This window comes from Streptomyces sp. NPDC057137, assembly GCF_042670825.1.
Taxonomy (GTDB): domain Bacteria; phylum Actinomycetota; class Actinomycetes; order Streptomycetales; family Streptomycetaceae; genus Streptomyces.
The window spans coordinates 112,931-168,414 of record NZ_JBHUUW010000007.1; the positions used below are offsets into that span (position 1 = coordinate 112,931).

The 55,484-nt window shown below is 69.7% G+C and carries 53 protein-coding genes (2 of these 53 running past the window's edge); 24 read left to right on the forward strand and 29 right to left on the reverse strand.

Translation table 11 applies throughout. The features are described from left to right. On the reverse strand, positions 1-529 hold the beginning of the coding sequence (gene dnaA / locus ACFT9I_RS08750) for a chromosomal replication initiator protein DnaA (RefSeq protein ID WP_382562135.1). 1,304 nt of this gene lie to the left of the window's left edge; only the first 529 of its 1,833 coding nucleotides appear in the window; the start codon lies at positions 527-529; the stop codon falls past the left edge of the window. Positions 530-890: 361 nt separating this feature from the next. Here dnaA and rpmH point away from each other — a divergent pair, with 361 nt between their 5' ends. From rpmH to ACFT9I_RS08795, 9 genes are all read left to right on the forward strand, one after another. Then, positions 891-1,028: a 50S ribosomal protein L34 gene (gene rpmH, locus ACFT9I_RS08755; protein WP_014047156.1), complete on the forward strand. Its 138-nt coding sequence runs from the start codon at positions 891-893 to the stop codon at positions 1,026-1,028. Positions 1,029-1,046: 18 nt separating this feature from the next. Continuing rightward, a complete protein-coding gene (rnpA, locus tag ACFT9I_RS08760) occupies positions 1,047-1,418 on the forward strand; it encodes a ribonuclease P protein component (RefSeq protein ID WP_189106262.1) in 372 nt (123 codons plus the stop codon). Beyond that, positions 1,415-1,780 (forward strand): membrane protein insertion efficiency factor YidD, encoded by a 366-nt coding sequence (yidD, locus tag ACFT9I_RS08765; protein WP_354605011.1) that lies wholly within the window; start codon positions 1,415-1,417, stop codon positions 1,778-1,780. Before rnpA ends, yidD begins: the two co-directional genes overlap by 4 nt. Positions 1,781-1,783: 3 nt before the next feature. Further along, on the forward strand, positions 1,784-3,061 hold the full coding sequence (gene yidC / locus ACFT9I_RS08770) for a membrane protein insertase YidC (RefSeq protein ID WP_382562138.1): 1,278 nt from the start codon (positions 1,784-1,786) through the stop codon (positions 3,059-3,061). A 60-nt stretch (positions 3,062-3,121) separates the two neighbouring features. Next, positions 3,122-3,634: a protein jag gene (locus ACFT9I_RS08775; RefSeq protein WP_382562140.1), complete on the forward strand. Its 513-nt coding sequence runs from the start codon at positions 3,122-3,124 to the stop codon at positions 3,632-3,634. 110 nt (positions 3,635-3,744) lie between these two features. Beyond that, the gene (rsmG, locus tag ACFT9I_RS08780; RefSeq protein ID WP_382562142.1) at positions 3,745-4,461 is read left to right on the forward strand and encodes a 16S rRNA (guanine(527)-N(7))-methyltransferase RsmG; all 717 of its coding nucleotides are present in this window, start codon (positions 3,745-3,747) and stop codon (positions 4,459-4,461) included. Between the two features lie 287 nt (positions 4,462-4,748). Beyond that, entirely contained in the window at positions 4,749-5,825 is a 1,077-nt protein-coding gene (locus ACFT9I_RS08785) for a ParA family protein (protein ID WP_364778716.1), read from the forward strand. Next, positions 5,822-6,964 (forward strand): ParB/RepB/Spo0J family partition protein, encoded by a 1,143-nt coding sequence (locus ACFT9I_RS08790; protein WP_382562144.1) that lies wholly within the window; start codon positions 5,822-5,824, stop codon positions 6,962-6,964. The genes ACFT9I_RS08785 and ACFT9I_RS08790 overlap by 4 nt, the downstream gene beginning before the upstream one ends. A gap of 304 nt (positions 6,965-7,268) precedes the next feature. Continuing rightward, positions 7,269-7,886 carry a GNAT family N-acetyltransferase gene (locus tag ACFT9I_RS08795; protein ID WP_382562146.1) on the forward strand — a complete coding sequence of 206 codons (618 nt, stop codon included), beginning with the start codon at positions 7,269-7,271 and terminating at the stop codon, positions 7,884-7,886. A gap of 86 nt (positions 7,887-7,972) precedes the next feature. Here ACFT9I_RS08795 and trxA read toward each other — a convergent pair whose 3' ends face one another. The 7 genes from trxA to ACFT9I_RS08830 form a co-directional block, all read right to left on the reverse strand. Beyond that, positions 7,973-8,335 carry a thioredoxin gene (trxA, locus tag ACFT9I_RS08800; RefSeq protein ID WP_382562148.1) on the reverse strand — a complete coding sequence of 121 codons (363 nt, stop codon included), beginning with the start codon at positions 8,333-8,335 and terminating at the stop codon, positions 7,973-7,975. A gap of 45 nt (positions 8,336-8,380) precedes the next feature. Beyond that, positions 8,381-9,373, reverse strand: coding sequence for a thioredoxin-disulfide reductase (gene trxB / locus ACFT9I_RS08805; protein WP_382562151.1), 993 nt, complete (start codon positions 9,371-9,373; stop codon positions 8,381-8,383). Positions 9,374-9,499: 126 nt separating this feature from the next. Next, entirely contained in the window at positions 9,500-10,519 is a 1,020-nt protein-coding gene (locus ACFT9I_RS08810) for a hypothetical protein (protein ID WP_382562152.1), read from the reverse strand. Continuing rightward, positions 10,516-11,265, reverse strand: coding sequence for an RNA polymerase sigma factor SigM (gene sigM, locus ACFT9I_RS08815; protein WP_382562154.1), 750 nt, complete (start codon positions 11,263-11,265; stop codon positions 10,516-10,518). Before sigM ends, ACFT9I_RS08810 begins: the two co-directional genes overlap by 4 nt. A gap of 29 nt (positions 11,266-11,294) precedes the next feature. Continuing rightward, positions 11,295-13,088 carry a protein kinase family protein gene (locus tag ACFT9I_RS08820; protein ID WP_382562156.1) on the reverse strand — a complete coding sequence of 598 codons (1,794 nt, stop codon included), beginning with the start codon at positions 13,086-13,088 and terminating at the stop codon, positions 11,295-11,297. 119 nt (positions 13,089-13,207) lie between these two features. Continuing rightward, a complete protein-coding gene (gene murJ, locus ACFT9I_RS08825) occupies positions 13,208-15,511 on the reverse strand; it encodes a murein biosynthesis integral membrane protein MurJ (RefSeq protein WP_382562158.1) in 2,304 nt (767 codons plus the stop codon). A gap of 45 nt (positions 15,512-15,556) precedes the next feature. Further along, positions 15,557-18,067, reverse strand: coding sequence for a DUF6049 family protein (locus ACFT9I_RS08830; protein WP_382562160.1), 2,511 nt, complete (start codon positions 18,065-18,067; stop codon positions 15,557-15,559). 186 nt (positions 18,068-18,253) lie between these two features. On the opposite strand from ACFT9I_RS08830, the gene ACFT9I_RS08835 reads away from it, so the two are divergent. After that, a complete protein-coding gene (locus ACFT9I_RS08835; protein ID WP_382562162.1) occupies positions 18,254-19,720 on the forward strand; it encodes a CCA tRNA nucleotidyltransferase in 1,467 nt (488 codons plus the stop codon). 132 nt (positions 19,721-19,852) lie between these two features. Here the strand turns inward: ACFT9I_RS08835 and ACFT9I_RS08840 are convergent, their stop codons facing one another. The 3 genes from ACFT9I_RS08840 to ACFT9I_RS08850 form a co-directional block, all read right to left on the reverse strand. Then, positions 19,853-21,124: an MFS transporter gene (locus ACFT9I_RS08840; protein WP_382562165.1), complete on the reverse strand. Its 1,272-nt coding sequence runs from the start codon at positions 21,122-21,124 to the stop codon at positions 19,853-19,855. Between the two features lie 113 nt (positions 21,125-21,237). Beyond that, positions 21,238-22,320, reverse strand: a complete 1,083-nt coding sequence (locus ACFT9I_RS08845) for an inositol-3-phosphate synthase (protein WP_382562167.1) — start codon at positions 22,318-22,320, stop codon at positions 21,238-21,240. A gap of 61 nt (positions 22,321-22,381) precedes the next feature. After that, a complete protein-coding gene (locus tag ACFT9I_RS08850) occupies positions 22,382-23,131 on the reverse strand; it encodes a PadR family transcriptional regulator (RefSeq protein ID WP_382562168.1) in 750 nt (249 codons plus the stop codon). A 361-nt stretch (positions 23,132-23,492) separates the two neighbouring features. Here ACFT9I_RS08850 and ACFT9I_RS08855 point away from each other — a divergent pair, with 361 nt between their 5' ends. Together ACFT9I_RS08855 and ACFT9I_RS08860 are read left to right on the forward strand one after the other, a co-directional pair. Beyond that, positions 23,493-26,213, forward strand: a complete 2,721-nt coding sequence (locus ACFT9I_RS08855; RefSeq protein WP_382562169.1) for a transglycosylase domain-containing protein — start codon at positions 23,493-23,495, stop codon at positions 26,211-26,213. A 130-nt stretch (positions 26,214-26,343) separates the two neighbouring features. Then, a complete protein-coding gene (locus ACFT9I_RS08860; RefSeq protein ID WP_382562170.1) occupies positions 26,344-27,840 on the forward strand; it encodes a glycosyltransferase family 87 protein in 1,497 nt (498 codons plus the stop codon). A gap of 105 nt (positions 27,841-27,945) precedes the next feature. Here ACFT9I_RS08860 and ACFT9I_RS08865 read toward each other — a convergent pair whose 3' ends face one another. The 3 genes from ACFT9I_RS08865 to ACFT9I_RS08875 all read right to left on the reverse strand — a co-directional run bounded on the left by ACFT9I_RS08865 (position 27,946) and on the right by ACFT9I_RS08875 (position 30,704). Beyond that, positions 27,946-28,977 (reverse strand): alanine racemase, encoded by a 1,032-nt coding sequence (locus ACFT9I_RS08865; RefSeq protein WP_356595598.1) that lies wholly within the window; start codon positions 28,975-28,977, stop codon positions 27,946-27,948. 171 nt (positions 28,978-29,148) lie between these two features. After that, positions 29,149-30,267 carry a peptidoglycan bridge formation glycyltransferase FemA/FemB family protein gene (locus ACFT9I_RS08870; RefSeq protein WP_364778758.1) on the reverse strand — a complete coding sequence of 373 codons (1,119 nt, stop codon included), beginning with the start codon at positions 30,265-30,267 and terminating at the stop codon, positions 29,149-29,151. Between the two features lie 122 nt (positions 30,268-30,389). Further along, positions 30,390-30,704 carry a hypothetical protein gene (locus ACFT9I_RS08875; RefSeq protein ID WP_382562173.1) on the reverse strand — a complete coding sequence of 105 codons (315 nt, stop codon included), beginning with the start codon at positions 30,702-30,704 and terminating at the stop codon, positions 30,390-30,392. 272 nt (positions 30,705-30,976) lie between these two features. On the opposite strand from ACFT9I_RS08875, the gene rpsF reads away from it, so the two are divergent. The 4 genes from rpsF (at position 30,977) to rplI (ending at position 32,709) form a co-directional block, all read left to right on the forward strand. Next, positions 30,977-31,267, forward strand: coding sequence for a 30S ribosomal protein S6 (rpsF, locus tag ACFT9I_RS08880; RefSeq protein ID WP_023540278.1), 291 nt, complete (start codon positions 30,977-30,979; stop codon positions 31,265-31,267). 74 nt (positions 31,268-31,341) lie between these two features. Beyond that, positions 31,342-31,965: a single-stranded DNA-binding protein gene (locus tag ACFT9I_RS08885; RefSeq protein WP_382562175.1), complete on the forward strand. Its 624-nt coding sequence runs from the start codon at positions 31,342-31,344 to the stop codon at positions 31,963-31,965. A gap of 42 nt (positions 31,966-32,007) precedes the next feature. Continuing rightward, on the forward strand, positions 32,008-32,244 hold the full coding sequence (rpsR, locus tag ACFT9I_RS08890; protein ID WP_003967857.1) for a 30S ribosomal protein S18: 237 nt from the start codon (positions 32,008-32,010) through the stop codon (positions 32,242-32,244). 18 nt (positions 32,245-32,262) lie between these two features. Beyond that, the gene (gene rplI / locus ACFT9I_RS08895; RefSeq protein WP_023540280.1) at positions 32,263-32,709 is read left to right on the forward strand and encodes a 50S ribosomal protein L9; all 447 of its coding nucleotides are present in this window, start codon (positions 32,263-32,265) and stop codon (positions 32,707-32,709) included. Positions 32,710-32,835: 126 nt separating this feature from the next. Here the strand turns inward: rplI and ACFT9I_RS08900 are convergent, their stop codons facing one another. Further along, complete coding sequence (locus tag ACFT9I_RS08900; protein WP_382562177.1) at positions 32,836-34,209, reverse strand: MATE family efflux transporter; 1,374 nt, start codon at positions 34,207-34,209, stop codon at positions 32,836-32,838. Positions 34,210-34,632: 423 nt separating this feature from the next. On the opposite strand from ACFT9I_RS08900, the gene dnaB reads away from it, so the two are divergent. After that, complete coding sequence (gene dnaB / locus ACFT9I_RS08905) at positions 34,633-36,978, forward strand: replicative DNA helicase (RefSeq protein ID WP_382562178.1); 2,346 nt, start codon at positions 34,633-34,635, stop codon at positions 36,976-36,978. A 19-nt stretch (positions 36,979-36,997) separates the two neighbouring features. Here dnaB and ACFT9I_RS08910 read toward each other — a convergent pair whose 3' ends face one another. Continuing rightward, complete coding sequence (locus ACFT9I_RS08910; protein WP_382562180.1) at positions 36,998-37,762, reverse strand: SDR family oxidoreductase; 765 nt, start codon at positions 37,760-37,762, stop codon at positions 36,998-37,000. A gap of 178 nt (positions 37,763-37,940) precedes the next feature. Between ACFT9I_RS08910 and ACFT9I_RS08915 the strand changes: the two genes are divergently transcribed. Then, positions 37,941-38,921, forward strand: a complete 981-nt coding sequence (locus ACFT9I_RS08915; RefSeq protein ID WP_382562182.1) for an RNA polymerase sigma-70 factor — start codon at positions 37,941-37,943, stop codon at positions 38,919-38,921. A gap of 83 nt (positions 38,922-39,004) precedes the next feature. Here ACFT9I_RS08915 and ACFT9I_RS08920 read toward each other — a convergent pair whose 3' ends face one another. The 4 genes from ACFT9I_RS08920 to ACFT9I_RS08935 all read right to left on the reverse strand — a co-directional run bounded on the left by ACFT9I_RS08920 (position 39,005) and on the right by ACFT9I_RS08935 (position 42,717). After that, positions 39,005-40,126, reverse strand: a complete 1,122-nt coding sequence (locus ACFT9I_RS08920; protein WP_382562292.1) for an ABC transporter permease — start codon at positions 40,124-40,126, stop codon at positions 39,005-39,007. A gap of 133 nt (positions 40,127-40,259) precedes the next feature. After that, complete coding sequence (locus ACFT9I_RS08925; RefSeq protein WP_382562184.1) at positions 40,260-40,979, reverse strand: ABC transporter ATP-binding protein; 720 nt, start codon at positions 40,977-40,979, stop codon at positions 40,260-40,262. Continuing rightward, positions 40,976-42,097: a peptidoglycan-binding protein gene (locus ACFT9I_RS08930; RefSeq protein WP_382562186.1), complete on the reverse strand. Its 1,122-nt coding sequence runs from the start codon at positions 42,095-42,097 to the stop codon at positions 40,976-40,978. Before ACFT9I_RS08930 ends, ACFT9I_RS08925 begins: the two co-directional genes overlap by 4 nt. Beyond that, positions 42,094-42,717 (reverse strand): hypothetical protein, encoded by a 624-nt coding sequence (locus tag ACFT9I_RS08935; RefSeq protein WP_382562188.1) that lies wholly within the window; start codon positions 42,715-42,717, stop codon positions 42,094-42,096. The genes ACFT9I_RS08930 and ACFT9I_RS08935 overlap by 4 nt, the downstream gene beginning before the upstream one ends. Positions 42,718-42,842: 125 nt before the next feature. Between ACFT9I_RS08935 and ACFT9I_RS08940 the strand changes: the two genes are divergently transcribed. Beyond that, complete coding sequence (locus ACFT9I_RS08940) at positions 42,843-43,499, forward strand: response regulator transcription factor (protein WP_382562190.1); 657 nt, start codon at positions 42,843-42,845, stop codon at positions 43,497-43,499. Then, a complete protein-coding gene (locus ACFT9I_RS08945) occupies positions 43,496-44,800 on the forward strand; it encodes a sensor histidine kinase (RefSeq protein WP_382562191.1) in 1,305 nt (434 codons plus the stop codon). The genes ACFT9I_RS08940 and ACFT9I_RS08945 overlap by 4 nt, the downstream gene beginning before the upstream one ends. A gap of 24 nt (positions 44,801-44,824) precedes the next feature. On the opposite strand, the gene ACFT9I_RS08950 is transcribed toward ACFT9I_RS08945, so the two are convergent. After that, a complete protein-coding gene (locus tag ACFT9I_RS08950) occupies positions 44,825-45,154 on the reverse strand; it encodes a branched-chain amino acid transporter permease (protein WP_382562193.1) in 330 nt (109 codons plus the stop codon). Beyond that, complete coding sequence (locus ACFT9I_RS08955; RefSeq protein ID WP_382562195.1) at positions 45,147-45,878, reverse strand: AzlC family ABC transporter permease; 732 nt, start codon at positions 45,876-45,878, stop codon at positions 45,147-45,149. Before ACFT9I_RS08955 ends, ACFT9I_RS08950 begins: the two co-directional genes overlap by 8 nt. A 63-nt stretch (positions 45,879-45,941) precedes the next feature. On the opposite strand from ACFT9I_RS08955, the gene ACFT9I_RS08960 reads away from it, so the two are divergent. Beyond that, positions 45,942-46,400, forward strand: a complete 459-nt coding sequence (locus ACFT9I_RS08960; RefSeq protein WP_382562197.1) for an Lrp/AsnC family transcriptional regulator — start codon at positions 45,942-45,944, stop codon at positions 46,398-46,400. Positions 46,401-46,426: 26 nt separating this feature from the next. Here the strand turns inward: ACFT9I_RS08960 and ACFT9I_RS08965 are convergent, their stop codons facing one another. Together ACFT9I_RS08965 and ACFT9I_RS08970 are read right to left on the reverse strand one after the other, a co-directional pair. Next, positions 46,427-47,101: a TIGR04222 domain-containing membrane protein gene (locus tag ACFT9I_RS08965; protein ID WP_382562293.1), complete on the reverse strand. Its 675-nt coding sequence runs from the start codon at positions 47,099-47,101 to the stop codon at positions 46,427-46,429. A gap of 131 nt (positions 47,102-47,232) precedes the next feature. Then, on the reverse strand, positions 47,233-48,504 hold the full coding sequence (locus tag ACFT9I_RS08970; protein WP_382562199.1) for a DUF418 domain-containing protein: 1,272 nt from the start codon (positions 48,502-48,504) through the stop codon (positions 47,233-47,235). Between the two features lie 290 nt (positions 48,505-48,794). Between ACFT9I_RS08970 and ACFT9I_RS08975 the strand changes: the two genes are divergently transcribed. Next, positions 48,795-49,661 carry an alpha/beta hydrolase gene (locus ACFT9I_RS08975; protein WP_382562200.1) on the forward strand — a complete coding sequence of 289 codons (867 nt, stop codon included), beginning with the start codon at positions 48,795-48,797 and terminating at the stop codon, positions 49,659-49,661. Between the two features lie 83 nt (positions 49,662-49,744). Continuing rightward, entirely contained in the window at positions 49,745-51,121 is a 1,377-nt protein-coding gene (locus ACFT9I_RS08980; RefSeq protein ID WP_382562202.1) for a serine hydrolase domain-containing protein, read from the forward strand. Positions 51,122-51,185: 64 nt separating this feature from the next. Here ACFT9I_RS08980 and ACFT9I_RS08985 read toward each other — a convergent pair whose 3' ends face one another. Both ACFT9I_RS08985 and ACFT9I_RS08990 read right to left on the reverse strand, forming a co-directional pair. After that, the gene (locus ACFT9I_RS08985; protein WP_382562204.1) at positions 51,186-51,650 is read right to left on the reverse strand and encodes a GNAT family N-acetyltransferase; all 465 of its coding nucleotides are present in this window, start codon (positions 51,648-51,650) and stop codon (positions 51,186-51,188) included. Positions 51,651-51,723: 73 nt separating this feature from the next. Continuing rightward, entirely contained in the window at positions 51,724-52,260 is a 537-nt protein-coding gene (locus ACFT9I_RS08990; RefSeq protein ID WP_382562205.1) for a DUF2269 domain-containing protein, read from the reverse strand. Between the two features lie 76 nt (positions 52,261-52,336). Between ACFT9I_RS08990 and ACFT9I_RS08995 the strand changes: the two genes are divergently transcribed. Further along, positions 52,337-53,086, forward strand: coding sequence for an HAD family hydrolase (locus ACFT9I_RS08995; RefSeq protein ID WP_382562207.1), 750 nt, complete (start codon positions 52,337-52,339; stop codon positions 53,084-53,086). 10 nt (positions 53,087-53,096) lie between these two features. Here the strand turns inward: ACFT9I_RS08995 and ACFT9I_RS09000 are convergent, their stop codons facing one another. The 3 genes from ACFT9I_RS09000 to ACFT9I_RS09010 form a co-directional block, all read right to left on the reverse strand. After that, positions 53,097-53,576 carry an NUDIX domain-containing protein gene (locus tag ACFT9I_RS09000; RefSeq protein WP_382562209.1) on the reverse strand — a complete coding sequence of 160 codons (480 nt, stop codon included), beginning with the start codon at positions 53,574-53,576 and terminating at the stop codon, positions 53,097-53,099. A gap of 52 nt (positions 53,577-53,628) precedes the next feature. Further along, positions 53,629-54,522 carry a LysR family transcriptional regulator gene (locus ACFT9I_RS09005; protein WP_382562211.1) on the reverse strand — a complete coding sequence of 298 codons (894 nt, stop codon included), beginning with the start codon at positions 54,520-54,522 and terminating at the stop codon, positions 53,629-53,631. Positions 54,523-54,764: 242 nt separating this feature from the next. Further along, on the reverse strand, positions 54,765-55,484 hold the 3' portion of the coding sequence (locus ACFT9I_RS09010) for a cystathionine gamma-lyase (protein ID WP_382562213.1). 456 nt of this gene lie beyond the right edge of the window; 720 of the gene's 1,176 nt are visible here — the last part of the coding sequence; the start codon falls outside the window, past its right edge — the gene reads right to left on this strand; the stop codon is at positions 54,765-54,767.

Genomic DNA, 55,484 nt, shown 5'->3' on the forward strand with positions numbered 1-55,484 from the left:
CGCCGGGGTCGGGGCGCTGCTGCTGGTAGTCGGGGTAGGCGGGCCGGGCCGTCGGCATGCCGTCGTCGTCGGAGGGGCGGCGGCCGTAGGGGTGGTAGCCGCCGTCCGGGCGCATGTCGTCGTGCCGGGAGTCGTCCGACCGCGGGTCGTCGTGCCGGGGATCGCGGGGATCGCGGGGATCGCGGGGATCGCGGCCGTCGTCGTGCTGCGGGTTCTGGTAGCGGTTCTGCTGGGGCGGCAGCGGTACGGGGTCGCCCGCCGAGTCGTCCACGGTGATGGCGATACGGATCGGCCGGCCGCACTCGCGGCTCAGGGTCTCGCTGATGAGCGGGGCCAGGCGCCCCTCGAGCACGCGCTTGCCCCACTCGTTGGGCACGGCCAGCAGCGCGGTGTCGGCCACCAGTGCGAGTGGCTGGCAACGCTCGATCCACTGTTTGTCCTTGGGCTCTACGCCCTGCTGGCCCTCCCTGAGGAGCTGCTCCAGCACTCGTGGCCACACTGCGGCAAGATCGGCAGGTACGTCAGCCACAGGGCACGCTCTCTCGCTGGTCCCACGAATATGTGGTTCTCGGGACGGGGTGGGAAGACCGGCGGAAAAGAATCCGGAGTTCAGCCACGGTAGTCAGGCCGACCCACGCGGTTCAAGTTGTTGTCCACAGGCTGTGCATAATGGAACGTGGCAGCTAGCTGGTTTGACCGTATGGCGTAGCCGCGCGTACCGTGACCAGGTCGAGTTGTCGATGGCTGCTGCCGCCTGCCTCCGATGGGCAAGGATCACGATCTGTGGTCGTGAAGCGGTGCACTCGGGCGTAATCGCGAGCTTCTCGTGGGCGCACGGTGACAGCCAGGCGATGTCCCGCCCTCCCAATCATCATTTCTGGAGCCCCCGAGTGAGCAAGCGCACCTTCCAGCCGAACAACCGTCGTCGTGCCAAGACCCACGGCTTCCGGCTCCGTATGCGCACCCGTGCCGGCCGCGCGATTCTCGCGAACCGCCGTGGCAAGGGTCGCGCCAACCTGTCCGCCTGATCGCCAACAGGTTATGACGTGCTGCCTACCGAGAATCGGCTGAGGCGGCGCGAGGATTTCGCGACCGCGGTACGCCGGGGACGACGGGCCGGACGCCCGCTTCTTGTCGTACATCTACGTAGCGGTACTACGGGCCCGCACGCGCCTGGGGAGAGCGATCCCCCGACGCGGGCGGGTTTCGTCGTAAGCAAAGCCGTGGGCGGGGCCGTCGTACGGACCCGGGTGAAGCGGAAACTCCGTCATCTCATACGCGATCGGCTGTCCCGGCTGGCCCCCGGTAGCCTGGTTGTCGTACGAGCGCTGCCCGGTGCGGGCGACGCCGACCATGCACAGCTGGCCCGAGACCTGGACGCCGCCCTTGAGCGGCTGCTGGGAGGGGGCGCCCGATGAAGTACCCGCTGCTGGCTCTGATCAAGCTGTACCAGTGGACGATCAGCCCGTTGCTCGGGCCCGTCTGCCGGTACTACCCATCGTGTTCCCACTACGGCTACACGGCCATCGACCGGCATGGCGCGGTCAAGGGCATCGGTCTCACGGCCTGGCGCATTCTGCGGTGCAATCCGTGGTCGCCGGGCGGTGTGGACCACGTCCCACCGCGCAAGCGCCCGCGGTGGCATGAACTGCTGCGCAACGCGTGGCGCGGCACCAAGGGCGGGCAATCCGCCGCCGGCGTGCCTTCCGGGGGTTCGGCCTCGGCCCCCGAAACTCCGAGTCCGGCCGCAGAGACCTCGTCCAATGCTCAAGGAGCTTGATTAGTGGACACGATTGCCAGTTTCTTCAGTTTCATCACCACGCCAGTCTCGTGGGTCATCGTCCAGTTCCACAGCGTGTACGGGGCGATCTTCGGCCCCGATACGGGCTGGGCCTGGGGACTGTCCATCGTGTCCCTGGTGGTCCTGATCCGTATCTGTCTGATCCCGCTGTTCGTCAAGCAGATCAAGTCGACCCGGAACATGCAGGTCCTTCAGCCCAAGATGAAGGCCATCCAGGAGCGCTACAAGAACGACAAGCAGCGTCAGTCCGAAGAGATGATGAAGCTGTACAAGGAGACGGGCACCAACCCGCTCTCCTCGTGCCTTCCCATCCTGGCGCAGTCACCGTTCTTCTTCGCCCTCTACCACGTGCTCTCCAGCATCGCGTCGGGCAAGACGATCGGCGTCATCAACCAGTCGCTGCTCGACAGCGCGCGACAGGCGCACATTTTCGGCGCCCCGCTGGCCGCCAAGTTCACCGACAGCGCCGACAAGGTCGCGTCCCTGGACGCCACGCAGGTCTCCGTACGCGTCGTCACCGCGATCATGATCGTCCTGATGTCGGCGTCGCAGTTCTACACGCAGCGCCAGCTGATGACGAAGAACGTCGACCTGACGGTCAAGACGCCGTACATGCAGCAGCAGAAGATGCTGATGTACATCTTCCCGCTGATCTTCATGGTGATGGGCATCAACTTCCCCGTCGGTGTCCTCGTCTACTGGCTGACCACCAACGTGTGGACCATGGGCCAGCAGATGTACGTGATCAACCAGAACCCGACTCCGGGCAGCAAGGCCCAGGACCAGTACCTCCAGCGGCTGCTCAAGAGCATCGCCACGCACAACGAGGTCCGCTCGAAGCGCAGGCGCAACATCGTCTCGGCGATCGTGGCCAAGGGGCCCGACCGCAACGACAATGAGCGTAAGTTCGTCAACAGCCTCTCCAAGACCGGTCTTGTCGCCCAGCCGGACGGCACGGTGATCAAGGGTGAGGCCCTGCCCGAGGGCGAGGCGCACGGCGCGAAGCGGCAGCAGCCCAAGCGTCAGCCCAAGTCGAAGCGGCAGGCCGGCGGCGGTCAGCAGCCCGCGTCGAAGACCTCGGGAACGACGCCTTCGGACGACGCCGCCGACGCCGCGCCCAAGACGTCGCTGCAGAAGAACGACGAGCCGAAGGACAGCCAGCCCAAGCAGCCACCGCGCAAGAACGGCAGCGGTGGCGCACGGGCCAAGGCCGGGGCGCGCAAGGGTCAGCAGCGGCCCAAGCACCCGACCAAGAAGTAAGCGCAGCTTCCCGTAGCCCGATGGGCCCGTAGTCAGCCCGTAGTAAGAAGGAGTCCATCCGTGTCGGAAGGCACCATCTCCGCCGCCGCCGAGGGTAGCGACACCCTCACCCGTCTTGAGCAGGAAGGCGAGATCGCGGCCGACTATCTCGAAGGTCTGCTCGACATCGCCGACCTCGACGGCGACATCGACATGGACGTCGAGGCCGACCGGGCCGCGGTTTCGATCATCAGCGATGTGAGCGGCCGTGATCTGCAGAAGCTCGTCGGGCGGGACGGCGAGGTACTCGAAGCACTCCAGGAGCTGACGCGGCTCGCGGTGCACCGGGAGACCGGCGACCGCAGCCGGCTGATGCTGGACATCGGCGGCTTCCGGGCGAAGAAGCGCACGGAGCTCGCCGAGCTGGGCGCCAAGACGGCCGACGAGGTGAAGAGCACCGGTGAGCCGGTGAAGCTGGACCCCATGACGCCCTTCGAGCGCAAGGTCGTGCACGACGCCGTCGCGGCGGCCGGACTGCGCAGCGAGTCCGAGGGCGAGGAGCCGCAGCGCTTCGTCGTCGTACTCCCTGCCTGAGCGGTCTCTCGGTTCTCGGCCCCGTCTGTCCACAGGCGGGGCCGAACTTTGTCAGCCACACAGTGACTGTGAGCCACACTCTGGTGGTTCAGAACGGAAGGACGGTTCCCGTGACGGAGGCAGAAGAGCTTCCCCCTGCGCCGGACGAGGCGAGGACGGTGTTCGGAGACTCCTTCCCGGCGGCCGTCCGGTACGCGGAGCTCCTCGCTGACGCGGGAGTCACCCGTGGTCTCATCGGGCCGCGTGAGGTGCCGCGGCTCTGGGAGCGGCACCTGATGAACTGCGCGGTGCTCTCCGAGGTCGTGCCCGAGGGTGTGAGCGTCTGTGACGTCGGCTCGGGCGCCGGGCTGCCGGGGATCCCGCTGGCGCTGGTACGGCCGGATCTGCGCATCACGCTGCTGGAGCCGCTGCTCCGGCGCACGAACTTCCTCCAGGAAGTCGTCGAGCTCCTGGGCCTGGACCATGTGACGGTGGTACGGGGGCGCGCCGAGGAGGTACTCGGGACGCTCCAGCCCGTCCATGTGGTGACGGCACGCGCCGTGGCACCGCTGGACCGGCTGGCCGGCTGGGGCGTACCACTGCTGCGCCCGTACGGAGAGATGCTGGCGCTCAAGGGGGACACGGCCGAGGAGGAGCTGAAGGGCGCCCGGTCGGCACTGAGCAAGCTCGGTGTGATCGATGCCTCGGTGCTGCGGGTCGGCGAGGGGCTGGTCGATCCGCCGGCCACCGTGGTGCGCGCGGAGGTCGGGGAGAGTCCCGGCGGGGTGCGGTTCGCCACGAAGCGCGCCAAGGCCGCCCGCGCCGACCGGGCACGCCGCCGCCGGTGACACCGCCGCCGACGGTGACCGGTGGTCTCCGTCGGCGATCTCTGCCGGTGCTGCTCCATAGAAGCAGCCCGGACCATCCACTGCGGAGTGTCGTGACGGTCTGGCCCTGCGGCGAGTGCATCGTGTTTCACGTGAAACGTCGCTCACTGCTGCAGGGCATTATCGGCCGAGGTCGCGCCGCTTCCACACCGCGGGGCAAGAAACCCCTCGTAAGGGGTACCGGGTTGGCCACAGATATGGATTCATCCACAGAACCACGGGCCTCGCTGGTTCCCGACCCCGAAAGCATGGCAGGCTCTCCTCATTGCGAGCCTGAAGTCGAGGAGAGTGAATCCTTGCGGTCCGACGCCAACATCGCGGGACCGATGACCGATCCGGTCCCCGGTCCCCGTTCCGAGTCGTCGGGCGGCGATGTTTCACGTGAAACATCACCGCCCCCGATGGACGACACCCCCATCGGCCGCGCCGCCCAGCTGGCCGTGGAGGCCCTGGGGCGCGCCGGTGAGGGCCTGCCACGCCCCGAGCAGACGCGGGTCATGGTCGTCGCCAACCAGAAGGGCGGCGTCGGCAAGACCACGACCACGGTCAATCTCGCCGCCTCGCTCGCGCTGCACGGCGCGCGCGTCCTCGTGGTCGACCTCGATCCCCAGGGCAACGCCTCCACGGCGCTCGGGATCGATCACCACGCCGAAGTCCCCTCGATCTATGACGTCCTGGTGGAGAGCAAGCCGCTCTCCGAGGTGGTCCAGCCTGTGGTGGACGTCGAAGGTCTCTTCTGTGCGCCCGCCACCATCGACCTCGCCGGTGCGGAGATCGAGCTGGTGTCGCTGGTCGCGCGGGAGAGCCGGCTTCAGCGGGCGATCGAGGCGTACGAGCAGCCGCTGGACTACATCCTGATCGACTGCCCGCCGTCGCTCGGCCTGTTGACCGTCAACGCGCTGGTCGCCGGCGCCGAGGTGCTGATCCCCATCCAGTGCGAGTACTACGCGCTCGAAGGGCTGGGGCAGCTGATCCGGAACGTGGACCTGGTGCGGGCGCATCTGAACCCCACCCTGCATGTGTCCACGATTCTGCTCACCATGTACGACGGCAGGACCCGGCTCGCCTCGCAGGTGGCCGACGAGGTCCGCAGCCACTTCGGTGAGGAGGTGCTGCGGACGAGCATCCCTCGGTCGGTCCGCATCTCGGAGGCGCCGAGCTACGGGCAGACGGTACTGACCTATGATCCGGGTTCCAGCGGCTCGCTGTCGTACCTCGAGGCCGCTCGTGAAATCGCCCTGCGTGGGGTCGGCATGAGCTACGACGTCAAGCATGCCCACGCGATCGGCAACAGTCAGCAGAGCATTTCGAAGGGGACGCAGTGAGCGACCGACGTAGAGGTTTGGGGCGTGGGCTCAATGCGCTGATCCCCGCGGCTCCGCAGGAGAAGCAGGCAGCCTCTTCCGGGGAGGGCAACTCCTCCGGGCAGGGCCCGGTCCTGACGGCGGAGCGGGGTGTCGCGGCGGCCAAGGTGACGACGCTGCCGCAGACGCCCGCACCGGCGACGGCGGAGATTCCCGCCCAGGACACGCCGGTTCCGGCCGAGGTGACCGCGCCGGAAGGCGTGTACTTCGCCGAAGTGCCGATGGACTACATCACGCCGAACCCACGGCAGCCCCGTGAGGTGTTCGACGAGGACGCGCTCGCCGAGCTGGTCACCTCCATCAAGGAGGTGGGGCTGCTCCAGCCCATCGTCGTACGGCAGTTGGGGCCGGAGCGCTTCGAGCTCATCATGGGCGAGCGGCGCTGGCGGGCCTGCCGGGAAGCCGGCCTGGAGCGCATTCCGGCGATCGTCCGCGCCACCGAGGACGAGAAGCTGCTGCTGGACGCCCTGCTGGAGAACCTCCACCGCGCGCAGCTGAACCCGCTGGAAGAGGCCGCCGCCTACGACCAGTTGCTCAAGGACTTCCACTGCACGCACGATCAGCTGGCCGACCGGATCGGGCGCTCGCGTCCGCAGGTCTCCAACACGCTGCGGCTGCTGCGGCTCTCGCTTCCCGTGCAGCGCAGGGTCGCCGCCGGGGTGCTGTCGGCCGGGCACGCCAGGGCGCTGCTCTCGGTGGACGACTCGGACGAGCAGGACCGGCTGGCCCATCGCATCGTGGCCGAGGGGCTGTCCGTGCGTGCGGTCGAGGAGATCGTGACCCTGATGGGTTCACGACCCAAGAGCACGCCCCGGTCGAAGGGTCTGCGAGCCGGTGCGCTGCCGTCGCCGGCGCTGAACGATCTGGCTTCCCGGCTGTCGGACCGCTTCGAGACCCGGGTGAAGGTCGACCTCGGTCAGAAGAAGGGGAAGATCACCGTCGAGTTCGCCTCGCTGGTCGATCTGGAGCGCATCCTCGGCACTCTCGCCCCCGGCGAGGGGCGCGTCCTGGACAGGGGACCCGCCGACGAGGACGGGGACGACGCCGACGGCGTGGACGGCCCGGACCGGTCGAACGGACTTGAGCCCGACGAGGGCTGACCCTCCGCACACCGCCATCAGGGCGGGCCTTGTCCGGTGCGTACCGGAACACGGCCCGCCCTTTGCCGTCCCCCGCTGTGCGAGGCACCTCTGGGTGGATACGATGCGTTCTGGTATGGCGCATCCACCTTGATCCACCTCAGAGGAAGGGCGGGGCCATGCAATTGGTGAGCCGCAGCCAACTGATGTCAGCTGGACTGGGCCTGGGGGTCGTCGGCGGTTTCGTCGGCAGCCTGCTTCGGGAGCGCAGCGCGCTGACCGCGGCTCGTGGCGCGGCAGGCGCAGGAAGTGAGGAACTGCCTCGATGGGGCGTCGGCTCGTACCGCTCACGCTGGACAACCTTCCCGACCTCCCCCGGCGATGCGGGGAGTGCGTCTTCTGGGAGCTTGATCCGGTCAGGGGAAAAGCGGCGGTAGGAGCCGGCAGGGGCCGTCAGGAGAAGGAAGCCTGGATCTCGGCCGTCCTGTTGGAGTGGGGGTCGTGCGGCCGGCTGGTCTATGTGGACGACGTGCCCGTCGGCTTCGTTCTGTACGCGCCTCCGGCTTACGTGCCCCGCGCCACGGCGTTTCCGACGAGTCCGGTCTCTCCTGACGCCGTACAGCTGATGACCGGCTGGATCATGCCGGGCTATCGGGGGCAGGGGCTCGGCCGCGTGCTGGTGCAGACCGTCGCGAAGGATCTGCTGCGGCGAGAGTTCAAGGCGATCGAGGCGTTCGGGGACGCGCGCTGGAAGGAGCCGGCCTGTGTACTGCCGGCGGATCATCTGCTGGCGGTGGGGTTCAAGACCGTACGGACGCATCCCGCATACCCGCGGCTGAGGCTTGATCTGCGGACGACGCTCTCCTGGAAGGAAGACGTGGAGCACGCGCTGGACAGGCTGCTGGGCGCGGTGCAGAAGGACCCGGCGCTCAGGCCGCTCTGATCGGACAAGAAACGGGCCCGTCCCCCTCTGCAGGGGGACGGGCCCGTTTCACGTGAAACATCGCGCGTGGTGCGTGTGCGCGGTGCTTAGTTGGTGGCTTCCTTGCTCACCGGCGCACTGTCACCGATGAAGCTCTCCAGGTCGCGCACGATGGCGGCCTTGGGCTTGGCGCCGACGATGGTCTTGGCGACCTCGCCGTTCTGGTAGACGTTCAGCGTCGGGATGGACATGACGCCGTACTTGGCTGCGGTGGCCGGGTTCTCGTCGATGTTGAGCTTGACGACCTCGATCTTGTCGCCGTGCTCGGCCGCGATGGCTTCGAGCGACGGAGCGATCTGGCGGCACGGTCCGCACCAGGCGGCCCAGAAGTCCACCAGTACGGGCTTGTCACTCTTGAGGACGTCCTCGTCGAACGAGTCGTCGGTCACATGCTTCAGGTCGCCGGCCACGGCGGCCTCCTAACTTCGTGGGGTGTGGGTACGCGGTACTGCTGGTCAGACGGAAGCGGTCTTCTCCGACTCGGCGCTCTTCTCCGGCTCGGCGGCGTTCTCGCCGTCGGCCAGCGCGGAGAGGAAGCGCTCGGCGTCGAGGGCCGCGGAACAGCCGGTGCCCGCGGCGGTGATCGCCTGACGGTAGGTGTGGTCGACGACGTCGCCGGCGGCGAAGACGCCCGTGAGATTGGTGCGCGTCGAGGGCGCGTCCACCGTGAGGTAGCCCTCGCCGTCGAGGTCGAGCTGGCCCTTGAAAAGCTCGGTACGCGGGTCGTGGCCCACGGCGATGAATAGCCCGGTCACCGGCAGCTCGGACGTCTCACCGGTCTTGGTGTTGCGCAGGGTCAGACCGGAGAGCTTCTGCTCACCGTGGATCTCCTCGACCGCGCTGTCCCAGGCGAACCGGATCTTCGGGTCGGCGAAGGCCCGGTCCTGCATGGCCTTCGAGGCCCGCAGGCTGTCCCGGCGGTGGACGATCGTGACCGACTTGGCGAACCGGGAGAGGAAGGTCGCCTCCTCCATCGCCGTGTCGCCGCCGCCGACCACCGCGATGTCCTGGTCCTTGAAGAAGAACCCGTCACACGTGGCACACCAGGAGACGCCGCGTCCGGAGAGGGCGTCCTCACGGGGCAGTCCGAGCTTGCGGTGCTGCGAGCCGGTCGTGACGATCACGGCCTTGGCCCGGTGCACGACGCCCGCCGTGTCGGTGACCGTCTTGATCTCCCCGGTGAGGTCGACCGAGATGACGTCGTCCGGGACGAGCTCGGCACCGAACCGCTCCGCCTGCGCCCGCATGTTGTCCATCAGGTCGGGGCCCATGATGCCGTCGCGGAAGCCGGGGAAGTTCTCCACGTCGGTCGTGTTCATCAGCGCGCCACCCGCGGTGACGGCACCCTCGAACACGAGGGGATGCAGCGACGCGCGTGCGGTGTAGAGCGCAGCCGTGTATCCGGCCGGCCCGGAGCCGATGATGATCACATTACGAACGTCGCTCACGGGTTTCTTCCTCGTCTCTGCAGACTGCCTGCTACTGCCAACGGGGCGGTTCAGGACTCTCACCCCACCCAACGGATCCTACGGGCCTCGCATTCCCGCGAGGTCCCGGCGGCACCGGGCAGTCTGTCAGCGGCGGGGATAGGTCTGCGTGAGCAGGAGTTCACCCTTGACGGGCGGGACGTTGTCGACGCACGCCGCGTCGATCACATACGCCTGCACCAAGCTGCCGTCGGTGGGGTCCGACAGGACGAGGAGGAAGGCGTCCGTGCCCTCGTACGTGCCCCTCTCGGCGGCGAGCGGCGTGTCCGAACGGCCCGTCCCCTGCTGGATACAGGGCGGCACCTGCTGCATCAGCTTGGGGGAGGCGGAGGTGCTGGGCGCTTCCTTGGTGGATTCCTGGCCCTCGGCCACGCGCGGCTCGCCGGTGACGGGGGCGGGCTTGAGCAGGGTGTGGACCTTCTCCCGCATCCCGGTCCCGGAGAACGCCATGTCGCCGCCGTCGGCCTGGCTCGCCCCCGCGTCGCTCTTGTAGGAGGACGCGGTGTCTCCACCGGAGAGCGACGACGTCTGGAACAGCAGAACGCTCACGCCGATCGCCGCGGTTCCGAAGACGGCGCCGAAGATCGCACCGCGACGGCGGCGCTGCTGGCGAGCGCGGCCGGGGCCGGTGGCCGCTCGTGGGCGGCCGGCGGGGCGGTCCGCCCGGTCCGTCCGAGGAGCGTCGGCGGCGGGGACCGGCTCGGACTCCCGCTCCCGCTCGCGTGTGTCCGGAGCGTCGTCGGTGGACTCGGCGGTGGTCTCGTCGGTGGCTTCGACGGCGGCTTCGGTGGGGCGCGATGTTTCACGTGAAACATCGGCGACCGTCTCCACCACGTGCGGGTCCGGTGCGGTCGCGCTCAGCAGCGCCTCGGCGGCCAGGGCGGCATCGACCCGGGCGGCCACGTCGGCGGGCATACGCGGCGGGCCGGGCAGCGAGCCCAGCAGTCCCCGGATCTCCTCCAGCGACTGGTGGACATCGGCGCACAGCGAGCAGCTGTCGAGATGTTCCCGCACCTCGGTGCTCCGCGCGGGGGAGAGCAGGCCCTCCGTGAGGTCGGAGATCTCCGAGACGTCCGGGTGCTCGGTCGTGCCGGTCGTGGTTGTCACGCGCGCCCACCTCCTCCCTTCACGGCGGCAGGACCTTGTGGTCCCGCGTCTGGTCCGGTGTCTGGCCCTGTGTCCGGTCCTCTGTTCAGCGGTCCCGGCTCCGATGGGACGGATGTCCCCGGCGTCCGGTTCCTTTGTGGTCCCAGACCGCCTCTCTCGCCGGTGCCGCCGGCGCTCTCCCGTAGATGGGTGAGCATCGGCAGGAGTCTGGCCCGGCCGCGCGCGCAGCGGCTTTTTATGGTCCCGACGGGTACGTCGAGGACTTGCGCGGCCTCCGCCACGGGGTACCCCTGCATATCGACCAGGACCAGCGCGGCCCGCTGGTCGGCGGGCAGCTTGGCGAGAGCGACGAGAAGCTGACGGTGGAGGTCCTGGCGCTCGGCGGGGGCCTCGGCCGACTCGTGGGGTTCGAGGAGCTGATCCAGACGCTCCGTGTCGTCCACGGGAGACGTCTTGCGGGAGGCGGCCTTCCTCGCGCGGTCGAGACAGGCGTTGACGGTGATGCGGTGCAGCCAGGTCGTGACGGCGGACTGGCCGCGGAAGGTGTGGGCGGCGCGGAAGGCGGACACGAGCGCGTCCTGCACGGCGTCGGCGGCTTCCTCGCGGTCTCCCAGCGTGCGCAGCGCCACGGCCCAGAGGCGGTCGCGGTGACGTCGTACGAGCTCACCGAAGGCGTCAGGATCCCCCTCGACGTGCCGGGCCAGGAGGTCCTGGTCGTTCACGTCGCCGAGTGTGGCGTCTTCCAACGGTGAGCCCCCTCCCCTGGTCCGCAGGGTCAGCCTATGACCTTGATCTCCGAGATCCCGCCCCGGAACTCGTTTGCTGAGGTGTCCGGAGCGAGTTCCGTGATGTGGATCAGTACGTATCTGGTTCTGACGGGCTTGTCCAGGGCGGCCTTCACATTGCTGCCGGTCTGCCCCAGTTCGGTGATGCGCTGGGAGAAGTCCGACAGGCCCGCCGGTGACGAGGCGTTCTCGCCGGCGGCGAGGACCTGGACCTTCTGGCCGCCGCGGTACATGGCGACATCGACGCCGTACACATCCTGCACGCTGCCGAGATCGACGACTATCCCGCTGCCGCCCTTGCGGCTGGGCAGATTCCCGTAGTTCGCGTAGCCGGTGTACTTCGGGGTGATCCAGGCCGTGCCGGTGTTGCCGTCCGTGGCCAGGGGGACGTCCTGCTCCTTGACGCCGGAACCGTCGGGCGCGAACACCGCGGTGTCGGCGATCTTCAGATTCTTCGGGGTCCGAGGCGGAGGCTTCTGCTGGTCGCCGTCCGCCGACTGGGAGTGGGTTGTCTCGTCGGAGTTCTTGCGGTTGAGCATGTAGTCGGCGACCTGCCAGCTGGCGAGCCCCAGCACGGCGATGAGGAGAGCGGAGACCGTCCACTTCAATGCCTTGCCGGTACGGCTCTGCAGGGGCGGCGGCGGGACAGGCACGGGCCGCGCGGCGGGCTGACCGATGGGCCGGGTGGCGGGGCGCGCGTACGAGCCCTGCTGATAGGTCGTGCGCTGGTACTCCGGCGGCGCGGCGAACGTGGGCTCCGGGGGCCGGACGCGGGGCATCTCGGCGACGGCCTTGGCCAGTTCGTCCGGGGTGGTGCAGGGCGGATCCTGGCGCGAGGCGGTGGCGCCCTCGTTGACCAGGGCGCGCATGGCGAGTTCGGACAGGCCGCGGTGGACCCCGGCCCGTACCTGGTCGGGGGCGATCAGACCGACGCCCTTCGGCAGCCCCGCGAGGCCGTACGCGTCCGTCTCGTACGGCCAGCGGTGCGTCAGCGCCGCGTACAGGAGCGCGCCGATCGCCTCGGTGTCGGTGCGCTGGGGGCGTTCCGCGCTGATGCCGCGCAGGGCGGCGTTCACGGCGAGGCCGCGGATCCGGTACTGGCCGGTGGAGCTGCGCAGGACGGCCCCGGGCGTCAGCTTCAGATGGGCCAGGCCCTCGCGGTGCGCGGCGGCCAGCGCCTGGGACACCTGGCTGACGAGCTGGTAGGCGTCGTGGGCCTCCATCGGGCCGGCGGCGAGGATCGCGGTGAGTTCCGTCGCGTCGGGCAGCCACTCGTGGACGACGTAGACGAGGTCGTTCTCCTCGACGGCGTCGAGGACCTGGACGAAGCGCGGGTCTCCGAGGAGCGCGGAGGAGCGGGCCGCCGCCAGCACGGAGCGGGCTCGTGGGTGGTCGGCCGGCAGGAGGTGGACGCCGACGGCGCGACGCAGCTTCTCGTCGACCGCGCGCCAGCTGCTGAATCCGTCCAGACGGGTGACGCACTCTTCGAGACGGTAGCGTCCGGCGAGCTTGTGGCCGCTGTGGAGTTCGGGCGCCGCCACGGGCGGCCGGGTCTCCTGGCGCTTCCCGCCGCCCGTCTCCGCCTGCTTCCCGCCGCCGGGCTTCTCCGACTTCTCGGTCGCGGACTCCGCCGGCTGCTCGGCCACGGGCTCCCCGGGCTTGTCGTCCTCTGTCTTCTGGGCTTTCGCCACCCCGTCGGTGGTGGCCTTGTCCGCCTGGGCGGCCGGCGGTTCGTCACCGCTGTTGTCGGCCACCTCGACGGCAGCCGTGCTCCGTTCCGCCACCGTCGCTCCTGCCTCCCCATCCGTTGCGCACTGTCCAACAGCCACGCCAATTGTGCCCACAGTTGGACGCTATGCACGACACACGGCGGCCGACGATGGTTGTGCTCGGGCGCCGCGCGCTAGCGCCCGAGGCGGCCCCGGACCATTCCGACCAAGGCGTTCATCTCTTCGATACGCAGTTTTCGCGCGACGACGAAGAAGCCGCCCAGCAGGACGATTCCGCCGACCGCCAGCGCGGCGAACGAGCCCAGCACTTCACTGCCGAGCTTCTCGAGTACGAAGTAGGCGACCGCGCCGGCGGCGATCGTGCCGGGGACGGACGCCAGGCAGAGCCGGGCGTACGTACGCAGGACGTGCGAGCCGTCCAGATCGCCTCCCAGCAGCTTCTTGAGCCTGCGCCAGGCGATGCCCACGCCGACGGCGTAGGCGAGGCCGTACGAGGCGGCCATGCCCACGACGGCCCAGCGCGAGGGGAGGACGACGAAGCAGACGGCGGAGGCGGCGGCGTTCACGGCGGCCACGATGACCGTGTTGTAGAAGGGAGTTCGGGTGTCCTCGTACGCGTAGAAGGCACGCAGCACCACGTACTGCACGGAGAACGGGATCAGACCGAGGCCGAAGGCCATCAGCATGTAGCCCATGGAGCGCGCCGATTCGATACCGGAGGAGCCGAAGATCAGCGTGCACATCGGGATGCCGAGTGCGACGAAGCTGAAGGCGACGGGGACGATCGCGACGGCCGAGTTGCGCAGGCCCTGCGAGATGTCGTCGCGTACGGCTCCGGTGTCGCCGTCGTGCGCCGAGCGGGAGAGCCGGGGCAGCAGGGCCGCCATGACCGAGACGGTGATGATGGCCTGGGGCATGCCCCAGATCAGCTGGGCGTTGGAGTAGGCGATGTAACCCGCGCCCTGGGTGCCCGAGTCGACGCCCGCCGCCGTGGAGAGCTGCGAGACGACCAGCACACCGGCCTGGTTGGCGAGGACGAACAGCACGGTCCACTTGGCGAGCTTGGCGGCCTTGCCGAGGCCGTGGCCGCGCCAGTCGAACCGCAGCCGGATCCGGAAGCCGGTCTCGCGGAGGTAGGGGATCATCGCGAGGGCCTGGACGGTGAGGCCGAGCACCACGCCGACACCGAGCAGGCGCTCCGCCTCGGGCGGGATGGACGCGACCGTCATCCCGGAGTCCTCGGCGGTGCCGTACACCCAGATGAACATGACGAGGGTGGCGATGATGATGATGTTGTTGAGGACCGGCGTCCACATCATCGCGCCGAACCTGCCGCGGGCGTTGAGGATCTGCCCCATCACCACGTGCACGCCCATGAAGAAGATGGTGATCAGGCAGTAGCGCACGAAGGTGACGGCGACGTCGTTGGCCGCGGGGTTGTCGGCGATGCTCACCGACATGAGGCGCACCAGCAGCGGGGCGGCGAACACCGAGAGCGCGGTCAGTGTGCCGAGGATGACGACGACCAGCGTGAGCAGGCGGTTCGCGTACGCCTCGCCGCCGTCCTCGTCGTCCTTCATCGCGCGGATGAGCTGCGGCACGAACACGGAGTTGAGGCCGCCGCCGATGGTCAGGATGTAGATCATCGTCGGCAGGGTGATGGCGAGCTGGAAGGTGTCGCCGAGAGTGGCGGCACCGAGGGCGGCCACGATCAGCGCGGAGCGTACGAAGCCGGTGAGCCGGGAGACGAGCGTGCCCGCCGCCATCACCGCGCTGGACTTCAGCAGCCCCGAGGCCCGTCCGCCGGCCTTCTTCGCGGGCGGCGGCGCGGGGGCCGCCTCAGGTTCGGCGGCCGGCGGCCGGCCCATCCCCTGCTGGTCGCGGAAGAGATGCGCGAAGGCGTCGGGCTCCTGCTCGCCGGTGCGTGCCCGGGTGACGAGCTCGTCGACGCCCATGAACTGCGTGGTCCGCGCGTCGTCCCCGAACGGGAGGTGGCGTGACGGGCCGTCGGGCTCGGGCGGCGGGGGCTGGGCCCAGACGCGCGGATCGGGGGAGTGCTGCTGCACCGGCGGCTGCTGGTAGAGCGGCATCGTCTCCGGATAGGTGCCGGGAGGCGGCGGCGGATGCGCGGCGCGGTCGTACAGCGCCTCGGACACCGGGTCCTGCGCCGAGAGGTCCTGCGCGCGGTAGGGATCGTGCTGGTAGGCGTCCTGGACGTACGGATCCTGGGCGTAGGCGTCCTGCGCGTACTGGTCCGGGCTGTACGGGGCCTGGGCATAGGGCGCCTGGGTGTACGGAGCTTGGGTGTACGGCCCCGGGGCGTACGGGCCCTGGTCGTAGTGGCCCTGGTCGTACGGATTCTGTGCGGGGTCGGGCACGGGGGCGTTGGGGTCGGCTGCGGGGGGCTGCGGCGGAACATGCCCTGCCGGATCGCCGCCAGCACCTTGCCCGCGGTCACCGTCGTACGGCGCGTTCATGGTTACCCCACCTCATCGTCCCCGGCCGGCCGGCCACGACATCGCTCAACGGTCCACTTTCTCACCCTTGCCCGACGGGTCCCCGCTTTCCGGACGGGTGTCCGGGGTCGGGTCACTCGGCTGCCCGGGTTCGGCGCCGTTGATGTCTCCGGGAGTCTCCTCCGCCGACGGCGGAGCGACGGGTGCCGGGGCCGGGTTCGCGGCGGCGGCCTCGTCGGGGGCACTGTCGTGGGCGTCGCCGTTCCCGGCGGCCTCGTCAGTGGTCTCGTCAGCGCCACCGGCCTCGGCGGCGGCGTCCGCGGCGGTCTTGTCCTCGGCCGCCTTCGCCGCCACCGCCCGCTTGCGCTGGCTGTACATCTTGACCCCGGCCAGGACGAGGAGCAGCACACCGCCGGCGATGACGAGCATCACGGTCGGAGTCAGCTCGGAGACCCTGACCTGGAACGACATGGGGTCGCCGTACGGCCGCCCGTCGGCCGTGTACAGCTGCGCCGTGAGCCCCACGGGCCCGTTGGCGTTGGCCGTGCCGGTGAACTTCACCACCTGGGTGTGTCCGCCGTCGATCTTGATCTCCTGCTGGGTGACGGCGCTGCCGTCGTCCAGCTTCAGACGGGTCTTGTTCGTGGACTGCAGACGCAGGACGAGATGGTCGACGCCCTGCAGCAGCTGGTTCTGGACCGTCACCGGGATGGTCGCGCTGCGTCCGGACAGGGTCAGCTCCGACTTCTGGATGAGCTGGACCTCGCTGGAGAGGCTCGTCAGATAGCGGTTCACCGAGGCGCGGTACTCCCTGGCGCCCCTCGCGTCCCCCCGCCAGGACGTCGAGACCGCCCGGTTGACGGCGTTGGCGAACGGCGTCGCGACCCGGTCGGGAAGGGTCAGGATGGCCTTGAACTTCCCGAGCCGTTCGTCGATCCCCTTGATCTCCTCGAACGCCGACGGGGGCAGCTCCTGGTCACGGAGCTTGTCCGGATACCGCGAGGTGCCGGGCACCTTGGTCGTGGCGTTCGTGTCGGGCTTGGCAGCGGCGGCCGCGACCAGGTCGGACGACTGGGTCCAGCGCTGCCCGTCGAGCCCTTGGAGGGCGCGGGCCATGGACTGCGCCTGGCCGGCCGACGGCGTCCGCTGCGGGGCGACGACGATGTTGCGCTGCTTGGAGGAGTCCTGGAGGGTCACGGCCAGCGACTGGGCGAGGAACTTCTGGACCGCGAGCGTGGAACTGCCCGCCGTGCTCACATCGCCCTCGAAGGCCGTGGACAGCCGGGTGTCGCTGACCACGGCCGTCGTACCGCCGCCGATGGGCCGCGCCGCGCTCGCCGTGTACGGCAGGTTGTCCTGGATGCTGTCGCTGCGCGAGATCACCTTGTCGGCGCCCGCGGAGGTCGCGACATCGACGATCGACGGGTCGACGGCGCCGTTCACCGGCCACGCGAAGTCGGTGGCGGGCTGCACATGGAGGGTGGACTCCACGGTCAGCGCGGCCACCTCGCTGGAGCCCTGGAGATGGCCGAGGGTGCCGGAGACGGTCTCGCCGCCGTGGGCCAGGGACGCCAGGTCGGGGTCACCGAAGGGCAGGGCGACGATGTGGGGGTTGTCCTGGACGGCCTTCTCCAGGGAGTTGAGCCACGACCTGGCCACGACCTGGTTCTTGCCCGCGACCGTGGAGTTCCCGTCCCTGACGCGGTACGGCTCGGTCATCGCCACCACGGTGGCGAGAAGGTCCGGGTCGACGACCCAGGTGACGGGAAGCTGGCTGCCGAGGGAGACGAGCTGCTCCAGCCGGCCGCCGGGGGCCAGCTCCTCGGCCAGGTCGTCGTTCTCGAAGACCGGGGTCTGCTGGTCGTCCGAACCCGTCTCGGCGGAGATGTGGGAGGTGGAGATCAGCGGCCAGAGATAGGTGAACTTGGTCTTGGTGTCCACGGCTTCCGGCTGCCACGGCAGGAACGTCCGCCGGACGCCGAGCGTGTGGTCGTACGGCTCGGCCGCCGTCCGGCCCGTGAGCGTCACGCCGAGCTGGTAGACACCGTCCCCACCCAGGCCGAGCTTGTTCACCGGCACGGACAGGGCGAAGTCGTAGCTGATGCCGGAGGCGAGCTTCTCGAACTCCACCTTGTACTTGCCGCCCACCGGCAGTGGGTCGTACGTGGTGTCGTTGGACCGCTCGACCGCGTCGTCGATGGCGGTCCTGCCGTTGAGCTGGGGGCCCACCCGGAGATCGACCTGCGCGTCGGTGACCGTCTTCTTGCTCTTGTTGGTCACCGTGCCGGAGATCGTGAGGGTGTCGCCCTTCGTCGGCGCGCTGGGCGCCAGGGTGTCGAGTGCGACGGAGACGGTGCTCGACCCGGACGGCTCGGCGGCGGCGCCCGCCGGGGACGCCGTGGCGGCCCCTGTGGTGGCCGCGGAGACGGTCGGACCGGCCGCGGTCGCCTGCGGCGCCGCGAGGCCCCCCAGCAGCCCGGCCAGGAGCGGCACCCCTGCGGCCACGGCGCCGGTGCGCCCCAGCCATCGGCGGGCAGGAGAGTGCTTCATCCCCTGGATGTCTGCCGCCTCGGCCACGCGCCCGCCCGTCCCTCGTCGTCAATGGTCGTCGTCGATTGTGCGTCCACGCATGGTAACGATGTGCGCTGTGACGAAGTGCCGGGGACCGCCCCTCATGATCGGAAGAATCTCATGGGCCGGCGGAATCCGGTGCACCGGAAACTCGGGCGCCGGGGTCGGCCGGGGCACGTACCCTTTTCTGTTGTGCCGAACGCCAACGAAGAGACTCCCCTTGCACTGAGTCAGGTGCAGCGCCGCGCAGTCAGCGAACTGCTGCGGGTGTCCCCTGTCGCCGACGACCTCGCACGCCGATTCCAGGAAGCAGGTTTCACACTCGCCCTGGTCGGGGGCTCGGTGAGGGATGCCCTCCTCGGTCGCCTCGGCAACGACCTCGACTTCACGACCGACGCCAGGCCCGACGACGTACTGAAGATCGTCCGGCCCTGGGCGGACTCGGTGTGGGAGGTCGGGATCGCGTTCGGCACGGTCGGTGTCCAGAAGGAGGGCCGGGTCGGCGACGAGCGGCAGAATTTCCAGATCGAGGTCACGACCTACCGCTCCGAGGCCTACGACCGCACGTCGCGCAAGCCCGAGGTGTCGTACGGGGACTCCATCGAGGACGACCTCGTGCGCCGGGACTTCACCGTCAACGCGATGGCCGTCGCGCTGCCGCAGAAGGAGTTCATCGATCCGCACGGCGGTCTGCAGGACCTCGCGGCCGGTGTGCTGCGCACGCCCGGCACCCCCGAGGCGTCTTTCTCCGACGATCCGCTGCGCATGCTCAGGGCCGCGCGCTTCGCCGCGCAGCTCGACTTCGAGGTCGCCGCGGACGTCGTCGCGGCGATGAAGGCCATGGCCGAGCGGATCGAGATCGTCTCGGCGGAGCGCGTACGGGAGGAGCTGAACAAGCTGATCCTCTCCGGCCACCCGCGCAAGGGTCTGGCGCTGCTCGTCGACACCGGCCTCGCGGAGCGCGTACTGCCCGAGCTGCCGGCGCTGCGGCTGGAGAGCGACGAGCACCACCGGCACAAGGACGTGTACGAGCACTCGCTGACCGTGCTGGAGCAGGCCATCGACCTGGAGGAGAACGGGCCGGACCTGGTGCTGCGGCTGGCCGCACTGCTCCATGACATCGGCAAGCCCCGGACGCGGCGCTTCGAGAAGGACGGCGGGGTCTCGTTCCATCACCACGAGGTGGTGGGGGCGAAGCTGACCAAGAAGCGGATGACCGCGCTGAAGTACTCGAACGAGTTGGTGAAGGACGTCTCGCGGCTGGTGGAGCTGCATCTGCGTTTCCACGGTTACGGGACGGGTGAGTGGACCGACTCGGCGGTGCGGCGGTACGTACGTGACGCCGGTCCGCTGCTGGACCGCCTCCACAAGCTGACCCGGTCGGACTGCACCACCCGCAACAAGCGCAAGGCGACCGCCCTCTCACGCGCCTACGACGGCCTGGAGGAGCGGATCGCGCAGTTGCAGGAGCAGGAGGAACTGGACTCCATCCGGCCGGACCTGGACGGCAACCAGATCATGGAGACGCTGGGCGTCGGTCCGGGGCCCGCGATCGGGGCCGCGTACAAGTTCCTGCTGGAGCTGCGGCTGGAGAACGGGCCGATGGAGCGTGACGCCGCGGTGAGCGCGCTCAAGGAATGGTGGGCCGAGCAGAACTGAATGCGCGGCAGGCCGTGACCGCCGGTCGATGTCTGGCCGGTCGATGTTTCACGTGAAACATCGACCGGGCGGTGGCGGAGTGGGGGCGATGTTTCACGTGAAACATCGCCCCCCTCGCATGCGCTCCGCGCGCTATCCGTCCTTCTTCGCGGGCTGCTTCCAGCGGAACAGCCCTGTCGCGACCGCCGCGTAGAGCACCGCGACGCCCAACACGAGGGGTGCCGAGCGGCCGTCCGGCGGCAGTATCAGCGCGGCGACTCCCGCGGCGCCGACGAAGGCGACGTTGAACAGCACGTCGTAGAGGGAGAAGATCCGACCCCGGTACGCGTCGTCCACCGACATCTGCACCACCGTGTCCGTCGCGATTTTCGCCCCCTGGGTGATGAGGCCGAGTACGAACGCGGCAGCGAGCATCGTGGCGGGAGCGAACGGCAGTCCCAGCGCCGGTTCCAGTACGGCCGCTGACGCGGCGCACGTCACCATCCAGCCGAACGGGCCGAGGCGCCCGACCGCCGACGGCGTGACGACAGCGGCGACGAAGAAGCCCGCTCCCGAGACGCCGAGCGCCACCCCCAGCAGGGCGAGCCCGTCCTCTTCGGAGAGGGACCAGGCGTAGCGGCAGAGCATCAGCACCATCACGGTCAGCGCGCCGTAGCAGAAGCGCATCAGTGTCATCGCGATCAGCGCGCCCGCCGCGTCGCGCCGCTCGGCCAAATGGCGCAGCCCGGCGCCGAGACCGCGTGCGGTGGACGCGAGGGCGACCCTCAACCGTGGCTGGACCTGCTCCGGATCCGGACCGAGGAGATCGCGGGCCATGGTGACGGAGGCCAGCGCCGAGCAGAGATACAGCGCGGCGCCCACCAGCACCACGGCGGCGTCGGAGTTGGAGAGCACCAGCCGTACCAGGAAGGCGACGCCACCGCCCGCGGTCGCGGCGAGTGTGCCGGCCGTCGGGGAGAGGGAGTTGGCGACGACCAGCCGTTCGTCCTCGACGACGCGGGGCAGCGCGGCCGAGAGCCCGGCGAGTACGAACCGGTTGACGGCCGTCACGGCCAGCGCGGAGGCGTAGAAGAGCCAGTCGGGCAGGGAGGTGAGGATCAGTACGGCGGTGCAGGCGGCCAGCAAGGCCCGCAGCAGATTCCCGTACAGGATGATCTGGCGCCGCCGCCAGCGGTCGAGCAGCACCCCGGCGAACGGGCCGATGAGCGAGTAGGGCAGCAGCAGTACGGCCATGGCCGACGCGATGGCGCCGGGGGTGGCCTGCTTCTCGGGGGAGAACACGACGTGCGCGGCCAGCGCGACCTGGAAGACTCCGTCTGCCGCCTGCGACAGCAGACGCACAGTCAGCAGACGGCGGAAGTCGGGCAGACGCAGGAGCACGCGCAGATCGCGTACGGCAGACATGTGGATCAGAGTCACACACGACTCGTGCGTCACACGCGAAGGGTCCCCGGGCAGTTGCCCGGGGACCCTTCGGCGGTGCGTGTACGGGGGAGAACCGCGCTCCCCCGCGGGATTTAGCGCTCGACCTCGCCGTGGATGAACTTCTCCACGTTCTCGCGGGCCTCGTCGTCGAAGTACTGCACCGGCGGGGACTTCATGAAGTACGAGGACGCGGAGAGGATCGGGCCGCCGATGCCGCGGTCCTTGGCGATCTTCGCGGCGCGCACGGCGTCGATGATGACACCCGCGGAGTTCGGGGAGTCCCAGACCTCCAGCTTGTACTCCAGGTTCAGCGGAACGTCGCCGAAGGCGCGGCCCTCGAGGCGGACGTACGCCCACTTGCGGTCGTCCAGCCACGCCACATAGTCCGAGGGACCGATGTGGACGTTGTCGGCACCCATGTCACGGTCGCGGATCTGCGAGGTGACCGCCTGCGTCTTGGAGATCTTCTTGGACTCCAGGCGCTCGCGCTCCAGCATGTTCTTGAAGTCCATGTTGCCGCCGACGTTCAGCTGCATCGTGCGGTCCAGGACGACACCGCGGTCCTCGAACAGCTTCGCCATCACGCGGTGCGTGATGGTGGCGCCGACCTGGGACTTGATGTCGTCACCGACGATGGGGACACCGGCCTCGGTGAACTTGTCCGCCCACTCCTTCGTACCGGCGATGAAGACCGGGAGGGCGTTGACGAAGGCGACCTTGGCGTCGATGGCGCACTGCGCGTAGAACTTCGCGGCGGCCTCGGAACCGACGGGCAGGTAGCAGACGAGGACGTCGACCTGCCTGTCCTTGAGGGTCTGGACGATGTCGGCCGGCGTCTCGTCCGACTCCTCGATCGTCTCGCGGTAGTACTTGCCCAGACCGTCGTAGGTGTGGCCGCGCTGGACGGTGATGCCCGAGTTCGGGACGTCGCAGATCTTGATGGTGTTGTTCTCGCTGGCACCGATGGCGTCCGCGAGGTCGAGACCGACCTTCTTGGCGTCGACATCGAAGGCGGCGACGAACTCCACGTCCCGCACGTGGTATTCACCGAACTGAACGTGCATCAGGCCGGGCACCTTGCCGGCCGGATCGGCGTCCTTGTAGAACTCGACGCCCTGCACCAGCGAGGCGGCACAGTTGCCCACGCCGACAATGGCTACGCGAACGGAACCCATCCTGGTTGCTCCCTGTGTGTGATCTCAATGTTGCGATGAAGCCCCGCGCTGATGCGGAACCTCATGGGGTGGTGTCCTCGGACGGATCCGGCGGGCCGGGGGCTTCCGGAGGCGAACCTCCGGAAGTCCCCCGGAGCCGGGGCAGGCCGTCCTCGTCTCCCGTTGTGCTGTTGGTCGTGCTGCCCGTCGTGCTGTCCGACGGGCTGTTCTGCCGAGGAGCGGGGCTGTCGGGACCGGGTCGTCGCTGATCCCGTCCCGCCCGCTCACTCTCGATGAGCTCGTTGAGCCAGCGCACTTCGCGCTCCACGGACTCCATGCCGTGGCGCTGAAGTTCGAGCGTGTAGTCGTCGAGGCGTTCCCGGGTACGGGCCAGGGAAGCGCTCATCTTCTCCAGGCGCTCCTCCAGCCGGCTGCGACGGCCCTCCAGCACGCGCATCCGTACCTCGCGCTCCGTCTGTCCGAAGAAGGCGAAGCGAGCGGCGAAGTGCTCGTCCTCCCAGGCATCCGGGCCCGCCTGGGACAGCAGCTCCTCGAAGTGCTCCTTGCCCTCCGCCGTAAGGCGGTAGACGATTTTGGCGCGGCGGCCCGCGAGTGACGCGGCAAGCGCCTCCTCCGGCGCACTGCCCGGCTCCTCGATCAACCATCCGCTGGCGACCAGCGTCTTGAGGCAGGGATACAGAGTCCCGTAGCTGAAGGCCCGGAAGATCCCCAGCGAGGTGTTGAGCCGTTTCCGCAGCTCGTAGCCGTGCATCGGAGACTCGCGCAGCAGACCCAGGACGGCGAACTCAAGGATGCCCGAGCGTCTGCTCACTGCTCGCCTCCTCCGTCGTCCTGGCCACTTATGCCGTCCCGATGTATCGAGTCGATACATCGGGACGATAGAACACCGAGGCTCATGGGACAAGAGGGGCCATCGTGAACGGCGTCACATCACCGATTCACAGCATGTAACTTGCCTGGTTTGGGATGAAGTTCAGTTCTGGGAGGGGTTTGACCCTGCGTAGTCTGTGCGGCATGCAGACCACCGGGAACCGCGTGACGTGTGAGAGCGTCGTCGTTCTGGATGCATGCCGGATGAGCCCTACGCCGGGTACATCCGTATTCATTTCGGGGGGACCGGAACTCAACTGCCGCTTCCAGGCGTTCGCGCCTGCCCGAGGAGTAGTCGTTCGATGAGCGAGCACCGTCGCAAACAGCCACAGCCGCAGGGTGGCCAGGGGGGCGGACGAGCTGCCGCCAGGCGTGCCGCACAGCGGCCGGCCGGCCGCCGCGCTGACCCCTCCCGTGGAGTGCCCACGGCCTCCCACTCCGAATCCCAGGATCCGGAGCCTTCTTACGGAGGACGGGCCGAAGCACGTAAGGCCGCACAGCGAGGCCGTCGACGTGCCGCCGAGGACGGCGGCGCCGGAGCGGGAGGCCGGGGTGGCGGGGGCCGTCGTGGCGGTCCCGGTGGGCCCGGTGGACCGGGCCCCGGTCGAGGGCGTGGCGGGCGGCCCGGCAAGAAGCGGATCATCGACTACCCGCGCCACGACAAGTACGGCTGGCAGCGCTGGATGCCGTCCTGGAAGCTCGTGACCAGTCTCTGCATCGCCTTCCTCGGCAGTCTGCTGGCTGCGGCCACCATCGCGTACGCCATGGTCGAAAAGCCCAACCCGAGTAAGGCGTCCACGGCCCAGAACAACGTCTACCTCTGGGACGACGGAACGCCGATGGTCTCCACCGGCGGTGAGGTCAACCGCCAGATCATCAAGATCGCGAAGATTCCCAAGGCGATGCAGAACGCCGTGATCTCGGCGGAGAACAAGACGTTCAACGAAGACTCGGGCGTCGACCCGATGGGCATCGGCCGGGCCGTGTTCAACATGGCCAAGGGCGGCCAGACGCAGGGTGGTTCGACCATCACCCAGCAGTACGTCAAGAACGCCATGCTCAGCCAGGACCAGACCTTCAAGCGCAAGTTCGAAGAGCTGTTCATCTCCATCAAGGTCGGCGCCGACATGGAGAAACCCGACATCATGGCCGGGTACCTCAACACCTCCTACTACGGACGCGGTGCCTACGGCATCCAGGCGGCCGCCCGCACGTACTACGGCAAGGACGCCGAGGACCTCAACCCGAGCGAGTGCGCCTTCCTGGCGACGCTCCTTAAGGGCGCGACGTACTACGACCCGAACGGCGCCCAGTCGATCGACAAGACCGCCAGCCCGGAGGCCAACACCGAGCGGGCGAAGAAGCGCTGGGACTGGATCCTCGACGAGATGGTGAAGGACGGCCATCTCGAATCGGCGGAACGGCAGAAGTACACGAAATTCCCGATGCCGGACAAGCCGAAGCAGAACGCGCAGCTCGGCGGTCAGATCGGCTACCTCGTGGACCTCGCCAAGGCCTACTTCATCAACAACAACACCGAGGGCATCACGGCCGACGACCTGGCCAAGGGCGGCTTCGAGATCAGGACGACCTTCAACAAGGACAAGGTCATCGCGCTTGAGAAGGCCGTCCAGGACGTCCGTAAGAAGAACATCGACCCCAAGAAGCGTCCCGACAAGGACACCCATGTCCAGTTCGGCGGCGCCTCGGTGGAGCCCGAGACCGGCAAGATCGTCGCCATCTACGGCGGTGAGGACGCCACCAAGCACTTCACCAACAACGCCAACCAGACCGGTGCCCAGGTCGGATCGACCTTCAAGCCGTACGTCCTGGCGGCGGCGATGCGTGACGGCGTACGCGACCCCGAACTCGGGCCCGAGCAGGGCGAGGAGACACGTACCAAGGTCTCCCCGGACAAGAGCCAGTACAACGGCGAGAACAAGCTGAAGATCAAGGAGTACGACGGCCAGGTCTGGCAGAACGAGGAAGGCAAGGAGTGGCTCCAGCGCAACGATGGTGACAAGGACTACGAAGACATCAATCTGCGTGAGGCCATGAAGGTCTCGGCCAACTCCCCCTTCGTCCAGCTCGGCATGGATGTCGGCATTCCGCTGGTCAGGCAGGCCGCCGTCGACGCGGGACTGCTGGAGGACAGCCTTCCGGGCGGCAACAACCCGTCGTTCTCCATCGGTATCTCCGACCCCAGCGCCATCCGCATGGCGGGTTCGTACGCCACCTTCGCCGACAACGGCACCCAGCGTGAGCCCTACTCCGTCCAGCGGGTCACGCGAGAGGGAGTCGAGGTCTTCGAGTACAACCTGAAGGCCGAGTCCAAGTTCGACGCCGACATCGCGCACAACGTGACGGACGTCCTGAAGTCCGTGGTCATGGAGAAGGGCGGCACGGGCACCTCGGCGCAGCTGCCGGACGGCCGCGAGGTGGCCGGCAAGACGGGCACCACCGACGGCAACAAGTCGGCCTGGTTCGTGGGCTACACCCCGCAGCTCTCGACCGCCATCGACATGTACCGGCTGGACGACAACGCGGAGAACAAGAACCGCAAGTTCCTGGAGATGTTCGGCACCGGCGGCCAGAAAGAGATCCACGGTGCGTCGTTCCCGGCCGACATCTGGCGGGAGTACATGACGGTGGCGATGAAGGACACGAAGGCCCTGAAGTTCCCCGAGCCCGAGCCGATCGGCGAGGCCGTCTACGGCGGCGGTCTGAAGAGTGAGGAGCCGTCCCCGTCGGAGTCGGCGTCCGAGTCGGCGTCGACGGACCCGACCGAGTCGGCGTCCGAGTCGGCGTCGACGGACCCGACCGAGTCGGCGACGACGGACCCGACCGAGTCCTGTGACCAGTGGAACGGCTGTGAGGACGGTGGTACCACCGGTGATCCCGGTGGTCCGGGCGGTGAGGATTCCGGCGGCGTCATCGGGGGCACGACGTCCAGTCCGCCACCGGACGAGGGAGACGACCAGGGCAACGACGGCGGGAACCTGTTCGGCGGCCCGGGAGGCTGAGGAGCCCCGAGGCCGGCGAGCGGCCTGAAGCGACGCGAAGGCCGTCGCACCAGGGACGTACACACAGCGTGTACGGCCCGGTGCGGCGGCCTTCGTCGTGCCCGTGGCGGCGTACGGCAGGATGGGCGGCATGCCGAGCACAGAAGACTCCACGGTGCCCCAGGACCGGCCGGTCGTACCGCCCACCCGGCGGGACAGGATCGCCGCGTCCGGCAGCGAGCTGATCGGCGGTCCCATCGGCCGCTGGGCCTGGTACGGCACCAGCCGGCTCACCCCGGTACGGGTGATCGCACTGGTGGCGATCGGGATGTTCGCGCTCGGCATGGTGCAGAAGATGCCCTGCTACGAGTGGGCGTGGTTCCGGGGCGCCAGCTCCCAGTACACGCACGCCTGTTACTCCGACATCCCGCACCTCTTCCTCGGGCGCGGTTTCGCCGACAACCTCGTGCCGTACTTCGACCAGCTCAGCGGCGACATGCAGTACCTGGAGTACCCCGTCCTGACGGGTCTGTTCATGGAGGTCGCCTCCTGGCTCACCCCCGGCGGCGGCTCCATCCAGCACCGCGAACAGATGTACTGGATGGTCAACGCGGGGATGCTGATGATCTGCGCGGCGGTCATCGCCGTCTGCGTCGCCCGCACCCACCGGCACCGCCCCTGGGACGCCCTGCTCCTCGCCCTGGCACCCGCCTTCGCCCTCACCGCCACCATCAACTGGGATCTGCTGGCCGTCGCGCTCCTGGCGGCCGGGATGCTGATGTGGTCGCGCGGCCGGCCGCTGGCCTTCGGCATCCTCATCGGCCTCGCGACGGCGGCCAAGCTCTATCCCGTACTGCTGCTGGGGCCGCTGCTGCTGCTGTGCTGGCGGGCCGGGCGGCTGCGGGAGTTCGGGGTCGCGCTGGGCGGTACGGCCGCCTCGTGGCTGCTGGTGAACCTGCCGGTGATGCTGCTCGCGCCCGAGGGGTGGAAGAAGTTCTACACCTTCAGCCAGGAGCGGCAGGTCGACTTCGGATCGTTCTGGCTGATCATCACGCAGCGCACGGGGCGGTCCCTGGACGTCGAGACGGTCAACACGTGGGCGATGGTGCTGATGGTCCTGGCGTGCGCGGGCATCGCGGCGCTCGCCCTGACGGCGCCGAGACGGCCCAGGTTCGCGCAGCTCGCCTTCCTGGTCGTGGCCGCCTTCATCCTGACCAACAAGGTCTACTCGCCGCAGTACGTCCTGTGGCTGATCCCGCTCGCCGCGCTGGCCCGGCCGCGGTGGCGCGACTTCCTGATCTGGCAGGCGTGCGAGGTCATGTACTTCCTGGGCATCTGGATGTATCTCGCGTATACGACGAGCGGGGACGCCCACAAGGGACTGCCGACCGAGGGCTACCAACTGGCCATCGCGCTGCATCTGCTGGGGACGCTGTACCTGTGCGCCGTCGTCGTGCGGGACATCCTGCTGCCGGAGCGCGACGGCGTACGGCGCGACGGGTCGGACGATCCGTCGGGCGGAGTGCTGGACGGGGCGCGGGACGTGTTCGTGCTGGGCCGCGCCGCCCGGCCGAGGGAGCACACGGCGCACACGGTGGAGGCGTCGCAGCGGGTGTCGTGGGGGATGCGGCCGCCCGGGGCCGCGTGAGGCGCCGGGCGGGGGCCGAGAACTCGGCGGGGGCCGGAAACGCGTGAAGGGCCGGACGGGCCAGCGGCCCGTCCGGCCCTCGCGTACTGATCCGAACGACGGGCTCTAGCGGTCCACCAGCCGGTCGAACTGCGTCGTCGTGTGGCGCAGGTGCGCCACCAGTTCGTCGCCCACCTTGGGCTCCTGCGCGTCGGCCGGCACGAACAGGATCGACACCTGCATGTGCGGCGGCTCGGCGAACCAGCGCTGCTTGCCCGACCACACGAACGGCGAGAGGTTGCGGTTGACCGTGGCCAGGCCCGCGCGCGCCACGCCCTTGGCACGCGGCATCACGCCGTGCAGCGCCTTGGGGGCTTCGAGTCCCACTCCGTGCGACGTGCCGCCCGCGACGACCACCAGCCAGCCCTCGGAGGCGGTCTTCTGCTGGCGGTAGCCGAACCGGTCGCCCTTGACGACGCGCGTCACATCCAGCACGGCGCCCCGGTACTCGGTCGCGTCGTGGTCGCCGAGCCACAGCCGTGTGCCGATGCGGGCGCGGAACCGGGTCTGCGGGAACTGCCGCTGGAGGCTGGCCAGTTCCTCGGCGCGCAGGTGGCTGACGAACATGGTGTGCAGCGGGAGGCGGGCCGCGCGCAGCCGGTCCATCCAGCCGATGACCTCCTCGACCGCGTCGGACCCGTCCGTACGGTCGAGCGGCAGGTGCAGGGCGAAGCCTTCGAGGCGTACGTCCTCGATGGCCGCGTGCAGCTGGCCCAGCTCCTCCTCGCGGACGCCGTGGCGCTTCATGGAGCTCATGCACTCGATGACGACGCGGGCGCCGACCAGGGCGAAGACGCCGTCGACCGAGGAGACGGAGCGGATGACGCGGTCGGGCAGCGGTACGGGCTCCTCGCCGCGGCGGAACGGGGTCAGGACCAGCAGGTCGCCGCTGAACCAGTCCTTGATGCGGGCGGCTTCGTAGATGGTGCCGACGGCGAGGATGTCGGACTCGAAGCGGGTGGTCTCCTCGGAGAGCCGTTCGTGACCGAAGCCGTAGCCATTGCCCTTGCAGACCGGGACGAGGCCCGGGAACTGGTCAATGACCGACTTCTGGTGCGCCCGCCAGCGCGCGGTGTCGACGTAGAGGGAGAGCGCCATGCCGGTCCGGAACCTTTCTCGTGGCTGCGGTGTATGAAGGATATGAACGTTCTTGGGGGCCTTGGGAGCCTTACGCAATTATTGGCCTTGTTGGGCGCGCTGGCGGGGTTGTCCGGTGTCTGGCACCGCAGCCTGCTGACCACCGGCACTCCGCTGTCCACAGGTTCGGGGTCAGCGGCGAGACATGTACATGTCGAGAGCCTTGTGGAGCAGCTTGTTGAGCGGGAAGTCCCACTCACCCACGTACTCGACGGCCTCGCCACCCGTGCCGACCTTGAACTGGATGAGACCGAACAGGTGATCCGTCTCGTCCAGCGAGTCGGAGATGCCGCGGAGGTCATAGACGGTCGCGCCCATCGCATACGCGTCACGGAGCATCCGCCACTGCATCGCGTTCGACGGCCGGACCTCCCGCTTGTGGTTGGCCGACGCCCCGTAGGAGTACCAGACGTGGCCGCCCACGATGAGCATCGTCGCGGCGGCGACGTTCTCCCCCTCGTGCCGGGCGAAGTACAGCCGCATGCGGTTGGGGTCCTCGGAGTTGAGGACGGTCCACATCCGCTGGAAGTACGAGAGCGGCCGCGGCCGGAAGTGGTCGCGCTCGGCGGTGATCTCGTACAGCCGCTGCCATTCCTCCAGGTCGTTGTAGCCGGCCTGGACGACCTCGACGCCCGCCTTCTCCGCCTTCTTGATGTTGCGCCGCCACAGCTGGTTGAAGCCCTTGAGGACATCGTCCAGGGAGCGGTTGGCCAGCGGCACCTGGAAGACGTAGCGCGGCTGTACGTCTCCGAAGCCGGCCCCGCCGTCCTCGCCCTGCTGCCAGCCCATCTTCCGCAGCCGGTCGGCCACCTCGAAGGCACGCGGCTCGATGTGGGTGGCCTCGACGTCGCGCAGCCGCTTGACGTCCTGGTCCTGGATCCCCGACTTGATGGCCGCCGAGTCCCAGCGGCGGATCACCACGGGCGGGCCCATCTTCACGGAGAACGCGCCCTGGTTCTTCAGATGCGCCAGCATCGGCTGGAGCCAGTCGACCAGGTTCGGGGCGTACCAGTTGATGACCGGGCCCTCGGGCAGATACGCCAGATACCGCTTGATCTTGGGCAGTTGCCGGTAGAGCACCAGCCCGGCGCCCACCAACTGGCCGTCCCTGTCGAACCAGCCCAGGCTCTCCGAGCGCCACTCCGTCTTCACGTCCGCCCACGCGGGGACCTGGCAGTGGCTGGCCGCGGGCAGGCTCTGGATGTATGCCAGATGCTGCTCGCGACTGATGGTGCTCAGCGTCAGGGTCATGCGGGGCGCTCCTCGCAGATGTGTCCCCATGGAGTAGGGGGGCTCCGGCTCTCGCGCCGAAGCCTACTTGCCGATGGAGCGCCCCGGCTGGCCACGGGGCGGAGCGGGCGTCGCGGCCCGTCTCAGCCCAGCACACCGCCGAACAGTCCGCCGTGCGCCATGCCGAGGTAGAAGCCGACCGCGGCGGAGCCCAGGCCCATGAGCGTCGCGAACCGTTCGTGGGTCGTCACCGAGACGAACTGGCTGTACAGACCCGTGAGGATGCCGATGAGCCCCGTCCAGGAGCTGAGCAGATGCAGGTTGTCGAACATCCCCGAGATGAAGGCGGTGACGCCCAGTACCGCGGTCACCCAGAGCAGGGTGTCCTGGAGGGGATGGGAACGGTGGTCGGTGGCGAAGAGAGAACCGGTCGTCTTCGGTTGCATTGCCTGTGCCATGGGGCACCTCCTGGCGCCTTGCCGGAAGGCGGCACATCGTAGCGCCGCCCACACCCGATGTGTACAGAGTGCGTCCGTACCCGGCCGGATTTCAACCGGAAGCCGGTCAAGAGGTAGTCTGTACGGTCTGCACCGGTGTCTGCCCTGGCCAGAAGGCGATCATCGCTCGTCGAGCGGGATTGTCAGTGGCGGCCGATACCGTTGCTCACGCATCACGACCCTCCTGCCACGGAACGACCGTGGCCGCTGAGTCCAAAGGAGGTGGGTTCCACATGCGTCACTACGAGGTGATGGTCATCCTCGACCCCGATCTCGAGGAGCGAGCAGTCTCCCCGCTGATCGAGAACTTCCTCTCCGTCGTCCGTGAGGGCGACGGAAAGGTGGAGAAGGTCGACACCTGGGGCCGTCGTCGTCTCTCTTACGAGATCAAGAAGAAGCCCGAGGGCATCTACTCGGTCATCGATCTGCAGGCTGAGCCCGCGATCGTCAAGGAGCTCGACCGACAGATGAACCTGAACGAGTCGGTCCTCCGGACCAAGGTCCTCCGTCCCGAGACCCACTGAGCTTCTAGCTCAGCGGTCATCGGGTCCGAGTAGCAGCCAGCAGCAGAAGCAATCCCCGCCGAGAGGTTCACCCAATGGCAGGCGAGACCGTCATCACGGTCGTCGGCAATCTCGTCGACGACCCCGAGCTGCGCTTCACCCCGTCCGGTGCGGCGGTCGCGAAGTTCCGTGTCGCGTCCACTCCCCGCATCTTCGACAAGCAGACCAATGAGTGGAAGGACGGCGATGGCCTGTTCCTCACCTGCTCGGTCTGGCGTCAGGCGGCGGAGAATGTCGCCGAGTCGCTTCAGCGGGGCATGCGCGTCGTCGTGCAGGGCCGTCTGAAGCAGCGGTCGTACGAGGACCGCGAGGGCGTCAAGCGCACGGTCTACGAGCTGGACGTCGAGGAAGTCGGCCCCAGCCTGAAGACCGCCACGGCCAAGGTCACCAAGACCACCGGTCGCGGTGCTCAGGGCGGTTACGGCGGCGGTGGCGGCGGTCAGCAGCAGGGCGGCGGCAACTGGGGCGGCGGTCCCGGTGGTGGCCAGCAGGGCGGCGGCGGAGGAGCATCCTCCGACGACCCCTGGGCGACCAGCGCGCCGGCCGGCGGTGCCCCGCAGCAGCCGCAGGGCGGCGGGGGTAACGGAGGCGGCTGGGGCGGAAGCTCCGGCGGTTCCGGCGGCTCCGGCGGCGGCTACTCGGACGAGCCGCCCTTCTAGGGCAGCTCGCTCCCACTTTCTTGATCACACAGGAGAAACACCATGGCGAAGCCGCCTGTGCGCAAGCCTAAGAAGAAGGTCTGCGCATTCTGCAAGGACAAGACCCAGTACGTGGACTACAAGGACACGAACATGCTGCGGAAGTTCATTTCCGACCGCGGCAAGATCCGTGCCCGCCGCGTCACCGGCAACTGCACGCAGCACCAGCGTGATGTCGCCACGGCAGTCAAGAACAGCCGTGAGATGGCGCTGCTGCCCTACACGTCCACCGCGCGATAAGGGGAGGGTGACTTAATCATGAAGATCATCCTCACTCACGAGGTCACCGGCCTCGGCACCGCCGGCGACGTCGTCGACGTCAAGGACGGATACGCCCGCAACTACCTGGTCCCGCGTGGTTTCGCGATCCGCTGGACCAAGGGTGGCGAGAAGGACGTCGAGCAGATTCGTCGCGCTCGCAAGATCCACGAGATCGCCACCATCGAGCAGGCCAACGAGATCAAGGCCCGCCTCGAAGGTGTGAAGGTGCGTCTGGCCGTTCGCTCCGGCGACGCCGGCCGTCTCTTCGGCTCCGTCACCCCGGCCGACCTCGCCTCGGCGATCAAGTCCGCCGGTGGTCCGGAGGTCGACAAGCGCCGTATCGAGCTCGGTTCGCCGATCAAGACCCTGGGCTCGCACCAGGTGTCCGTGCGTCTGCACCCCGAGGTCGCCGCGAAGTTCGGCGTCGAGGTCGTGCCCGCCTAGGGTTCCGACCGCACTGGTCCACCGGGTCCGCCCGGTGGCCGACAGACAGTGAGAGGGCCGCACCCCAGCCGGGGGTGCGGCCCTCTGTTTCACGTGAAACGGGAGTCGCGGTCTGCGCGACTCGGGTCAGCGGGTGGCGCCCGTGACCAGCCAGTGACCGGACCGGGTGCGCAGCCACAGCGTCACCATGCGGACCGCCATCATCAGCGTCATGGCCCACCACAGAGCGGTGAGTCCGCCTCCGAACACCGGCACCAGCAGGGCGACCGGGGCGAAGACGGCCAGCGTGACGACCATGGCCTTTGCCAGATAGGGGCCGTCGCCCGCGCCCATCAGCACACCGTCCAGGACGAAGACGATGCCGGCGATCGGCTGGGTCACCGCCACCACCAGAAGCGCCGGCAGCAAGGTGTCCTGGACCACCTGGTCGCCGGTGAACAGCGGAATGAACAACGGGCGCGCCAGCACGATGAGCACCCCGAGCCCGATGCCGGAGACCACGCCCCACTGCACCATGCGACGGCAGACGTCCCGGGCGCCCCGGGGATCGTTCGCCCCCAGATACCGCCCGATGATCGCCTGTCCGGCGATGGCTATGGCGTCGAGCGCGAAGGCCATCAGGCTCCACAGCGACAGGATGATCTGGTGTGCGGCGACGTCGGCGTCGCCGAGGCGGGCGGCGACGGCGGTGGCGATCATCAGGACCGCGCGCAGGGAGAGCGTACGGACGAGAAGGGGGACGCCCGCGTGGGCGCTCGCCCGTATGCCGGCGGCGTCGGGCCGCAGCGAGGCGCCGTGGCGGCGGGCCCCTCGTACGACCACCACCAGATAGGCGGCGGCCATCCCGAACTGGGCTATGACGGTGCCCCAGGCGGAACCGGCGATGCCGAGCCCGGCGCCGTAGACGAGCACCACGTTGAGGACCGCGTTGGCGCCGAAGCCGCCGATGGCGACGTACAGCGGGGTCCGGGTGTCCTGGAGGCCGCGCAGGACGCCGGTCGCCGCCAGGACGACCAGCATGGCCGGTATGCCGAGGCTGGATATTCGCAGATAGGTGATCGCGTACGGGGCGGCGGTGTCCGAGGCGCCGAAGATGCCGACGAGCCAGGGCGCCAGGGGGAGGGTGACGGCGATGACGACGGCGCCCAGCAGCAGGGCGAGCCAGATCCCGTCCATGCCTTGCCGGATGGCCGCCTGAAGATCACCCGCGCCGACGCGGCGTGCGACCGCCGCCGTGGTGGCGTAGGCGAGGAAGACGAAGATGCTCACGGCCGTGGTCAGGAGAGCCGCCGCGATCGCGAGACCGGCGAGCTGCGGAGTACCGAGATGGCCGACGATCGCGCTGTCGACCATCAGGAAGAGAGGCTCGGCGACGAGGGCGCCGAAGGCGGGTACGGCGAGCGCGACGATCTCGCGATCGTGCCGTCGGCGGCCGGCCTTGGACCTGCTGTCGACTCCGTCGCCGGGTCCGGACCCGGCGGTCGTGGGGGCCTGTGTCATGCGCTCAATCTAATCTTCCACAGGTAAGAGATGCAATGCAGTAGCGATCCTTACCGGCTGATGAGATTCGGGCGCTGCTGTGCGCCGTTTGCTCGGATCTTGGACCAGGTTGAAAAGTTTTTCTCCCCCACAGCCGGTGGACGGAGAAAGTCCAGGTCAGTGGCGGTTCGACGAGAGGGTCGCGGGGTTGTCCACAGTGCTGTCCCCCGGTCCGTGCACAGGTTCGCCGGAGTTCTCCACAGCATATGGCCCTTCGTCCACATGGCCTGTGGATAACCAGATTGGCGGACGGTCCCCGCGGGCCTACCGTGGACCGACGTCCGACGCGCCGGAACCGGAGTCAGGCCACTCGATTTGTCAGTGTCGTGCCGTAGAAAGAGTGGCACGGCGAGGTCCGCTTGGCGGACGGGAGGAGGTGGCCGGATGAGCATTCCCGAGCCATTGGACGACCCCTGGACCGAGGCCGGTCCCAGCGATCGTCTGCCGGTCTCCCGCCAGCGCCGGGGTGAGGGAAGGGGCCGCGAGGAGCAGCACGAGCGCGGCAGGGACAACGCCGCGTGGGACGGCGGATCACCCGGTTTCGAGCGGGTGCCCCCGCAGGATCTGGACGCCGAACAGTCCGTGCTCGGCGGCATGCTGCTCTCCAAGGACGCCATCGCCGACGTCGTGGAGATCATCAAGGGCCACGACTTCTACCGCCCCGCGCACGAGACGGTCTTCCAGGCGATCCTCGACCTGTACGCGAAGGGCGAGCCGGCCGACCCCATCACGGTGGCCGCCGAGCTGACCAAGCGCGGTGAGATCACCCGCGTCGGCGGAGCGTCGTATCTGCACACGCTGGTCCAGTCGGTGCCGACGGCCGCGAACGCGTCGTACTACGCGGAGATCGTGCACGAGCGCGCGGTGCTGCGCCGTCTCGTCGAGGCCGGCACCAAGATCACGCAGATGGGATACGCGGCGGACGGAGACGTCGACGAGATCGTCAACTCCGCCCAGGCCGAGATCTACGCGGTCACCGAGCAGCGCACCAGCGAGGACTATCTGCCCCTCGGCGACATCATGGAGGGCGCGCTCGACGAGATCGAGGCGATCGGTTCACGCAGCGGTGAGATGACGGGTGTGCCGACCGGGTTCACGGACTTCGACTCGCTCACGAACGGGCTGCACCCCGGCCAGATGATCGTCATCGCGGCCCGTCCCGCCATGGGCAAGGCCCTTGCCCTGGACACCCCGCTGCCCACCCCCACCGGCTGGACCACCATGGGAGAGGTGCGGCCGGGGGACCTCCTCCTCGACGCGGCGGGCCGGCCGACGCGTGTGGTGGCCGCGACCGATGTCATGCGTGACCGCCCCTGCTACCGGATCACTTTCGACGACGGCGCGAGCGTCGTCGCCGATGCCGAACACCAGTGGCTCACGGACACCCGCGCCGCCCGCCGACCGTCGGTCAGGACCACCAAGGAGATCGCCGAGACGGTCCGGTGTCTCACGTCCGATCGGCACCTGAACCACTCCGTAAGGACAACCGCGCCGCTCGACCTGCCCGAGCGCGACCTGCCGGTCCCTCCGTACGCGCTGGGCGCCTGGCTGGGCGACGACGGAGCCGACGACGAGGCGGGGCTCACCACGGCGGACCCCGAGCTGCTGGGCGACATGGGAGTCCTGGGGAACAGACACATCCCCCAGGAGTACCTACGGGCGTCCCTCTCGCAGCGTCGGGCGCTCCTTGCCGGTCTTCTCGACGCCGGTCTTCTTGAGGCCGGTCTTCTCGACACGGACGGCACCGTGAGCAGTACCGGGTCGTTGCGGTTCGCCGTCACGAATCGCGCCCTCGCCGAGGGCTTCCGTGAGCTGGTGCTGAGCCTCGGCTATCGGTGCGGGATGACGACCCAGCCCGTCGAAGGACGGTCGGCAGAGTCCTCCACGTGCTACACGATCAGTTTCACGACCGCCGACGAGGCGTGCCGGCGTTTCATCACGGACGTCCAGGAGCTCGAGAGCGTCCCGGTCCGCTGCGTCCAGGTGGACAACGCCGAGCATCTGTACCTCGCGACCCGTTCGATGATCCCCACCCACAACAGCACCCTCGCGCTGGACTTCGCGCGTGCGGCTTCCATCAAGAACAACCTGCCGAGTGTCATCTTCTCGCTGGAGATGGGGCGCAACGAGATCGCGATGCGCCTGCTCTCGGCGGAGGCGCGGGTGGCGCTGCACCATATGCGTTCCGGCACGATGACGGACGAGGACTGGACACGGCTGGCCCGCCGGATGCCGGACGTCTCGCAGGCACCGCTGTACATCGACGACTCCCCCAACCTGTCGATGATGGAGATCCGCGCCAAGTGCCGCCGGCTCAAGCAGCGCAACGGACTAAAGCTGGTGGTCATCGACTACCTCCAGCTGATGCAGTCCGGCGGTTCGAAGCGCGCGGAGAGCCGCCAGCAGGAGGTCTCGGACATGTCGCGAAACCTCAAGCTGCTGGCGAAGGAGCTGGAGCTGCCGGTGATCGCGCTCTCCCAGCTGAACCGTGGCCCCGAGCAGCGCACGGACAAGAAACCGATGGTCTCCGACCTGCGTGAGTCGGGCTCCATCGAGCAGGACGCGGACATGGTGGTGCTGCTGCACCGGGAGGACGCGTACGAGAAGGAGTCACCCCGCGCGGGCGAGGCGGACCTGATCGTGGCGAAGCACCGTAACGGCCCGACGGCGACGATCACGGTGGCGTTCCAGGGCCACTACTCGCGCTTCGTGGACATGGCGCAGACCTGAGCCGGCGCGGTGCAGGGGCTCAGCTTCCGTCGAGCCACTCCTGGAAGGTGGGGCCCGCGAGCTTTGCGTGAGGGCTGGGGAGGAGGCCGCCGGCGGCGGCGAAATCGGCGTCGGGTATGTCGGCTTTGTTGACGCCGACGACCTTGATGTTCCGACGGGCGCCGAGGAGTTCGGCTGCCGCCGCCAGGGATTCCTTGCGGGGGCCGGCGATCTCGGGGACCGGAGTTCCGGGCGCGGGCTGGGCGGGTGCGGCGAGGTCGGTGGCCAGGTCGACCAGCGTCTCGGCCACGGTGCGGGCAGCCACGAGCTGACTGGGCCAGGTCGGGATGTAGGCGGTGTCGCCCTGCTGCCAGTCGAGGAACTGACCGACGAACTCGTGGAACTGCGCGGCCCGCAGAATGCGAGCGGGAAGGGGACCGGACAGGTTGGCCGCCTCGTGCACCTGCTGAGCGGCGGCGAAACCGGCGGTGGCCTTGTCCGAGCCGATGATGGATACGGCGACGATCCGGCCGACTCCTGCCTTCCGGCCGGTCTCGTGCAGGTTGCGGGTCGCCGTGCGGAAGAACTCCGTCGCCGCCTGCTGGTCGGAGGCGTGCCACGACGCGACGTCGAGGATGACATCGACCCCGGTGAGGGCATCGGTGAGGCCGTCACCGGTGATGATGTCCACGCCGGTGGCTCGGGACATCGGTACGACCTGGTGCCCCCGTTCGGCGAGGACCTCGACAACGTGGCGTCCCAGCCGCCCGGTTGCTCCTGCGACCGCGAATCTGCTGATGCTCATGCTCATGTTCCATGCCTTCCTGGGGAGCGCGTCCTGACGAGCACGGGACGCCGGCGCCCCGACTCCTGTGACAGCGCGGTCATGTGACGGGGGCCACGGATCGGGGGTGTCACAGAGCGGCGCGGACCGGCGTCTTGTGCGTGTGGCAGGGTCCGGAGCGAACAGGCGGGAGCCAGGCATGAGCGAGGGCAGCGAACGAACCACGGTCGCGGACGGGGCGCGGCCGCTCGGCCGTGCCGACCGCGGGGCCTACGGGGCCTACGGGGACTCCGCGACCCCCGTTGACTCCGCCACCGAGACGTTCGTCGCCCACCGCAATCTGCTGTTCACCGTCGCCTACGAGATGCTCGGTTCGGCCACCGACGCCGAAGACGTCCTGCAGGAGACCTGGTTGCGATGGGTGGGCGTCGATCTCGACACCGTGCGGGAGAAGCGTGCGTACCTGGTGCGGATCGTCACTCGGCAGGCGCTGGACCGGCTGCGCGTGCTCGGCAGGCGCAAGGAGTCCTACATCGGGCCCTGGCTGCCCGAGCCCTTGCTGACCGCGCCCGATGTGGCCGAGGACGTCGAACTCGCCGAGAGCGTCTCGATGGCGATGCTGCTGGTGCTGGAGACGCTCGCGCCGACCGAACGGGCGGTGTTCGTGCTGCGCGAGGTGTTCGACCTGGAGTACGACGAGATCGCCGAAGCCGTCGACAAGACCCCTGCCGCCGTACGCCAGATCGCCCACCGGGCCCGGGTGCACGTCGCCGCGCGCCGACCGCGCGGCACCGTCTCCCAGGCCGAGAGCCGAGCCGCACTCCAGGCCTTCCGGCGTGCGGTCGAAACCGGCGACCTGCAGCGCCTGCTCGACATCCTCGCGCCGGACGTCGTCGCCCTGAGCGACGGCGGCGGAGTCAGACATGCCCTGCTGAGGCCCGTCGTGGGGGGCGGGAAGGTGGCTCGCCTGCTGGCCGCCGGCTGGTACGAGCGAGGCGTCGAAAGGTCGGTCGAGACGGTGCAGGTCAATGGCGGCCCGGGGTGGCTCGTCCGAGTCGACGGGGAGATCGACGGCGTGCTGGCGGTGCGGGTCGAGAACGGCCGCATCTCCGGTCTCTACAACGTGCGCAATCCAGAGAAGTTGTCGCGCGTGGGGCGGGAGACCGCCGTGAGCCGCTGAGCCGCTGAGGCCCGAACGGTGCCGCCTCAAGGCCGCCGGTCGTCGCCGTACGCACACACGTACGGCGACGACCGGCGGGCCGGTCACGGTGTGGCGAGCGCTTCGGTCGGTGGCAGACGGGACGCGCGGATCGCCGGGTAGAGGCCCGCCGCCGCGCCGATCACCAGGGTGGCGCCGAGCCCGCCGGCGGTGGCCCAGGCGGGGATCACCGCGTTCCAGTCCTGCGTGCTCGCGTACGCCGTGGTCACGGCGATGCCGAGGGTCACCCCGGCGAGGCCTCCCAGTGCCGACAACAGGAGCGATTCCACCAGGAATTGGGTACGGACATGGCCCCGGGTCGCGCCGAGGGAGCGGCGCAGGCCGATCTCGCCCCGGCGTTCCAGCACCGTGATGACCATGGTGTTGGCCACGCCGACCCCGCCGACCAGGAGGGCGACCGCGCCGAGGCCGAGGAGCAGGCCGGTGAACGCCTTGTCGGTGGCCTGGCGGGCGGCGAGCGCGTCGGACGGGCGGGAGACCTTGACCTCGTTGGGGTTCCGCGGGTTGGCGGTCGGCGCGAGGACGTCACGTACGGCGGTGACCGAGGCGTCGGCGGAGCGGGTGTACACGGTGGTCGGGTGCCCGTCGAAGTCCAGGTACGTGGCGGCCGCCCGCCATCCGACGAGCGCCGCGGAGTCCAGCTCCGGTGCCAGCGCCACCGGTTCGAGGATGCCGATGACCGTGAACCAGGTCCCGCCGAGGTGGACCCGTACGTCCGGGCTCGCCTCGCCGATGCCCAGGCGTTCGGCGGCGGACGAGCCGAGCACCACGGCCGGGTAGCGTTCGGTGGCCGCGTTGAACCACACGCCGTCGGCGAGCCGTGCGCCCACGGTCTCCGGCAGTTTCGGACGCGCGGCCTGGACGACCATGCCGCCGCTCTCGGCGGCCGGGACGCGGTCGTTGCGGTAGACCTTGGCGCCGTCGACCGTGCCGGTCGCTGCCACCTTCTCCACCGGGCCGATACGGGAGATCATCGCGGGGGCTGTGACCGGCAGCTCGGCGGTCCCGCCGCTGAGCGAGTCACCGGGTGCCACGGTCAGCAGGTTCGTGCCGAGCGCCGCCAGTTGGGCGTCGAGGTCGGCGCGGCTGGACGACGAGATACCGGCCACGCCCGTCATCGCCGCGATGCCGATCGCGATGCCGAGCGCCGACAGGAACACACGCATCGGGCGGGTACGCAGCCCGACGGCGCCGACCGCGACGACGTCGCGCGGGCGGAGGCGCGAGCGGGGTTGCTGGTGGGAGTGCTGTTGGTGGGGCGGGGACGGTGTGTGCGGCGGGGAGTGTTCCGTACTCACGTCATTCCACCTCTCCGTCGCGCATGGCGACCTGCCGCGGCAGCGACGCGGCGATCTCGCGGTCGTGTGTGATGACGATCAGAGTCGTTCCGGCGGCGTGGAGTTCACGCAGCAGCGCCATCACGCCCTGGCCCGAGGCGGTGTCGAGATTGCCGGTAGGCTCGTCCGCCAGGAGCAGTACGGGATCGCCCGCGACCGCGCGGGCGATGGCGACGCGCTGCCGTTGGCCGCCGGACAGTTCGTGCGGCAGGTGGTCGAGGCGGTCGGCGAGACCGACCCGGGTCAGGGCCTCCTCGGCGCGGTGGTCGCGCTCGCGGCGCGAGATGCCCGTGTAGAGGAGGCCGTCGGCGACGTTGTCGAGCGCGGTACGCCCGGCGGCGAGGTGGAACTGCTGGAAGACGAAGCCGATGCGGTGGGCGCGCAGGGCGGACACCCGGCGGTCGGACAGCGTCGCGATGTCGTGGCCCTCGACGCGTACGGAGCCGGACGACGGCCGGTCCAGGGTGCCGATGAGATGCAGCATGGTGGACTTGCCGGAGCCGGACGGGCCGACGACAGCGACGAGTTCGCCGTATCCGATGGACAGGCTCACGTCACGGACGGCGGTGACACCGCCGGCGTACTCCTTGCTGACATCGGTGAGTTCGACCAGCGTGGGACCGGGCCGCGGCTCGGGCGCCTCACGAGCCTCGCGCGCCTCGGCCGTATCGGGCATGGTCATGAGGGCATCCCCACCGTCACGCCCTTGGCGAGGCCGGGACCGGAGACCTCGACCCGCCCCTCGGCGAACAGGCCGGTCTTCACCGCGACCGTGCGCGCCTTGCCGCCCTCGACGACCTGGACGCCATAGCCCCCTTCGGAGAGCGCGAGCAGCGCGGCGACCGGCACGGTCAGCACGTTCTCGCGGCGCGATGCGGTGAACCGGACGTCGACGGACGCCTGGTCCAGACCGTCGAAGGCGCTCTCGTCGGAGAGCGCGACGGTGACCTTGAGCTTGGTCGACGGCGTCGTGTCACCGCCGTCCCCCGTGCCACCGCCTTCCTCGCCGCCGTCGCCCGTGCCGGGGTCGATCACCGTCGCGCTGCCGGAGACCTTGCCTCCGGTGGTGCCCCCGTTCGGCAGCCCGAGGGTGACGCGTGTGCCGGTCTTGGCGAGCGGTGCGTCGGACATGTCCAGCTCGACGCCGACCACGCGCTCGGAGCCCGTACGCGTGAGGACCGCCTGCCCCGGCTGGGCGCTGCTGCCGAGTGCGGCCTTGGTGGAGTCCACCCGTATCTTGCCGGGCGCGTAGTAGACCCGGCCGAGTTCGACGGTGCCGGTCCGCTTCAGCCCGTTCGCCTTCTGCCAGGCGCGGACGGCTGTCGCGGTGGACGAGGTGTACGAGTCGTCGACCGTGAATCCGGTGTGGCCCAGGGCCGCCAGGTTCCGCTCGAACTGCTCGACGTCCGTGCCCTCGGTGCCCGGGGCGAGATCGCGGTACGCGGGGAGCTTCCCGTACAGCAGGAGCACCGGGCTGTCGTCGACCTTGTACAGCGGTTTTCCGCGCGAGACCGTGGATCCCGGCGCGGCGATCGACGTCAACGTCCCCATGAGTTTCCCGCCGTTGACCGTGGTGGTGTCGCCGTAACCGAGCTTCCCCGTCTCGGTCGTCGTGTCGACCAGCGTCTGCTTCACGACGGTGCCCGTGCCGGGGGGCAGTGTGCTGCGCGCCGGACGGCTGTCGTCCGCGCCGGGCAGGCCGATGCCGACGGCCGCCGCCGTGGCGGCCCCGGCGACCAGGACCGCCACCGCGCCGAGGACGTAACGGCCGGCTCGTCCCTTTCTCCGCCTCGTGGTCACGCGCCGCCCCCGGCTTCCTGCGTCGCGTCGGCGGGGCCGCCGCCCGGCGGCTTCGGCATGTACCGCGAGCAGTGCTGCTCGGCGGCCTTGTACTTCGGGTCGGTGGTGCTGATGCCCAACTCGTCGTTGTTGATTTCGAGATGACCGTTGGACGAGGGGTCGGGGAACTTCGTGATGCCCTTGTCGCGCATGCACTTCGAGTAGGCGAGCAGTTGCTTGGTGATCTCCGGGTCGGCCTTCTCGACGTCGCCGCTGCTCGGCAGCAGGCCCACGCACTTCTGCTGCGCCGCTTCGGCGAGCTTCGGGTCGGTGCCGACGGGCATGTCCAGCGAGACTCCGCCGCCGCTGCTGAAGTTGGGGTCGGGGAAGTCGGGTACACCGTTCTCCCGCATGCACTTCGCGTACTTGAGCAGACCGTCCTTCTGACTGTCCGCGTCCCCGCCTGCGTCTTCTTCCCCGTCGCCGCCGCCCTTTGCCTTGCCCTGGCCCTCGCTCGCCGACGCGACGCCGGTGCCGTCGGTTCCGTCTCCGCCGTCGCCACCCCCGCAGCCGGCCGTCATCCCGGCCGTCATGCCGAGGACGAGCAACAGGCCCCACACCGGCCGTGCTGTGACACGCATGTCGTCTCCTTCACCCATGACCACTCCTGCGGCGGTCATGGACGTCATTGGAGCCGGGGCGGCGTCTCCCGGCCGTCATCGGTTCTGTTGACGCCGAGGAAACGCGCGGTTGGCGAGGATGAGGGATGCGCATTTTGGTGGTCGAGGACGAGCCGCTGTTCGCGGACGCGGTGGCGGAGTGGCTGCGCGGTGACGCGCACGCGGTGGACGTGGTGTACGACGGCGGCGCGGCACAGGAGTACGTCCGGCTGCACGACTACGACGTGGTGGTCCTCGACCGCGATCTGCCGGTGGTGCACGGCGACGAGGTGTGCCGCGCGATCACCGGTGGACCCGGCACCACGCGCGTACTGATGCTGACGGCCGCGGACACGGTCGACGACCGCGTCACGGGACTGTCCCTCGGCGCGGACGACTACCTCGCCAAGCCGTTCGCGTTCCGTGAACTCGGCGCGCGGGTCGTCGCGTTGGGCCGGCGCTCGCGCGCCGCCGCGCCGCCCGTGCTGGAGCGGGCCGGGATACGGCTCGACCCGTACCGCCGCGAGGTCTACCGCGACGGCCGGTACGTACCGCTCTCGCGCAAGGAGTTCGCCGTACTCGCCGAGCTGCTGCGGGCCGACGGCGCGGCGGTGTCGGCCGAGCAGCTTCTGGAGAAGGCGTGGGACGAGCACATCGACCCGTTCACACACGTGGTGCGGATGGCGGTCTTCAAGCTGCGGCGCAAGCTCGGCGAACCGCAGATCGTCGTGACCGATCCGGGAGTGGGGTACCGCATTCCATGACAGGCACCGCAGGTACGGGGAGCGGGGCGCTCCGGCGGCTGCGCCCGTCCAACCTCACCATCCGCGTACGCCTGACCCTGGTGTACGGCGGGCTCTTCCTGGTCGCCGGAGTGGCGCTGCTGGGGGTGACGTACGCGCTGGTGCATCAGCAGCTGCCCAGGAGCCAGGACACGGTCTCGGGTCCGGTCGGCGGGGCGCCGGAGGGGCGCGGGGTCGGGGACGCCGGTCCGTCCTCGGCTCCGTCCGCCGCCCCGTCGTCCGCCGCCCCGTCGTCGGGTTCGTCGTCGGGGGAGCGTGCGCTGCCCGAGGGCGACAGCGTGAACCGCACGTACTCGCTCGACGGAGTCACGCCCGACGACACGCTCGACGCCGTACTGACACAAGGCGCCGTCGCGCTGGCGGTGATCGCGGCGCTGGCGACGCTGCTCGGCTGGCTGATCGCCGGGCGGCTGCTGCAACCTCTGCACCGGATGACCGAGACCGCGCGCCGGATCGCGGAAGCGCCCGCCGCCGACCGCGGACTGCACGAACGCATCGCGCTGGAAGGCCCGCAGGACGAGGTCAAGCGGCTCGCCGACACGTTCGACGTGATGCTGGAACGGATCGACCACGCCTTCGACGGGCAGCGGAGGTTCATCGCCAACGCGTCGCACGAGCTGCGGACACCGCTCGCGCTGAACCAGGCGCTGCTGGAGGTCGTGGTCTTCCGCCGGGCGGTGTCCGAGGACGTCCGTCAGATGGGGGAGACGCTCATGGGGATCAACCACCGCCACGAGCAGCTCATCGACGGACTGCTGCTGCTCGCCCGTTCGGAACACGAGGTCCTGGAGCGCTCGTTCGTGGACCTCGCCGACATAGTCGAGCACGTGGCCGCGCAGACCCCGGCGGGCGCGGTCACGGTGACGGCCGAACCCGCCGAAGCCACCACGAGCGGGAATCCGGCGCTGCTGGAACGGCTGGTGCAGAACCTCCTGGAGAACGGGATCCGGCACAACGTGGCCGACGGTGGCTGGGTGCGGGTCGGCAGCCGTACCGGACCCGACGGTTCGGCGGTCGTCGAGGTGGCGAACACCGGGCCGGTGGTGCCGCCCTACGAAGTCCCCACGCTCTTCGAGCCGTTCCGGCGGCTGGGCGGGCAGGGCGGGCAACGGCTGGCGACCGCGTCGCACGGCGCCGGACTGGGGCTGTCGATCGTACGGGCGGTGGCGCGGGCACACGGCGGCGACGTTCACGCGGAGCCGCGCGAGGGCGGGGGACTGACGGTGACGGCGACGCTGCCGGCGGCGTCCGAACAGCAGTGAGAGACCGAGCCGTTGGTTTCGGTCTCAGGTGAAGACGGCGCCGGCGAGGACGACGTGGGCGGTGGTGCCGGCCGTGATGGAGAGCAGGACGTTGCGCCGCCACAGGTGCAGGGCCACGGTGAGCGCGAGTGCCAGGCCGGTCGGCCACGCCTGCTGCGGCAGGCGCGGGTCGAAGCCGCGCAGCGTGTACGCGGTGAGGATGACCATCACGCCGACCGGCATCGCCGTATTGAGGTAGGCGATCAGCGGGCTGGACCGCAGGGGCGCGAGGGCGGCGAAGGGCAGGGCGCGCAGGGCCCAGGTGACCGCGACGGCGGTGGCGACCGCGGCGATCAGATAACCGGTGTCAGGCATGGCGGGGGGCCTTCTTCCGTACGAGGGCGTAGCGGGCCAGCAGTCCGACGGTGAAGAACACGAAGGCGGTCAGCAGCAGTTGGCCGGGGAAGACGAAGCGGGCCACGAGGGCGCAGACGAGTGCCAGCAGCGGGGTGGGGAGGTCGCGGCGCGCCCGGAAGGCGTCGATGGCCAGGACCGTGAAGAGGGCCGTGACCGCGAAGTCCAGGCCGGTGAGGTGCGCGGGGACCACCGAGCCGAGCAGGGCGCCGGTCGTCGCGCCGCTGGCCCAGTAGAGGTGGATGAGCGCCTGGAGCCAGAGGACGCGACGGCTCGCGAAGGTCTGGGCGGTCTCCCCGGCGGTGACCGCGTACGCCTCGTCGGAGAGGGCGAAGGTGCTGTACGCCTTCGCGGCCCGGCCCCGTACGCGGTGCAGGGGGAAGGACAGGGCGTAGAAGACATGCCGGAAGTTCACCAGGAACGCGGTCAGCGCGACCTGTGTCAGCGGTGCGGCGGTCAGGACCAGACCGAGGAAGAGGAACTCCAGCGAACCGGCGTAGATGAGGCCGGAGAAGACGCTCGCCCACCACCAGGCGAGACCGGAGTGCGCGACCAGGACGCCGAAGGCGACGCCCATCGGGAAGGCGCCGAGCCCGACCGACCCCGAGTCCTTGAGCGCCGAGGCCAGGTCGGACCACGCGGATGGGGTGGATGGGGTGAGGGAGGCGGCCGGTGGAGTTGCCATGAGAGACATTCTAGGAAGAAATGCGGCTTATATGGTTTCGAAATGTGTCCGTAGAATCGCCTCATGGGCAATGAACGCAAACTGGATCAGGTCGACCGTGACATTTTGTTCCATCTCCAGCAGGACGGGCGGTTGACCAACGTCGAGCTGGCCCACCGGGTCGGCCTGACACCCCCGCCGTGCCTGCGCCGGGTGAAACGGCTGGAGGAGGCCGGGGTCATCACCGGCTACCGCGCCCGCGTCAACCCCGAGGCGGCGGGCCGGGGACTGGAGGTGATCGTCTCCATCGAGGTGTCCGTGAGTGACCTGAAGACCCTGGAGGGGCTGGAGACGACGATCGCCGCGTACGAGGAAGTCGTGGAGTTCCGGCGCGTGTTCGGCACCCCGGACTACTACCTGCGCGTTCTGGTCGCCGACTACGCCGCGTACGAGGCCTTCCAGACCGGCAAGATCATCGGGATCCCCGGCGTCGCGCGCGTCATCTCCCAGCCCACCATGAAGAAGATCAAGGTCACGGACTGATCGGCCGGCGGCCGCCGGGGCGCGCCCTAGTAGTTGCCGCCCCCGCCGCCGCCGCTTCCGCAGCTGAAGCCGCCGGAATCCGAGGACGAGGACGAGTACGTGTCGGAGCCCGAACCCGAGTCCGATCCCGAGTCCGAGCCTGAGCCTGAGCCTGAGCCGTAGTCGGTGTCGTAGTCGTGGTCCGGGTCGGTGGCCTTGCCCATGCGTATCAGCGACCGTCCCAGACCGGCGGGGATCGACGTACCCGCGACGATGCGGCGCAGCCGTCGGTCCTGGTGGGCGGGCGGGCCGTCGAAGACGTACGCGGGGAACGCGGCCTCCTGCCTCGCCGCGTCCAGCCGGCTCACGCCCGCCCGGGTGGGCCGGTGACGTGCGCGGGTGAGCAGGCCGAGTGCGACCAGTTCGCGCCTGATCTCCGCGACCTCCGGTCCGCCGCGTACGGCCGTCGCGACGACCGCCACGTTTCTCCCCCGTGGGCAGCTCGCGAGGACCGCCCGTTCGACGGGGTGCTCGACCGGGTGCTCCGCGAGCCCGTCGCCGTCCTCGACCGCGCGCACCTGGGGGCCGACGATCGTGACGGCCCCCCGGTCCCGCAGTGCGAAGAGCGCGGCTTCCAGGACGCGTTGAGGTCCACCGGCCAGATAGGCCACTTCGTACGCTTCGAGTCGTCGTTCGGCCGCCGAGACGCGCCGCCAGATCATGGTCCGCACAGGAGCCCCCGTCCCTGATGTCGCCTTTCGCCAGTATGGCGGCGATGCCCGGAACGGGCCCTGGGGTGACGGCAGTTCAGAGGAGAACTTGAGGTACGGGGAAGCCTTGGGGTACGGGGCGCTCAGGGCCGGTACATCAGCCGTCGTAGCAGGGCCTCGACCGGTCCGCGGCGGCCCGCGCGTTCCAGGGCGTACGCCCCCGCCACCGTGACCAGCCAGACTCCGACCGCCACGAGCGCCATCGTGGCGCTCGTCAGGTGCTCGCCGAGTCCCAGACCCCAGGCCGCCAGCAGCGGGGCGAAGATGAGCGAGTGCGTGAGGTAGCAGGACAGTGAGCGTCTACCGACCGCCGACACCGCCTCGACGGCTCGCGCGCCCCGCCGGTCCTGCCTGCGGCTCCACCAGTGCGCGAACAGCGCGACGGCGGCGACGTACCCGAGTCCGGCCGCGTTGCCAGTGACGTCCCTGAGCGCGGTGAGGACCCCCGACTCACTCTGCGCGTCGTCCGGGACGGTGATCGCGCCGACATGGGCCAGCGCGGCGGGCAGGCCGCCGAGCCAGCCGACCGAGATGCCGATGACGGCGGTACGGCGCAGCAGCCGCAGATGCTGTCCCGGCTCCTCCAGGATCCCGCGCCGCGCCGCCCAGAAGCCGAGCAGGAAGATGACGTAGGCGCCGCCGATCAGGGACGCGGGGGCGGCGACGAAGGTGACGAACGCTCCCGCGACCACGCGGGTGCCGGCCGCGGCGAGCCAGCTCTCCTCACCGGCCGCGTACGCGTCGGCGCCCGGCTCCGCGCCGGCGTCTCCCACGGCGCCCAGATCGCCCTGGAGCAGCACCGTCACGATCGGCTGCGCGGCGCTGATCGCCATCACCGTCGCCCCGATCCACATCCACCACTTGAGCGCGCGGTCGCCGCGCCTGAGGAAGAGCCGGCCGAGGGCGAGGCTCAACAGGCCGTAGTAGGCGACGATGTCGCCCGCCATCAGCAGGGTGGAGTGCAGCAGGCCGATGACGATCAGCAACAGGCTGCGCCTGCGGAGGATTCGGACGGCGGCGCGCTCGTCGGTCCCCGCGGCCTGCTGACGGAGGAACAGCTGCGTCATCCCGTAGCCGAAGAGGAAGGCGAAGAGCGGATAGATCCGCAGGTCCAGGACGGTGATCATGGTGAACTGGACGGCCCGGTCGAGCCGTCCGCCGTCCACGGGCTGCCAGCCCGAGGGCCCGTGCCGGGCCGCCCACAGATGGAACGCGGTGTTCGACAGCACGATGAACAGCAGCATGAGCCCGCGCGCGAGATCGGGTGCGAGCGCGCGCTCCGACGGCCGGGCGCCTCCGCGGGGCGGCGCGGTCGGGGACTCGGCGCTGTTCGCGTTCGTCGTCTCGGCTGTCATGCCTCGACGCTAGGAGCGGGGTGCCGGGCGGGTAATCCGCCTTCTGTTCAGGCGTGTCAGTCCAAGGTATGGCTCTTGTCCGACGCGCGGCCGACGTACGGCCGACGTACGGCCGACGCACGGCCGACCAAAGTACGCCTCCGGCCCCCGGCCCCCGGGTGCGGAACGCGTCGGCCGGTGACGGACGTTGCCCTGTATGTGCGGAGGGCGTGAGCAGCGAATCGGCCGGCGTGCCCCCTGCTCCCTCCCTTGGCCCCCTTTCGTCGAGCCGTTGAACTGGACTGATCCATATGGCCTCCACCACCGCCGCCCGCCCCACGTTCGTGCTGGTCCACGGCTCGTGCAGCAGCTCGTTCATGTGGGCCCCGGTCCAGCGTGAGCTGGCGCTCCTCGGGCACCGCAGCTTCGCCGTCGACCTGCCGGGGCACGGGCTCGACGCGCAGTATCCGGTCGCCTACCAGGCCCCGCAGGACCTCGACGCGTGGGCGGCCGAGCCGTCGACACTGGCCGGTGTCACCCTCCGGGACAACGTCGACATGGTCGTCGACATCGTCCGGCGCGTGGCCGAACACGGTCCCGTGGTGCTCGTGGGCGCCAGCCTCGGCGGGCTGACGACCACCGCCGTCGGCAACGAGATCCCCGGTCTGATCGACCGGCTCGTGTACATCTCCGCGTGGTCGTGCGTGGCGCGCGCCAACCCGATGGAGTACATGGCGGAGCCCGAGTTCGCCGGGAGCCTGCTCCCGGGCCTCGGCGGGTTCAACGTGGGGGACCCGTCCGCCGTCGGAGCCGGCCGGGCCAACTACCGGACCGCCGATCCGGACCTGCTCGCCGCCCTCAAGGCGGCGACGATGGCGGAAGCCACCGACGCGGAGTTCATGGCCTTCATCAACATCCTCCAGCCCGACGAGTCGCTGGCGGTGATCGGCGGCGACGGGCGCGGGCACGCCGATACGTGGGGCACGATCCCCCGTTCCTACCTCCGCCTCACCGACGACCGGTCGCTCCCCGTGGCCATGCAGGACCGGCTGATCGCCGAGGCGGACGAGCTGACGCCGGACAACCCTTACGACGTGCACAGCCTGGACAGCAGCCACACCGGGTTCGTGCTCCAGGCCCCGAAGGTGGCCGGCATCCTCGACGGCCTGGCGCTCTGAGCCCGGCCCTGCTCTGTCCGACAGGCCCCCGGGCGGGCGGAAATGTGGTCGACGCGGCAGGGCTCTACCGATAGATGTGGACCATGACCTCACCTTTCGAAGACCTTCTCCCCGGTACGCGACGGGCCCTGCGCCACCGCATCGCCACCGCGCAGTCCGAGGGCCGCGCCCCCTCGGTCGTCGGCGCCGTCGCGCGCGACGGGCGCACCGTCTGGTCGGGCGGGCGCAGCTGTGTGGACGGGCATGAGCCGGACGCGGACACCCAGTACCGGATCGGCTCGATCACCAAGTGCTTCAGCGCCGTTCTGGTGCTGCGGCTGCGCGACGAGGGCCTGCTCGATCTGGCTGACCCGCTGGAGAAGCATCTGCCCGGCACCGGGGTCGGCGAGGTCACCATCGCCCAACTCCTCGGCCATGGAGCCGGTCTGGCGGCCGAGGCGCCCGCCCCCTGGTGGGAGCGCACACCGGGCACGACGCGCCCCGAGCTGGCCGACGTACTGGGCGAGCAGCCCGTCCTGCACCCCGCCGGCCGGCTGCACCACTACTCCAACCCCGGCTACACGCTGCTCGGTTCGCTGATCGAGGCGGTGCGAGGCGCGTCCTGGGAGGAGGTGCTGCGGCGGGAGATTCTGGAGCCGCTGTCGATGCACCGTACGAGCACACAGCCCGTCGCCCCGGCGGCCGGCGGCTTCGCCGTGCATCCCTGGGCCGACGCGATCCTGCCCGAACCGGCCGAGGATCTCGGCCTGATGGCCCCGGCGGGCCAGCTCTGGTCGACGGCCGACGACCTGTGCCGCTTCGGGGCCTTCCTCGCCGAGGGCGACGACCGGGTCCTGAGCGCCGCGTCCGTACAGGAAGCCCGGACGCCCGCCACGCCGCCCGAGGACGGTAACTGGGCCGGTGGTTACGGGCTCGGCGTGCAACTCGTCCACGGGGGCGGCCGTACGTACGCCGGACACACGGGCTCGCTGCCGGGCTTCGTCGCCGCGCTCTGGGTGAGCGTCGAGGACGGACTGGTCGCCGTCACGCTCGCCAACGCCACCTCGGGACCGCTCGTCGGCACCGTCGCCGCCGAACTCATCAACATCGTGGCGGAGGCGGAGCCCCGTATCCCCGAGCCGTGGCGGCCCCTGCCCGAGGTCGACCAGGAGCTGCTGGCACTGACCGGCCCCTGGTACTGGGGCGCGACTCCGTTCGTCCTGAGGCTGACGGCGGACCGCGGCCTGGACTTCAATCCGCTGCGCGCGGCCGGCCGCCGCTCCCGCTTCGTGGCTCAGCCGGACGGCACCTGGAAGGGCCTGGACGGTTACTACACGGGGGAGACGCTGAAGGCCGTCCGGCGCCCGGACGGCCAGGTGAGCCATCTCGACCTGGGCTCCTTCGTCTACACCCGCGAGCCGTACGAGCCGGGGGACGCGGTTCCGGGCGGGGTGGACGAGCAGGGCTGGCGCGGTCTGTGATGTTTCACGTGAAACCGGACGGGCCGCACTGACCCCACCCACCCAACCACCGCCGGACAGGAGGCTAGGCCCCGGTCTCCAGGCTCAGCTTGAACCCCACATGGGACGCGGTGAACCCGAGCCGCTCGTAGAAGCGCAGGGCATCCGTACGCGACGCGTCGGACGTCAGCTGGACCAACTGACAGCCCTGGCGCCCGGATTCGTCGATGGCCCACTGGATCAGCTGTGTGCCGAGGCCGGAGCCGCGCTCGTCGGCGTGCACGCGTACGCCCTCGATGATCGAGCGCGTCGCGCCCCGGCGGGAGATGCCCGCGATGATCGTCAGTTGCAGCGTCCCGACGACCCGTCCGTCGCGCTCGGCGACGACCTGGTACTGATTCGGGTCGTCGGCGAGCCGCTCGAAGGCCTTGAGGTACGGGGTGAGGTCGTCCGGCGACTCGCGTGCCGCGCCCAGCGGGTCGTCGGCGAGCATCGCCACGATCTCCTGGAGGTCACCGGCGCCGGCCGGCCGTATGTGCAGATCGTTCATGGTTCGCAGATTACGCCGGGGCCGGCCGCGCGGGCACAGGCAGCTCCGCCAGGTCCTGTCGGTCGGCCCCCACTCAGGCGGCCGGGCTGAGGCGTTCCTCCGACGCCTTACGGCCGGCACGGCCGGCACGACCCGCCCGGAGCCGCCGTCCCCGGCGCGTCAGCCCCCACGGCTTCAGCACCGAGATGACGGTCATGAAGAGGTACGCGCCGGTCGCCACCGACGGCGCGGCGACCAGGCTGATGTCGGGCACACCGCCGCTCTCCGCGGCCTGCACGATCCCCGGCCGCAGCGCGAAGATCGTCGCCGCACCGGTGACCAGGGTGATCCAGAACTTGATCCAGACCCAGTGGTACCGGGCCAACCCCCAGGGCGTCCCCAGGGAGAGCACCAGACCGCTGACGAGGGTGATCACGACAATGGGCGGGAGCAGCCAGTCGGCGAAGACCTTCATCGCGCGGTAGGAGGCATCGGTGAGGGTGGTGTCGCCGGTGGTGTACGCGGTGATACCAAGCGTGAGCAGGCCGAGGGTGAGGCCCAGCCAGCTCACGGAGACGGCGACATGGACGACGAGGAGTGCCCGGCGGGCGGGCCGCTTGAGTGGTTTCACGTGAAACACGCTGTCGTGATTCGAGCCGGAGGGCGTCTGACGGCGGGAGTAACCGTCCGTACTAACCTCGGCGTACATGGACAGCCCCGGGAAGAACATCGGCGACCTCGGCGACCTCGGCGACCTCGGCGACATCCGCACCCGCGCCAACAGTCACCCCCGCGCCAACGGCAACGCCCACCCCCGCCCGCGCACCCTGCACCTCTTCGATCTCGACGGCACGCTGATCCGGGGATCGGCCGCCGCTGTCGAGATCTCCCGGCAGCTCGGGGTGAGTGCCGAGATCGCGGAGCTGGAGCGCGAGTTCCTGACCGCCGGACTGGCCCCGGACGAGTTCGCCGTACGGGCCCGGGAGCTATGGGCGGAACTCACCGACGCCCAGGTGGCGGCGGCCTTCGAGGGGGCTCCGTGGCTGGCCGGGATCCGGGAGGTCTGGGAGGACATCCGCGCGCGGGGCGACTACTGCGCCGTCATCACGCTCTCGCCGGACTTCTTCGTGGAACGCCTGCTGCCGTGGGGCGCGCACGCCACGCACGGCTCGCGCTGGCCTGCCCTGCCGTTCACGCGGCCGGTGGACCGGGCGGGGATTCTCGACACGGCGGCCAAGGTCCGGATCGCGAACGAGCTGTGCGCGCGGTTCGGGGTGCGGCTCGACGACTGTGTCGCCTTCGGGGACTCCATGTCCGACGCGGCGATCTTCGCCTCCGTACCCCGTGCGGTGTCGGTGAACGCGGACCACCATCTGGCCGGGCTCGCCATCCATATGTACACGGGCGGCGATCTGCGCGAGGCGTTCGAGCTGCTGGGCCCGCACCCGCGTACATGAATGAAGCCCGTCAGGCCAGGTCAGGCGCGTGCATCGCCCGTACGCCCTCGATGTTGCCGTCCAGATAGTGCCGCAGCGACAGCGGTACGAGATGGACGGCCGCGATTCCGACCCGGCTGAACGGCACCCGTACGATCTCGTACTCCCCGGACGGCTCGTCGATCTCCGGCCCGTGCCGCAGCGACGGGTCCATCGAGGTGAGCCGGCAGACGAAGAAGTGCTGCACCTTCACGCCGGTGACGCCGCGCTCCGCGATGTGCTCGACGGTGTCGACGAAGCAGGGCACGACATCGGTGATCTTGGCGCCCAGCTCCTCGTCCACCTCGCGGTGCAGCGCGTCGACGACGGTCGCGTCGTACGGCTCGACCCCGCCGCCGGGAGTCAGCCAGTAAGGATCCACACCGGGTTTCGTGCGCTTGATGAGGACGAGATGGTCGCCGTCGAGCAGGATGGCGCGTGCGGTGCGCTTGACGACGGGCCGTTCGGTCATGGGAAGAGCGTGGCCCGATAAGGCCGTGTCGAAACTCCCCCGGGCCCGGTGGTCACCAGTCCACCGAGGCGCGCAGCAGCCATTCGTGCGCCCGCGCGATGTGCGGCAGGGCCAGTGTGCCGGTGCGTACGACGAGGAAGTACGTGCGCAGCGGGGGCACCGGCGGGTCGTAGAGGGCGACGATCTCGCCGCGTTCCAGCGCGGCTTCGCACAGATAGCGGGGCAGTACGGCCAGTCCGGCGCCCGCCGCCGTGCTCTCCAGGACGGCGCGCAGGTCGGGTGCGATGACGGCGCCCGCGGCGGCCGGCCGGGAGTCGAAGACCGACGCCCAGTAGCGGGAGACGAGCGGCAGGGACTCGTGGACCTCCACCACCGGCAGCTGTTCCAGTACGACGTGGCCCTTGCGCAGCACGTCGTGGCCCAGCCGCGCCGCCCAGCGGGGCGAAGCGACCAGGACGTGCTCCTCGTCGCACAGCGGGGTCGCGGTGAGCAGTCCGCCGCGTGGCCGGGCGGTGGCGATGGCGAGGTCGTGGTGGCCGGCGGCGAGGCCGTCCAGGGTCTCCTCGGCGTTGGCGAAGAAGGAGGCGCGGAGCGTGAGGCCCTGGCTGACCAGCGGGGTGAGCGCGGGCAGGGCGCGTACGGAGGTGAACTCCGGCGGCCCCGCGAGATGCAGCGTCCGGACCCCGGACTCGTCGTCGAGCCCGGTCTCGGTGATCTCGACCAGGGCGTCGAGGTGGGGCGCGGCGCGGTGGGCGAGTTCGTCGCCGATGGTGGTGGGGGTGACACCACGGGCCTGCCGCAGGAACAGCGGGCGGCCCAACTGGCGTTCCAGCGTGCGTATCTGGCCGGTGACCGCGGGCTGCGAGAGCCCGAGCAGAGCGGCGGCGCGAGTGAAGGAGCCGGCTCGGTGGACGGTGACGAAGGTGCGCAGCAGGGCCAGGTCCATGACAGCCCTCCTCAACTTCCGGCCCCACGCAAACCCGTCCCAGGTCCGTCGCCGGAGCGTCCAACTATAAATAAGTCGATAGGCGGCTGTCGCTACTGTGATTGGACACTGACGCAGAGTCAACTAGCCTTGTTTGCGTGGTTCTTCGCGCGTGGAACCCATGGGCGGTCCGAGCCACGAGGGGGGAGGCTCGGACCGCCCGTTCCGCGGTGAGGCCCTTTCGACGGGGTCGGCGAGGCCCTTCAGGGACCGGCTTCCGTCAGCGCGCGCAGCACGTCCGCGATGAGGTCGTCGGGGTCCTCGGCGCCCACGGAGAACCGGATGAAGCCCTCCGGTACGGCGTCGCCGCCCCACCGCCCCCGCCGTTCCGCGGTCGACCGCAGCCCGCCGAAGCTCGTCGCGTCGTCCACCAGCCGCAGCCCGTCCAGGAAGCGCTCGGCGTGGTCCCGGTCGGGCAGGACGAACGACACCACGCACCCGTAGCGCCGCATCTGCGTGGCCGCGACGGCGTGCGAGGGGTCGTCGGGCAGCCCGGGGTAGCGCAGCCCGCTCACCTCGGCGCGCCCGCCCAGCGCCCGCGCGAGCAGCAGCGCGCTCGCGCACTGCCGGTCGACGCGCAGTTGGAGGGTGGCCAGTGAGCGGTGGGCGAGCCAGGCCTCCATCGGCCCGGGGATGGCCCCGGCGATCTTGCGCCAGCGCCGTACACCCGCCGCCAGTTCGGGATCCTCGCAGGTCACATGGCCCAGGAGGATGTCGCCGTGGCCCGTCATGCCCTTGGTGTCGCTGGCCACGGAGAAGTCCGCGCCGAGTTCCAGGGGCCGCTGGCCGAGCGGGGTGGCGAGCGTGTTGTCGACGGCGACGAGGGTGCCCCGCTCGTGCCCCGCCCGCACCAGGCGGCGGATGTCGCACACGTCGAGCCCGGGGTTGGACGGGGTCTCGATCCACAGCAGCCGGGCACCGGC

Excerpts from the sequence above, each read along its gene's own strand:
- yidD (WP_354605011.1), top strand. The coding sequence starts at position 1,415 with ATGAAGTACCCGCTGCTGGCTCTGATCAAGCTGTACCAGTGGACGATC.
- ACFT9I_RS08785 (WP_364778716.1), top strand. The coding sequence starts at position 4,749 with ATGGCAGGCTCTCCTCATTGCGAGCCTGAAGTCGAGGAGAGTGAATCC.
- ACFT9I_RS08795 (WP_382562146.1), top strand. The coding sequence starts at position 7,269 with ATGGGGCGTCGGCTCGTACCGCTCACGCTGGACAACCTTCCCGACCTC.
- murJ (WP_382562158.1), bottom strand. The coding sequence starts at position 15,511 with ATGAACGCGCCGTACGACGGTGACCGCGGGCAAGGTGCTGGCGGCGAT.
- ACFT9I_RS08840 (WP_382562165.1), bottom strand. The coding sequence starts at position 21,124 with ATGTCTGCCGTACGCGATCTGCGCGTGCTCCTGCGTCTGCCCGACTTC.
- ACFT9I_RS08845 (WP_382562167.1), bottom strand. The coding sequence starts at position 22,320 with ATGGGTTCCGTTCGCGTAGCCATTGTCGGCGTGGGCAACTGTGCCGCC.
- ACFT9I_RS08855 (WP_382562169.1), top strand. The coding sequence starts at position 23,493 with ATGAGCGAGCACCGTCGCAAACAGCCACAGCCGCAGGGTGGCCAGGGG.
- ACFT9I_RS08860 (WP_382562170.1), top strand. The coding sequence starts at position 26,344 with ATGCCGAGCACAGAAGACTCCACGGTGCCCCAGGACCGGCCGGTCGTA.
- ACFT9I_RS08865 (WP_356595598.1), bottom strand. The coding sequence starts at position 28,977 with ATGGCGCTCTCCCTCTACGTCGACACCGCGCGCTGGCGGGCGCACCAG.
- ACFT9I_RS08870 (WP_364778758.1), bottom strand. The coding sequence starts at position 30,267 with ATGACCCTGACGCTGAGCACCATCAGTCGCGAGCAGCATCTGGCATAC.
- ACFT9I_RS08875 (WP_382562173.1), bottom strand. The coding sequence starts at position 30,704 with ATGGCACAGGCAATGCAACCGAAGACGACCGGTTCTCTCTTCGCCACC.
- rpsF (WP_023540278.1), top strand. The coding sequence starts at position 30,977 with ATGCGTCACTACGAGGTGATGGTCATCCTCGACCCCGATCTCGAGGAG.
- ACFT9I_RS08885 (WP_382562175.1), top strand. The coding sequence starts at position 31,342 with ATGGCAGGCGAGACCGTCATCACGGTCGTCGGCAATCTCGTCGACGAC.
- rpsR (WP_003967857.1), top strand. The coding sequence starts at position 32,008 with ATGGCGAAGCCGCCTGTGCGCAAGCCTAAGAAGAAGGTCTGCGCATTC.
- rplI (WP_023540280.1), top strand. The coding sequence starts at position 32,263 with ATGAAGATCATCCTCACTCACGAGGTCACCGGCCTCGGCACCGCCGGC.
- ACFT9I_RS08900 (WP_382562177.1), bottom strand. The coding sequence starts at position 34,209 with ATGACACAGGCCCCCACGACCGCCGGGTCCGGACCCGGCGACGGAGTC.
- dnaB (WP_382562178.1), top strand. The coding sequence starts at position 34,633 with ATGAGCATTCCCGAGCCATTGGACGACCCCTGGACCGAGGCCGGTCCC.
- ACFT9I_RS08910 (WP_382562180.1), bottom strand. The coding sequence starts at position 37,762 with ATGAGCATCAGCAGATTCGCGGTCGCAGGAGCAACCGGGCGGCTGGGA.
- ACFT9I_RS08915 (WP_382562182.1), top strand. The coding sequence starts at position 37,941 with ATGAGCGAGGGCAGCGAACGAACCACGGTCGCGGACGGGGCGCGGCCG.
- ACFT9I_RS08920 (WP_382562292.1), bottom strand. The coding sequence starts at position 40,126 with ATGCGTGTGTTCCTGTCGGCGCTCGGCATCGCGATCGGCATCGCGGCG.
- ACFT9I_RS08925 (WP_382562184.1), bottom strand. The coding sequence starts at position 40,979 with ATGACCATGCCCGATACGGCCGAGGCGCGCGAGGCTCGTGAGGCGCCC.
- ACFT9I_RS08935 (WP_382562188.1), bottom strand. The coding sequence starts at position 42,717 with ATGCGTGTCACAGCACGGCCGGTGTGGGGCCTGTTGCTCGTCCTCGGC.
- ACFT9I_RS08940 (WP_382562190.1), top strand. The coding sequence starts at position 42,843 with ATGCGCATTTTGGTGGTCGAGGACGAGCCGCTGTTCGCGGACGCGGTG.
- ACFT9I_RS08945 (WP_382562191.1), top strand. The coding sequence starts at position 43,496 with ATGACAGGCACCGCAGGTACGGGGAGCGGGGCGCTCCGGCGGCTGCGC.
- ACFT9I_RS08950 (WP_382562193.1), bottom strand. The coding sequence starts at position 45,154 with ATGCCTGACACCGGTTATCTGATCGCCGCGGTCGCCACCGCCGTCGCG.
- ACFT9I_RS08955 (WP_382562195.1), bottom strand. The coding sequence starts at position 45,878 with ATGGCAACTCCACCGGCCGCCTCCCTCACCCCATCCACCCCATCCGCG.
- ACFT9I_RS08960 (WP_382562197.1), top strand. The coding sequence starts at position 45,942 with ATGGGCAATGAACGCAAACTGGATCAGGTCGACCGTGACATTTTGTTC.
- ACFT9I_RS08965 (WP_382562293.1), bottom strand. The coding sequence starts at position 47,101 with ATGATCTGGCGGCGCGTCTCGGCGGCCGAACGACGACTCGAAGCGTAC.
- ACFT9I_RS08970 (WP_382562199.1), bottom strand. The coding sequence starts at position 48,504 with ATGACAGCCGAGACGACGAACGCGAACAGCGCCGAGTCCCCGACCGCG.
- ACFT9I_RS08975 (WP_382562200.1), top strand. The coding sequence starts at position 48,795 with ATGGCCTCCACCACCGCCGCCCGCCCCACGTTCGTGCTGGTCCACGGC.
- ACFT9I_RS08980 (WP_382562202.1), top strand. The coding sequence starts at position 49,745 with ATGACCTCACCTTTCGAAGACCTTCTCCCCGGTACGCGACGGGCCCTG.
- ACFT9I_RS08985 (WP_382562204.1), bottom strand. The coding sequence starts at position 51,650 with ATGAACGATCTGCACATACGGCCGGCCGGCGCCGGTGACCTCCAGGAG.
- ACFT9I_RS08995 (WP_382562207.1), top strand. The coding sequence starts at position 52,337 with ATGGACAGCCCCGGGAAGAACATCGGCGACCTCGGCGACCTCGGCGAC.
- ACFT9I_RS09000 (WP_382562209.1), bottom strand. The coding sequence starts at position 53,576 with ATGACCGAACGGCCCGTCGTCAAGCGCACCGCACGCGCCATCCTGCTC.
- ACFT9I_RS09005 (WP_382562211.1), bottom strand. The coding sequence starts at position 54,522 with ATGGACCTGGCCCTGCTGCGCACCTTCGTCACCGTCCACCGAGCCGGC.